Below are 52351 nucleotides of genomic sequence, written 5' to 3' on the forward strand. Positions count from 1 at the left end.
TTGCCCTATCTCTATCTCTGTATAAGTTGACCTGATCATTGTCGCTGTATAGAGAGAGGATAGCTGTGGGTTATTTCAACCTTTCCGCGGAAGATCAGGCATCAGTCCTTCCCCTCTCTATACACCAAGCCTATATACATGCCGCGGAGTCAGCCATGGAAATTCCCAAACCTTCTGCCAACTCCCTCTATACATGCCGAGGTGTGCTGCCTTCATACATAGAGGTATCACACCTCACCCTGTCTCCTGTATAGAGAGAGGACAAACGCCTATGTGATGAGGTGCGCCTCTATACAAACCTCAATGTCGGCCAAACTTTCCATGGAGCAGTCCTTCTCCTGTATAGAGAGGTGCGTCCGCTATAGAGAGGATGAGTGTCGCCGAAACTTTCCATTGCCTGTATAGAGAGGGAGTGTGTGGACTTGGATTGCCGCGGCGTGCCGTGGAGTGGACTGGGTAGAGTAGGGTTGGAGTGGAGAGGTGCGTGGTGGAATTGGATGAAGGCTGTGTGGTGTAGGGCGTGGTGAGGAAAGGCGTGGTTGGTGGAGAGGCGATTGATGAGGCGAGAGTGCATTAAAAACCCCGCTCACTTCGTTCGCTTACGTTCGCTCCCTCTAGCTTCCCCCTACGCTTACCCCTATACACCTATAGCCCTCTCTTATACTCCCTATGCTCTATACACAAACATATATCTCTATGCTACCTCTCTATGTTGATCTCTCCTATGTGTAATCCGTATATATAAACCGATGTGTTTTATCTTTAATCCTTTATACGTTCCTAGTTGTCTTATACGTTATCTGTTCCGCTATACAAGTTCTCTATCGATCTATCTAACACGTAAGCCTTACTTGCGTCCTATGTATATTCCTTACTGTGAAAATAGTTAGATAGGAAAATAGTTTTCTAGTTTCCTGTCTTTCTTATACGGTTTGGAAGAAATCTATCTATTTCGCTGTCAATCTCTCTAAGGAAGTGATCTATCTAATCATCTATATATTCCTTGCTCGTATATTGCGCTCATTGCTCGTATTTACTCAGTTTTGCATTCATCTATAGCGACATAGCAAATTGAATATAAACGCGCTCAAAACGTCTTAAAACGCAATATAAAGCAAATCAATCCTCCTATAATTCACTATAAATTCTGTAATAAATGCCTAGTGTTAAATTGCCTGATAAAAAATGTTATATATCAATGCCTTGAAAGAAATAGGGTAGGTGCCTGAGTTAAAATAGGAAAATGCCTGAAAAAGCCTGATATTTAACTCAATAAATGCCTACACAAATGCCGTGGAGTTCTGTGTGGAAAAGAAGAAAAGCCGCACTGTATTCAATACCGTGCGGCTTGAGGTTTTTGTGATTGGCTTTATGATTCTGTTGTGTTGTATAGGAGGAAATCTAAGTCGCAAGAAGTTTTAAGCAGCTCTAAGGCGTGCAAAGTCTTCGCTTGATAGAATGCTTTGTCGGCATCTGTAAAGGAATTGAAAAACTCATTGTCGGGTAGGTTATAGGCAATTTCACCTGACTCGTCTTTAGTGCCTGAACCGAAGTCTTCTGAGCCAAAACTCTCATGGAAATTGAAAAGAATTTCTATAGTGGTTTTGCCGTTATTCGTTGAAGGAGCGCGAAAGGCTACGTTATGCAATGCGTTTGTCATGTGTTTTACTCTGTTCATTGTCGATAGAGCTATTATGAAATAACGAAGTAAGGAGAGCTGCGGATGCTTTTTGCCCCGCAGCGAGTTGCCTCTATCTATGCCGCCATGAATTGCTCAGCGCTCTTGTCGGTGGCTGTGCTGCCTCGTACATTTCCATCTAAATCCATGATGAACGAGTGGAGTTTTGAAGCGCTAAAAGAGCGAGTGACATTCCAATTGTCGTAGTTAATTTTTAGCACTTCCGCAAGTTTGAGTTTAATTCGACTTGCCTGTTTGAGCGTTGCGCATTGTGTACTGCGGAATAGGCAGCGTTCAAAGTCATCTTGGAAGACTATGCGGAATTTATCGCGATCAAAGTTCATGTGCTTTTCCGCATCTACTAATTCGCCGCAATATTGTATAGGGCGTTCCAAGTTGAACGGTTCGAGTTTCGCGATCTGATTGAATCGATACGACGGAATGTCGTAGCCATAAACCGATGCGTAGGTTGTATGTTTGCCGATTTTGATTTCCATTTTTATAGCGTTGCCTGCGCTTGTTTTTGCAATTTCAACTAGGCGTACTTTTAGCATCATTTTTGAATTACTCTGTTCATTGTTGATAGAGCTATTATAAAAAACACGAACAAGGAGAGCTGTGGCTACATTCTCTCCTTGTTTAATGCGCCTTACAGTGCGTATTCCACAAAACCCTCTTTAAGCGCTTGGTCTTTTGCGAAGTCGCAATCCTCAGTCACACTGATCGCCTGACTGACAAAGTGGATAGCTGGATTTGCGAGGTGAAACTTGAGGCAGTCAACCGCAGCTTGATCAAAGCCTTTGTTGTAGCGGTCGGTGAATTGATAAAATTTACTGCCTGATGCTTCGTGTGCTATGCCTGCGCACACCTCAAGATAAGCGCGAACCGCAACAGGCAATTCTTCTTCCTTGTCGAACAGCACGTCGATTTCCAGGTAGTAAGGAATGTTTTGCTCACCTTTGATGAACTCAAGGATGCAGCAGTGGGTTGAGAAGGTTTGATATTGATATTCGTTTTCTTCCAAAAGACTTGCTTGGAAGTCATTAAAGCGATCCTCATTTAGTTGTGAGGCGATTTTAAATGTGCGCTCAGGAAACAACTTGTTCAGGCGTATATTGCTTGATTTAGACAGCTTGATTCGCTCCTCATTCAAGTTCAACTCGCTTATAGGTTTGGCGAACAACATCACGCGGTCTGTTCCGACGCATGTGTCTTCTAAATCAAATATAAAATTATCAACTGAGGTATAGCGGGTGTTGAGGCGTTTCATCGTTTCATACTCTGTTATGTGTTTCGTTATGAGTATGATAAGACGTTGATTTTAGGCGATAAATATTGGAAAAGGCTATGTTGAAGGCATGTTTTACATGCCTTTTGGTCCAATACCAAATACAAACATACAGAAGGCAATGAAGAAGCAGATGCCCATACCTGTAAGGATTTTCTCTTTCGTTGTCATTGTTGTTACTCCTTATTAGTTATGCTTTTTTGCCTCGATCAACAAACCAATCGAGTGCCTTACATATTAGAGGGTCTTCATACCAATCATCAATCATTCGGCATTGATTTTTATCCTTATAAAAACATGGCCCTAAATAGCTGTGCCACTCCATAAAAACATATCGACCATCTTCCAACCGCAGTCGGTAGAAAGGCACTAAACAAATAATGCCTCCAGGTATTCTTAAGCAAGTCATCGTCCTCTCCCGTTACCGTGCCAATTCACAAATTCTTCCTCTGTATCAAATACAGGCGATTCTTCAACGCGCAGCTTACTGCGGTCATACAAGCCTAAGCGCTCCCCTGTAATGACCGCGCGTGATCGGTCTGCGTCCTTAGTCTTCTCAAGAAGAATCAATGCGCCTGCGCAAAATTGATTGTCAGGATGCAAACGACCTTTGTTTGGATTCTCGATAGGGTCGCCGTTGTCGTCGTATTCCTCATCAAGATCAGTTTGTTCGCCTGTTGTCGTTTTATGACAAGAGAAAACCAAACCCGCCTTAATTGAGTCGTAAATGCCTTGTGCGCGTTTTGAGCCTAACCAACCTTTTTGATGTGGTTTGTCATTGCGAAAAGGGCAGTCCTTACATGGCCCAACTAAATCAAACATGATTAATCTCCAGTTGTTAGCCAGCGCATTGGTTTGTCGTCAACTCCGCTACTCGCGCGGTTATCGCAGGCGTATTCAGTTGGCATCACGCGCGGTGGTGGTGTGTAGGAGTATTTTGCCGCCTTTACTTCTTGAGCTTTCTTTTCGATTTTTTCGATCTTACTTAAAACCTCGCGAAACACGTCGGCTCTATGGCAATACGCCATATCCTTGCTTTCTTCGTAATCGGCCTCTTCCGCTTTGATGCTTTTTAGGCAGAACTTTTTAATCTTGCTTAAATTACTCATGCTAAATCCCTCATCAGGTAGTCCATCACAATGTTGTGCGCCTCGTAATAATCAAGCTTAGGCTCGTTTTGTTGAAGGTGATCGATCATAAACTCGATCATAAAGCCTGTTGATTTGTCGTGATTGTCGCAATAGGCGTGTGTCCAAAGCAGAATTTGCTTTCTTGATTGCTTCATTACCATTTGTCAAACCCCAATTCATTTTTTTCAATTAACAAAGGCGCTGTTTTATAGCGGTGTCCCTTGAGTGAATTTCTTTGTGTTGGCACTTCATCGTATTCAACCGCCTGAGCGAAAAAGATCACAGCCTCGTCGTGATCTTCAAAGCACCAACGGTACGCATAAGGCGAATATGGCGTCACATCCATGCAAACGCTTAAAGTGAACATGAGCCTATATAAGCCAATCCATTCGCCGGTTTCCAATTGACGCCAAGCCTGAAATTGATTCGATTGGAAAAATTCATCAATTTCTTGCTTCGTCATGCCTTCAAAAGCGTCGTGAAAATTAGTCATCGAGTTGGCCTTTAAAATGTTGGCGAAGCGCACTTTGTAGGCGCTGCATAGCCACATGCTTATTTTTGTAAACCGAGCGCTCTGTGTGGTGGTCGACAAAAATGCCTGTCTTGATGTGGGTTGCGCGAACGCCACAGTATGAGCGAGAAATATCAGCAGCGGGATGGCGGTAGGTGTCGATCTTCACGTCAGCCTCACAAAGAATGAATAACTTTGGCGCTGGAGCTTTTGGCTCTGGTTCAGGCGCTTTTTGCTTTGGTGGCAGCGGAACACTGCGCTTGCGCGGTTTAGGCGGTTGCTTGGGTATAGTGTGTCGCTGCGCCAAAACGCATTCGGTGTGCGTTGTAAATAAGCGATCAAAATATGCCGCTGTTTTACCCGTAATGTCAGCCGCAGTACGTTCGGCGGCGCTTGGATTCAGTTGTATAGGCTTATTGCAAATCGTGCAGTTCATACGTCCTCGCTTATAACTGTATTTTATTTAGTTAAGTCAATGTTGACTTAACTAAATAAGGATAGAAAGAGCTTTTACTTCACAACCACGGGTACTTGCGCTTTGTCGCAGCGAGCGGCTTTATTTTCGTTATAAACCTTATCAGGCGCAGCAAAACCTTTCTGCGGCACACGTCGCTCAACGTGGTTTTTAAGCTCCGCCAAACAGGTCTTTTGGTCTGCATATTGCAGTTGATAAGACGTCGCGCCGCCGCCTGCGCGAGAGCCATGATCAATATTGACGTAGGTGACGGTGAGCATCCATACCGTAATAAATTTAATCATGCTTGCTCCACCTCGTTTTCGCTAAAGGCACGCTTAACGGTCTGCACCACACTTTCATCACATTGGACGATTCGCGCTGTGCTCATCCAGTCAATTGCGGACTCAGGTTGGCCAAATTTACCGCCACCGTAGTAATAATCGAACGCAACCCATTTGCCTTCGATCTTGAGCGCCATCACGTCAATTTCATATTCACGCGAACTTGTTTGAGGCGTTAAGTGCGTCTCCACCGCATCGCTGGAATCGCGTACTTCATTGGTGGCATCGATAATCGCGTCGTGTTCCTTGACGTTCTCGAAAATGCCATCAATGTTGTGCTCGTTAATCGCTGCAATCGCTTCAATTTGCGTTTTGCAGCTTTTGAGTGCTTCGCTGTTACTTGTGATCAAATCAGCGTTAAACGCGCTATACAGCGCACAGGCACGCTCAATAATGAGCAGTTTTAAAAGTTGTTGAGCGTTCATAGTTTTAACCTTTGGTTTGTTGGTTACGTTCCACTCTCGGTCGGTCATGTGTCCAAGTAGCACGATATTTTCAATAACAATGGATGGTTTGGCGTACGTCAGTTTCTCTCGAACGTCATTGGCGCAAATATCAATAATGACGCCCAAATCTTTATTGTTCAGGCATTTCATTTTTGATCGAACAAACGTATGACCTTTGCCCGAGCTGCCTTCTTGCTTCGACGAAAACGCCACCTTCTTCTTTGCTTGGGTTTTTGGCATTGCGGTAGCTTTCAGGACCCGATGAAAGTGCGCATAGCATGTCGTAGGTTTTGTCCCACTCGCTGTCGCGATTTTCGCTGTGACTTTCAGACTTTCCTTTGCTGTATTCAGTGAACCAACCCGCGTCAAAGAAGCCCGCTTGACCCGAATCAACACCCACATCGAATTGATCGTTGTAATGCCATTCAGTGCTTTTTGGCGAAGTGAAGTCTTCAACTGATGAATGCTTAACGTGAAGGTAAAGCGTGCGGAATGGTTTGCCTGACGCGTGAAGCTCCTCAAGTTCTTTAATTTTGTTACTCAAGGCTGTGCCTTGACCAATGCGTAGTGCCGCTAGACGTTTTTTTAATTCATCAAGCTTCTTGTTTTTTTCGCCTTCGCTAATTTTTTCATCGTCGATAAGGCTGTTCATTTTACGCAGGATATAGCTTGTCTCAACGCTTGAGGAAAAAGATCGCAAATCTTGATCACAACTAAGACCCGACGAGATTTGGAACATCACCCAAGTGCCTTTTTCCCAATAGCTGTCTTTACCGTGATGAGGCTCAAACCATTGAATTGAGAAGTCCGCCAGCTCCTTCAAATCTGCGCGTTCATCTTCATTTTCAACTTCCGCAATTGCTTCTAAAATTGCATCTGAGTTTTTATAGTTGTTATCGGTGGTGCGCGAATTGCGAACATTGGAAACGATCTTTCTGAGCGTCCAAATGTGTGCGTTGTCTTTGAATTTTTCGGTCAATTCCTTTAAGAATTTATATTGATTAATACCTTCAAGGAGATTCCCTTCGTCCCAAGAATCGCGAAAGAAACCAATGCGAGCGTTCCATGTGCCGTTTGCTGCAGGCATTGAACCATTGCACCAAGTATCGTCGCTGTAGCAAGGGTCTGAAAAGCGCATAACCCCTGAATTAACGGTGAAGTTACCCAAAAGTCGAATGTGGCGAGTTGCGTCAGCTTTAACGATATTGCAAAGCTCAGGCGTTGCTGTGGTAGATTCGGACATAAGATAAACCTTATAAATTTGTTGTAAGTAAATGATATTATGAAAATTTCAGGAAAGCGCGGCAACCCGAACCTTCCGACATTTCAAAAACACTGCGCATTTGCCAATAAAGCGTTTTGTAGTTCATAAGGAGGTGCGTGTAGAAAAACAGCCCTAAACTATCTAAGGTTGGGTATTGCTCTTGCACCAATAGCTCAATGGCGGTTTCAAGATTGCGAGTTGAAAATTCCGCCGAGAATGCTTCTGGACATTTGATCAGGTCGCTTTTCTCTTTTAGAGCGGCGTATTCAGGCGAAACTAAAGCTTTGGCTTCACCTTGCGCTTTGATCGCGCCAAATAGAGTGCTCAGTCCTGACTTAATGTCTTCTTCGTTTAAAGTGTTACTCATGGCTTATTTCCAATGTTGAATATACGGTTGCGCCAATAGATTCAGCGCTGACTGAATTGTCAGGTTTGAGCGCTCTTTTTTAAGGCGATCAAACTCGCCAAAATATGTTGTCGCCTTTGCGTCAGTTAGAGCAACGGCAGTGTTGACGCCACATGCGTCGCGTATAACCACTTTGTTCGTCGAGCGTGAGCTTGTGATGCGGACGTTGTGTGTTTTCGGTTGAGTCGAATCGCCAAATGCAGCGTTAAATTGCTCGGATAGTCCCACTTGCGCATGTAACATCATTTTCACCTTTGATATTGATTAATTTGTGATTCAAATATAATCAAAGCAATCTAGGATAAAAATAGTCAACGCTGACTTACCCTGCAAATCATATACATTAGCCTTGTCTTTGAATAGGGGGCAATGTAAAAAAAAGTCAGTCCTGATTTATTTATCATTCCTTGCGCTGTATTGCGTTTTAAGCGCTGCATTGCATTTCTTATACAAAGTGCATAGACACAGCGTTAAAACGCTGAAATACGCGATTCTGTGCGCAGGGATTTAGCATAAAGTTGCTTTAAATATCTGCACGCGTAAAAAAGCGCTCACATGGAGCGCTTAGAATAAAAAAAGAAGTGGAGCAATCATCGCTCCACCTCACTACCAAGAAACTTCTGATTGCGTCTTTGGCGTCTTGCTGCGCTCGGCAACAGGTAGCCCACGTTTGCGACGCACCTCATCTTCTTCAAGAGGACGACCGTATGATTTAAGCGCTTTGTAAGCAATGAGGTAGTCCGCTCCCGTCTTGCAGCATTTCACCTCCGCCTTAGTACGTCGCACACCTCTCAATATAAAATCTTTTCTCTCGCCTTTAATATCCGCATAGCACTTCTCTCCAATGCGCAAAGTGTAGTCGGTGCGAAAATCTATCTCCGCCTGTGCCGCTGCAATTAACTGCTGCAATGTGGCGGTACTCATTAGTGCCATTTTTGTTTTGCATGTTCTACCCCTTAAAACATAAAACTGCGGGGCGCGCTGGCCCCGCTTCGATACCGCCAGTTAAGCTGCAAGTTGTGGAAGTAATGTTTTCATTTTTTCCAAGATGATCGACTCTTGGTTCGGCACTAGCTTGTCACCTTCTGCGAAGGCAATTTTAAGCAGAGGGAATAGCTTGCTGATCTGACCTGTTTGGGCGCGAACCGTTCCCATTCCGTAACCGTTTTTGATCAATGCCGCTTGCATGTTTCCGTCTTTCTTCATGTTCAAGTAACCGTCCGCAATCAGCGTCGCAAAGGCGATCTGCGTATAGCGGTTGAGTGTCCCGCCGTTATTTAGGTATGTGAACAATTGAATCACTTTTTCCGCAACTTTCTTCTGCACCGTTTCGCCAGTTACACTTGGGTCACTTTTACCGTTGAGCGTCACAGGTTGGTTATTCAAGGCACTGAGAAGGTGTTTGCGCTTCGCTTGTAGTTCTTCCTTCGTCAGATCAAGATCACTTACTTCAAGGATGATCAAGTCTGCGTTGCCACCTAAGCGCGAAAGCAGGACTTTCGATTTGCTTGAGTTGAAGTAGGTCACGCGGTCACTTCCGGATGCGTGGTTGGGCTTCACTGCTTTAGCGACTTTTGGCGCTTCTTCATTTTGCTCGTCGTCATCAAGCTTTGGAGCAAATGGTGATTTTTTCTTCTCTTTTGGTGCTGCAACTTCTTCCGCTGCAACTTCGGTGTCGGTATCAAGGCTCACACCATCTAAGTCCGCAAGTAGCGATTCATCGAACTCAGGTTCAGGTTCAGGCTCAACTTTCGTTACGGCTGATTTTTTAGCAAGCGCTTCCGCTTCTGCTTCTGCTTGCGCAACTGCTTCCGCTTGCATTGCGAGGTCGTCTAAATTAACTTCATCTGGAATGCTTGATGCGTCAATTGCGCTTAATTCAGCAGCGAGGTTATCGCCAGCGTCGATGCCCAAGTCATTAAATAGATCGTCTATAAGAGCCGCGTCTGCATTGTTGATTGCTGCATTAGTATTAGTGTTAGTCATTTTCGTACCCTTCGATTGAGTTATTCAAAAGCAAAATTGCTTTGTATGAATCTCAGTTTATAGATTTTGATAAGGATGCAAATGCTTGATAAGGCTATGTTTGTGGCGAATTTTAAGTGCTTTATAGGTAAAGAAAAACTCGCACTAGGCGAGTTTTGGGGATTAAATTTTTGAGCGATCACCACTCTACGCCAGTGATCATTGTTGCATCGGACTTAGGCTTCACCGCTTCTGCCTTATTGCGCTTGTATTCTTCCGAGAACGCGTTGTGTGACTTCATAAGATTTCCAACAATGATGAATGAGCCGTCTTCATCGTAGTAGGACTTGGTATAAGACAGCAGGGCATCTTCAAATGCCAACATCGCTTCGCTCGACTTGGAGTAGGTCTTGCGCATCGGCTCCTCGCGCCATTCACCATTAATGAAATTGGCGATGGTGATTTCAAAAATTGGATAATCGCTTGGGAATCGAAATTCAGTTATGTCTTCACCCATAAGACCTTGCCAACGCAAGGTAATTTTAAGGCGTAGGTCGTTGAACTGGCGAATATCAAGGTGAGAGTCATGGCGCTTTAATTCGTCAATGTCTTGCCACTTTTCCAGCAAATCCGCAACGATGGCGTTATATTCGTCTTCTTTGATGAATTTGCCTTTCAAATCGTAATGTTTAGACATGCGCTAAGTCCTTTTTTAAAGTGTCGAAATGATTAGTCGCCGCATTTGAGTCGCGACCAAAAGGTTTGATTTCAAGGCGCTTACCGCGTATCGCATAAACTTGAAATGTGCCATCTGCAAGCAGGCGCATTTGTATGAAATCACCTGTACGCGGATTGATATATTTGGCCAAAGTTTTCATTATTTCTTCCACAAGCCAAGCTCGCGCACCGTCTTAGGCACGAACTGATAATCTAATTTAAAACCCACACTCAATAACTCAGGAATTGAAACGTATCCGAGTTCAAACGGGTAGTTATTCATCGACGCAAAGCCAAACGCTTGATGGTGCGGTGCGCCACACATATCTAATTCGGTAATAAAAACTTCCGAAGACTCAAGAAAGTATCGGAATTGCGCAACTGCTTCGCCGCGCTGTCCGTCAGTCTGATAACTGCGAGGACATTTGATGTAACGCGCTGTAAACTTGGCCAACAAAATACTGTTGGTCATTTGATTGCGCTCTGCCTTCAAGTCGTCCAATAAGTCTCGCATCTGCGCAGGACTTATGATGCTATGAAGCTCAGCAAGGGCATCTTTAATTTCTTGAGTTTGCATAGTGTTTACCCGTTTTAAATATAAGTCAATATTGACTTATTTAATGATACTGTTTTTCAATAGGCAATCAATTGATTCACTAGGCTACATTTAAATTCTTCAAGTGTGAAAATTTCTTACGATGTTCCTGTTGCACCTTTGTCCAATCAACGTCTGAGTCTGACAATTTAGAAAAAACGCCTTGTGTTTTGTAGATATCAATCGAGCCTACCGGGTCCGAGAAAACTAGCGTGCCATCTTCGCGCTGCATAAAATTCGCCACATGCGTGTCGTAAAAGGCATCGGGGTGACTCTCCATAAAGCCCACAAGACTTTCAGCGTAGTCCTTATAACTCTGAATGCCGCCGATGTGCTTTGAGCTTTGGCATAGCTCCAAAAGTGCATTGCTTTGATTGACCGTATGAGATTCACTCTCCAGCGTTGCTAACATTGCGCGCTTGATCGCCTTAGAGATATGCGTGATGACTTGCTTAGTCGTACCGATTGGCACTTTCTGTAAGCGCTCTATTTCAACCAAATACATTGGCACGTCTTTAATGATGGCTTTGGTAAGTTTGGTTTCTTTGATGTTTGTGCCTGTTTTAAATTGACCAACAACGCCGTGATCTTTAATCAATTGCGGCGTATGCAACGTGCCCAATAAACGCTGATCGGTCAGCAAAGCATAGGACGATGGGCAAATGGTTAATTTCAAAACCGTATTGGGCGAATTGCCTTCAAAGACGCCAGAAAACATGCCTGCAGCAATGAGTTTTTTGTTTTTCAATGCAGGGTGCGACTTGCGCACCTCCCTGACTTCTTTGCTGCCTAAAAGTAAAATTTTCATGTATTGCTCGTTTAAATGTTCATATCTTATTAGAGTGCGTAAAAAATTGTTCAGCGCGCCATTTAACATTTCCCAAACAAACACCCTAAAACGAAAATAGGCGAGCTATAAGCCCGCCTATCGTCGTTGTTCAAATTAACCAAAAGCTAATTCAATCAAAAGGTGAGGTTTAAATATACAGCGATTAAGTCGCTTTGACAACTGAATAACATAATGCGAAGACGGCCAATGCAACAACAAACGTCCACACTAGATACGCTTCCAAAGTCAGCCGTTTGCGACGTGGTGCGTCTGCATTGTCAAACTTAAGCAATTCAGCACTAGGGAGCGGTGAAATGTACTCCTTCACCGCTCGCGGCTTTGGCTGCGCCTTTTTTTCAGTTGTCTCACTTGGTCCAGCGCAAATTGGCTCAAGGCCAATAGCTCCAGCACTGTCGCGTTCCATAACTGGACTGGGTGTTTTCACATCAGACTCCTTGCGATAAGCTTTACTTTGGCGCTGATGTTCCTGAGCGCGTTTAAGTTTTGCTTTACGTTGTTTTTGGTTCATGGTGTTCACTCGCTTCTCTATTGAAAAATGTTTAAACACCACGCTCTTAAGTGCCCTACAGCGAACAAATGTCCGCTAATTTTCGTGTGGTGACTTAATCGCGCTCCGCTTTCTTTGTAGTCTTACGGGGCGGTAGCGCTTGTCACAACACGCCTTACATGCTGCTGAGTAACGCTTGAACTTTTCGCCTTTAGCGCTTGTTGCCCATTGAAAGTTCCAAAATTCATCATCCAATGGCCAATACTCTTTGCATTCCAAGCACATTTTTTCAGTGCCTAGTTCGGTCACGATACGTTTGGGCGCTGTAGTCTCCTCTGTACCTTTCATAGTGACCTCACCACATAACGATAAAATCCACCGCATCTTTTAAAGAGGGCGTCAGTGCAAAACGTCCACTGCGGTGATCGCCGATGCGCGTAATTTTTAAGTCAAACTTTCCTTCTTCATTAAATAAAATGTCGAAGTATTGATTTTCATCCGACCACGTAATGCGTTCGCCACGTTTCATCACGGCCAACGCATTGCGGATGTTTTCACGGTTCTTTTTGGTTTCAGATACCTTTTCCATTCAAGCGACCTCCAAAGCTGATTCGATTGATTTTTCGTAGACTTCACGCTTCATGCCTTTAAAGAAACACTCAGCCATCACCTCAACATCATACGAAGCGGCATGCGCCGCGCCTTCGTCGTATTCAACGCCGAGCGCAAAGCAAAGCTCTTTAAGCTTTGGCAGCTTGCCGTCAAAACAAGCCCAACGAGAGTTCTCCATCGTGCAGAACGATGCCGCCTGTGGAATGCGTGTGCTCGAACGTACAAACTCCGCCGTCAGCATCTTGGTGTCGAACGCGATATTGTGCGCAACTAATAAATCCGCACCTTGCATGATTTCAGCGATCTTATCCGCGTGTTCAGCAAATTTAGGTTGACCCACAAGGTCAGCGTAAGAAATGCCATGCACACGTTGCGCTTTAGGCGAAATTGGGCATTCAGGGTCAAAACGCTGAATAAAGCTGTCGAGCAATTTGCCATTCCAGTCGTATTTGATCAGGGCAATTTCTATGACGCGATCTGTATCATCAACGCCTGTCGTTTCTGTATCGAAACCGAGAACATAAGGGACTTCTTCCATCGGTTTTACCTTTTAATTTAGTCAATATTGACTGATTATTTATACTAACATTTAAACATTTGGGGCTTTAAGGAAAGTTATCTCACCAAGTTTAGATAGCGTATATTCGCCTTTTTGTTTGGTGCGCATCATAAAGCCGCTGTCTATCCAGTCTTTCAAATAACGAGAGAGCGTCCTTTCACTGACGTCGCCTTCAACCTGAGCGAGAATTTCATCCCAACCCACGCCATTAGGAAAGCGCTGTAGCACTACACCTAGAATATTGACATTAATGGCAAGCATTTCGGCGCGCTTGCGCATAGGGCCGCCACCCGTCTTCTGACGATTATTGGTTTTCAAATTCTCTCTCCGATATCTCCAGCAAATGAGCCGCGTCGATTTTGATGTACGGTGAATTTCTATAGGCAGCGATAGGGCGGTTGCTCCACTCTGCATCACCATCAGGCGTTAAAAAATAACTTTGATATTTCTCAAATATGGAAACGACAAATAAAATTCATAACCAAGCTTTTTTGCCGCCTTCGCAACGAGGTTAAATTCCTTTTCGTCTTTGATTGCGATCATGTATCGACGTTTATTCATAGGGAATGGCCAAATAAGGTTGAAAGCCGCCTTAAACAACTAAGGCGGCTTGGTTTTATGAGTAGGGCAAACTCATAACTATTGAAGGAGCGCGTCTAGCGCATCACTACCATAAGCAACACCCGCACCAGCAAATTAGCGTTTTTCTTGCTTAGGCTGCGGTTCATCAGGATGATGGTGGAGTTCGCGAGTCGCGTAGTTGATCACTTCGTCAATGCCGCGTTCGACATGTTCGTTAATTGCGTCCATTAAATTGCAACCAACTACACCCAACAGGTTGTCAGAAATTTCAGCGTAGGACTCACCGTTGTCGTGCATAACTGAGAACTGAAAGCGAAGGACGTTTGCGATCAATGCACCAATTGCGCCATCACGTAAACTTTTCAACGCTTCGCGGTCTTCGTCTGATTGCGATTTGCGCATTTCATTTAGGCTGTGCGCCAATGCACCAACGTCACTTTGCAATTCAAGCAATAGCGTTTCTGATGAAATGTACCGCATACTGTTCGCGCGCTCTGCCAATTTCAGCGCATCAACTAAGTTTGTCGGCTGAGCAATTTCAACATTGAAATCCACACTCACACCAACTTCACCCGGCTTCGGATAGTCAGCTTGCGTGCCGTCAAAACTTAATGAAATGCCATTAATTTGGCCAAATTGAACGGGCAAGGGTTCGCACTTAGCGCCACCTAATGAAGTTTCAAATTCAGGAGCGGTGTTTTTCGCGCATTCTTGAGACTTTTCATCCCGCTTCGCGATGCTTGCCATGACGCTTGCCACATTTTCAGATAATGTATTTACCACGCACGCAATTCTTTTTGTCTCTAGGGACAATTGCGCAACAATTTCTTCCAATGACGTTGCTGTTTGTTGAGGTTTAGATTCGCTCATTTGCATGTACTCTAAATAGTGAGTTGAATTGTTTGTACTGACATTATAGTCAGCGTTGACTTATTTAATCTAGTTTTTTAAAGCAGACCCTAAAAAAAACCCAGACTCGATATTCCCTGATGCTTTCACGCGTTCGTTCTCTGCCGCAATGCGTTTTTCACTGCGTATATAGGCGCGTGTAAGTGCGTCTTTGCACGTTTTCACCCGAAGTTCGAGATCAATCACACTGCGCGGAATAAAGAACATCGGCACGTTTGAGAAGCGTTCATCGTTGATCACACCAAAACAAACTGAACTGAGGTGTTCAATGAAGCCCTCTGAACACTTGGCCGATGTGGTGTTTTCTTCAACAAGTGGAATACCCGGCTGCACCAATAAGATGCCTATGCAATACAGTTCAGCAACTTTTGCACAGCGTTCAATGATCTTATTGATGCGTTTGGATTGCTCGGGCGTTGTGTGCTCCCCAACGTGAATCAACGTATATGCCACGACGTCAGCAGGAGATCGGTCACAAACCATGTCTCTGCCATCACTCGTTGCGAAGATTCGCTCCATGGCGCTTACAACGTATTCTTGGACGGTGAGACGTTCATCAAGCGAATATGATTGATTGCTTGAATCGAACCCTATTTCCTTCTGAATGTCGCTGATGCTGAATTTCAGCACCTCAGCGCCAATCTCTTGCGCAAACTTAAGCGCGAGAGTGGTTTTACCCACTCGATGCGCCCCTGATAAACAGAGAATCATAAATTAGACCTTATCGGCGCGCGCTTGCGCTTGTTGGTTGGAATATTTGCCAGAGCTATAGCGCTTACCTAATTTGGCAATATTGGCTTCAATGGTTTGCTCACGTGTGATATTGATAAGTTGACGAATGCGTTCCATGTAGAACTCTAAGTCGCCTAATTCTTCGATCACGTTTTCAATGTCCAAAGGTTTGCCGTAAATGGTGTTCTTTTTAATGGCATCAAGCAATTCGCCAGCTTCACCCGATACACCCACACCCATGTGCAACAGATCGGCATTGATTGGGCTTAAATCACGAATGATGTCTTTGCCGTCTTTAACTAGGCCGCGTACCATTTCTTCAAATACAATTGGTTGCTGTTCCATTGTTGTAATTCCTTAAAAGTTGAAAATGCGTTTGGCTAAAATGTCGTTGTATGCGTCCATTGCGGTAAATTGCGCCTGCAATAAATCCCAATGGTCTTCGCTGATAAATTCAGGCTTGCCTTTGTCCAGAAACTCCTCCAGCTTGGTGAGTTTTTCGAACAATTCGCGCTGTTCCAGTTGCAGACGTTGCTTAGGTGTGTCGATCATGGAATGTGAGCGACCAAATACGTCCGCCGGAGACCAGGAGATATAGCCTTCGTGACGTGGGTCATTTGAGGTGCCGCCATCGACATACTCGACCAAATAACCTGCTTCATCGGCTAAATGCAGTTCGTTTTCAGGGAGTGGCCAATCGCGATAGTCGTTGTATTCCTGACGCGTCATTGAGCGTGCTAAAACTTGTTTTTTACTTTGAAATAGGCTTGGTTTTGGCTGTTCCATTTCTCTTATTCCTTAAACTGTTGCTTGAATTGCAGTGCTTAACGCCTTGCGTACGGCTTCTGACTTAGCAATTTCTGCCTGATTGGTTGCCACGCGGTATTGGGCCGCCTTAATGATGTCGCGCTGTGTGTCGATTTCGTCATGCAGCCCTTCCTCCAGGTCATGCAGGTCATCCACTTGTTTTTGTAGGTTGATGACTGCTTGATTGACGTTAAATGGCGCAGTTACTACTGATTTTGGTTTGAAGAAACTCATGGTTATTTTCCTTTGTTAAGCCACATTTCTGTTTCGATATATTTACGGTGCTGATTCCAGCCATCTAGGTTTCCATGCATTGCAGGGGTAGCCCATAACTCCGTGCGCAAGTCAAAGCTGTCAGGTGTTGCCTGATGCTCAAATGGCGATGCGTGTAGCGGTTCAGCGCCCACTAAGCGCTCACAAAGCTTCATGTCTTCCTCAATGCTTGCATGTGTACCGTCATGCTTCATGTAAGACACGCGGCAGCAACGTGCAGCGGATACCTTTTTCAAGGTTTCAATGTCGTGATTTAAAGCATCGGCATGCGTGATGTACGGCAAGTGCCATTCACCTTTACCTAGAAGCGTTGGGGTTTCGTTTACCAATAGCCCATCAATGATGTAAGCCAAGATATGAATCTCAGGCTGCGCATCGTCGTGGTTGCGTAAATTGGAAAAGTTTTCATAGTCCGTTGAAGTCACAACAACGTGAATGAATTGCCAAGGCTCTAAAATGCGGTTGGCAACTTGTTTGTGAACGCCAAGCTGCATCAACATCCAAGCGAAGATACAAGCGCAGCGCCCAGCAAATTTCCATGCCGCTTTTGCCATTGCACGCTTAACACCAGTAAGCTCAAGCTTGGCCTGCATACCGCCTTGATTGACGCCCCAGTGCATAGGCATCGCAGGGTCGTTCCAGACCTGTTTTAAGATGGTCATAATTGGAATCGCGCGTGAACTCGACGCATTACGTCCGAACTTTCGGTGCGTCATAAATTCAGCATGGAAGAAGCGCTGATATTTCAACTGAAATGTGGTGATGCGCTGTCCATGTTCGCTGATACTGTCAGCCAACATTCGTACGGAAATTTGACCTGATGCAATGGCTTCATCCACCATCGCTTTAATGTCAAATTTTGTCGTGGGCTTACCGAAAAGCCTCTTTAGAAATTTAAACATAATCTAACCTTTGTGTAGTCAATATTGACTGATTACCAAGGCAAAGCGCCGCCTGACTTATAATCAGTCACGCGCGTTTCAAAAAAGTTCTTTTCAGCCGTATTTGGTTTTGAAAATTCCTCAACCCATGGGAAAGGATTTTGCACACCCGGATATGGCACAAACGGTGCATCGATTTGAGCAGCGCGTTTGTTTGCCAAGCTCTTGATATAGGCTTCAATGGCATCAGGACTCACTACGCCTTTAGTGATGTATTTGCCCCAATTGATTTCCATTTGAGTCGACGCGTCAAAAATCTCCTGTGCATCGTTCCAGAAGTCTTTAGTGAAGACCTCACGGTTCTCAATGCGCAGCGTTTCAAGCATCTTGGTGAATAGCTCAAGATGGGTGCCTTCTTCATCACGTTGGATGTAGCGCACCATGTCAGCAGAGCCAAGCATCTTGCCTTTATCTGCAAGTAAGTAGAACGACAAGAAGCCCGAGAAGAAATACACGCCTTCAAGCAATACGTTCGACACACAAGCCAACGCAAAGCCGCGAGCAGTGAAGTTTTCGCCCAATGTGCGCGATTGCTTCAAAATGAACTCGTTTTTCTGCGCCAGAATACCGTCGCGCTCGAATGTCATGTAAATGCTCATTGGGTCAGCAGAGATCGTTTCAATCAGCGTTGCGTACGATTCCACGTGCAATGCTTCTTCCCATGCTTGACGCTGCAAGCAAATTGCAACTTCGGGAGAAGTGACGTGCTTGGCAATGTTTTGATTAATATTGTGGAACTGAATGCCGTCTAAATTTGACAAGAAAGCCAGCGCCTTGTCATACATGCGGCGTTCTTCATTATTTAGGCGTTCCGAGTAGCACGTGCGATCTGTGGACACATTGACCACTTCGGGAAACCACGTGTTATTTTTCATCTTTTGATGAAGTGCCTTCGCCCATGTGTGTTTCATTGGGCTAATGGCCATAAGTTCATCGCGCGGACCCAAAATTAGTCGGCGATCATTAATGCGGCTTGCATAATCTGTCATTGTATATTTCTCGAAAAAAAGAGAACTTATCCAGCTCTCCTTAATTGTAGTCAGCGCTGACTTATTTTATTAAATCAGCGCCATTATTTTTACATCTTAAGTGCAAGACTCACAGCTTGGGTCTAAAATCGAGCACATTTTTGCCACGCTTGTCGCTTCGGTTTCTGATAGCGCTTCGCTTGAACGTAATTGTTTCAATTCCTCAATGACAGTTTCTTTCATTGATGGGCTTTCAGCCGTGTCAGACTGACCGCGTAGGTAGTAAGTTGTCTTCAAGCCAAGTTTTTCAGCTTGCGTGTACCACACATCCAGATCACGACCTGTAATGCCTAATTTTGCAAATAGGTTGGTCGATTGAGACTGACAAATCCATTTCTGACGTACCGCAGCGGCTTTGATTGTCCACATTTGGTCGACATAGAAGGCTTCTTTAAGCAAGTGATAGTTTTCACCTACATATTTGATTGCCGTATCTACGACCTTGTAAGGGCCACTAAGGTTGGTCTTGTAGAACTGAGACAGGAATGCCGGTTCTGTGCATGATGACGAACCCACAATGTTTGAAATGGTTGCCGTCGGTGCAATCGCCATAATGTTCGAGTTACGCATGCCTTTCTTACATTTCTCGCGAAGGGCATCCCAATCAAAGCGACGCGGCTGATCGAAGAATGGCTTACCGTCATCCATGAGTTTCGCAGTATCAATTGGCAAGATGCCTTGAGACCATTTCGAGCCTTTGAATGATGGGTATGAACCCAATTCTTGCGCAAGGTCAGCCGATGCTTCAATTGCGAAGTATGTAATGACTTCAAATAAGAAATCAGCCTGTTTCAAGTGCTCGTCTGATTCATAATCTACACCTTGAGCCACCAGCCAATCGTAGTAACCCATCACACCCAAGCCAATCGGTCGGTGCGTTAAGTTTGATTTTTTGGCACGTGATGAAGGGTAGTAGTTGATATCAATCACTGAGTCCAAATTGCGCACGGCAAGACGAACGACTTGGCGTAAATTGGCCAATGGGTCTTCGTGTTTGGTGCTTAACGCAATTGGAAGGTTGATTGAGCCTAAGTTACATACGGCTGTTTCATCTTTTGATGTATTCAGTGTGATTTCCGTACATAAGTTTGAGTGATGAATCACACCGCAATGGCTTTGTGGGTTACGACGGTTGGCTTCGTCTTTAAATGTAATCCACGGGTGACCTGTTTCAAACAAATGCGAAATGATGTGACGCCAGATTTTAATTGCGGGCCATTGGTATTCAAATTTGCCTTGAGCTTCCAATTCTTCATAGCGCTGTTCAAATTCTTCGCCATAAAGCTCATGTAATTCAGGGTATTTGCTCACTGAGAAGAAAGACCACATTGCGTCAGGGTCATCCTTACGCTTCACAAGTAGACTTGGCACCCATGCCGCAGGGAATGTGTCATGCGCACGGAAACGGTCGTCACCTGACTCTTTGCGGAGTTCGCAGAAAGAAGGGAAGTCGGTGTGCCAAGCTTCAAGATATGGCGCAACTGAACCTTTACGTTTACCGCCTTGATTGACCGCAACAGCCGTGTTGTTCTGTACTTTGATGTAAGGCACAGCACCGCTTGAAATGCCATTAGTGCCTTGAATGATCTCATTCTCACCACGTACAGGCGTCCAGTCTGTGCCAATACCGCCCGCCCACTTCGATAAAAGTGCTGATTCTTCAATTGTGCCGAAGATAGATGCGAAACGGTTGTCGCCTTCTTCATTGCTGATCGTGTCCGATACCTGATTGAGATAGCAGCTTGAAAGCTGTGGTTTTGGCGTTCCAGCGTTGAATAATGTCGGAGTTGAAGACATATATTCCATGCTTGAATACAGTTGATAGTATTCAAGTGCCTTTTCCGTACGCTGTGCAGGCTTTTCACGCAATGCCACACCCATTGCAACGCGCATAAAGAAATGCTGTGGCAATTCGATGATTTGGCCAGAAGGCTTACCTGTTTCTTTTTCAAATAATGGATCGCGGTTATTACGGATGAAGTAACGGTCTTTTAAAGTATCCAAGCCGAGATATTCAAAATCCATGTCGCGACTTGGGTCAATGGCTGCATTGATTTCATCCAGATCGTAACCCAATAGGCGCGGGTCAAGCAAACCGTGAGAAACGCCAAAATTAAGATAACTGCGAATGTGAGGGTAGACAAATTTACCACCTACGATTGTGCCTTCTTCACCGCAAACGGTTTTGTACAAATCCAGCAGCAATAGACGCGCAGCAACTTTTGCTGCTTGGTGTTGTGTTGCAGAGGTGATTTTCGATGCCGCTTTTATGAGTGCTTGTTGAATGTCGCTTGTATTAATACCGTCGTAAATCAGCATATTGGCGCTATCTATCACATCGGTTGGTGAGATATTGGTGTCCGTGGTGGCCCAAAATACTGCTTTTTCAATTTTATGCTGTGCAAAAGGCTCTAGCGAACCATTGCGTTTGGTTACATTCTTGGTCATATCGATCTCGAAGTGGTTTTTAATATGGGAATAGCCATATTAACGAGGGGGGTTAATGTGGCTATTATAGTCAGCGCTGACTTATTTTTTCTAGCATAGAAAATAAATTTTCTTTACCAAATTACATCAGCCTGTGTTTTGGGAATGCCGCTCTTTTTCTCCACTTTAGTGACTTTATTGCGGTGCGCTTCATAACGCTCGTACATCCGACCTGTGATCACTTCCTGTTTTAAGTCCATCAACGCTCTACTCTTAAGCATTTCCGTCGTGTCATCCATATTCATGACTGCAGGCATGATCACGGTATGGCTGTACGCGCCACTTTTGAAAGGTGGATTGCGCTTTTCTAATTCAGCCTCTACGTCTTCATCAACAAGCTTAATTCGATGCTTTAAGTAATCTTCCAACTCTCTGCGCGAATCAACACGGGCGCCCTTTTTATGATGTAGGTCGCGCTGAATAGTCCAAGCTGCGCTGTCAATCCATGATTCGTCACAGACGTGGCTACAGCCAACTTGCACACCGCGAATGTCAATTTCAACCCCTAATCCATGTTTTTTTTGAAACGTGGAAACTTTAAAGTCTTCTGTCTCCATGACCATCATTGCTGAGCAGCCCTTGCATGGTGATGATTCACGGATGCTGTCATTGACAAATTTCTCAGTCACCTCCATAACCATCAATGGAAGTTCATTGGCTAGTCGATCTCTCTCCGCCTCTTTAGGTGCGACGGAGATATCAACTTCACTCGTCACTTGAACTTGAACGTGGTTTTCGCGCGTATTGTTAGAGCTTTGCTTCTCCAACATAGCAAAGGCGGGCGCGGAGAAAAATTCACCTTCATCCACGTTCATTTGAATTCCAAGTTTACTAATCATTTTAATCACCTCAGTCAGCGTTGATTGATTTTAAGATACAGCCTTTTGAGCGCTTTTCAACATTGAAATCGTGATGCGGAAATCATCCGTCAGAATACCCGCTTTAATTGCCGCCATGGCATCTGCAATGTGCTCATTAGAACTCAACAGCCCCATTTCACCTTTGAACTTGCGTGTGAGCCAAGTCACTTCCGGGTGTTCTTTTGCCATTGCTTCAATCATTTCTTCTTTGGTGGCGGTTTTGATGCCAGTTGCAGCCATCTTCACTTCGGTTGGCGTTACTTGAATCATGGGGATAGGACATGAAGCCAGAACACCGACACATATCCCATACGATGCCATTGCACGTGCTGACTGAGAACCGACAGGCACTTCGACAAATGCAAACAGCGCGTCTTTACAGGCATTCTGTAACGCATCATGCAGTTGTTTAGCGCGACGTAAGTCATCTGAGTTTTTACGCACCGTCTTGGCTTTCTTTGCCTCATCTTTCGGTTGGGCAACCTCCACATGCGTTACCGTGAATGGATAATGCGACTGAGTGATATCAATCTCCGCAATAACAATGCCGAGATTTTTAAGGCTTGGGTCTAGTCCAACAACTTTAATGGTATTCACTTGGGTTCTCCGTGATTTTCCGTAAATTTAATAATTAATAAATAAAAGAGTTAAAAGATATATGTAATATATTCGTTCGCGGTAGGATTACCCAAGTCACCGGCTCACCAAGCTTCATTGTCTTGATACTTCGCGGCCATAGTTACTCGGGAAAGCTCGGCAGTGTAAGTGCTCCGCGCCTCGCTTAACTCATTCATAAATGCCGTCAACTCACCTGACGCAAGATGGCGGTCCAGATAAAGAATCAATGCAATGTTCAGCGGTGTAATGGAGTCGCTTTTAGCGCTCACCAACTCCATTTCAACGTAGTCCAATTTTGTTGCAAATAGCGGACTGAATTGCACAAACAGGCGGTTGCTCTCACTGTCTACAAACGCCGACTTACCAATAAACTGTTCATTTCCGCCTAAAATGTTGATCTTGGACATGACGCCGCTTTTCGTATATCCCAAAATCTCACCGGCGTCGGGTGTGAATTTGTAGTGATCATCAATGCTGTTAATCTTTTTCCACGTTAGAGGGAAGTTCGACGTTAGCAAGCCATTGTCTTGTCGAACTTTTTGGAACATTTTATTGATTGATTCAGCCAATAAAACTTTGGCGACGTAAATGCGATCATTGCAAGTTGTCTCCAACTCCTCAATTATAGTTAGTTCTTGCTTGATTGATTTCTCAAGCGAAAATAATTCTGAGTCGTCTAAAATAATCGCGCTAGATTGCGCTATTTGCTGCGTCATTCGTTGCCTCTTTATGTTTCTGTTAAGTTATGCACTTAATATCAAAACGCGCTAGAAACGCAAATGAGAGCGTTCTAGCGCTTGGGTGTTTAGGCCGCAACTGCGACACGTAAATTATCGCCACTTACGGTTGAGTAACCTTCCTCTTTTTTCACCGTAATGACTTGATCACACCAATCGCGCAAACCTGATTGGTGTGAGATAATTAACACTGTTCCGCGTTCGCGCGCTTTGCGCTCCAGCAATGTCATTAAGCGCTCAAGGCCATTGTCGTCCAGTGCATAGTCAATTTCGTCCGCGATGAAGATTTGAATTGGCTTCGTTGCGCGACTTGCAACTAAATCCTGGAGAGCCATCGCTGTAGCCAAACGAACTTTGCGCTTTTCACCGCCCGAGAGTTTCTTGAAGGACGAGCCACCTGTATCGGTCGATACCGCGATGGAGAACTTCTCTTTGGTTTCACCTTTGGCAGTTGAAGACAGCGTTGTCCATGTTGCGTGTGCATTGCCGTCTGACAGCGCGCCTAAGTAATCGTTGGTTCGTGCGTTGAGAAATGGCGTGACTGTATCCAAGATATGTGCGCGTACGCCTGCGGGGCCGTAGATTCGCACTGCGTCTTCATGAAGGCGTACGTTTGACACCGCCTTTTCAACGATTGCTTGCTGCGCTGCCTTCTGCGCTTCATATTTCGCCTTCTTTGCTTCCAGTTCAGAGATTTGAGCGATAAATGGGTTGTCCTGCGTCATCATTGCTTTGGCTTCGCCTTTGATGCGCTCAACTGCTTCCTTCGCGCGGTCGAGTTTGTCGTTTTCTGCCTGCATGTCGCGTGCTTGTGTTTCAAAGCGACGAATTTTCGCTTCCAAGTCCACTTTATCCTGCAGCTTGTCTTGCAGTTTGACGATCTGAGCTTCCACATCAGCAACCACTTTGGCATTTTCGGCATGCTCGGCCTTGATTGTGGCTAAGGTTTTCTTGCCTTCATCTACGCTTGCGCGGCGAATATTGACCGCTTCATGTAGGTCTTCCCCGCAGTATTCTTTTCCGCACTCTTTACACGGTGTACCTTCGAGTTTTTCAACGCCTTGAATCTCTGCTAAGGTTTTCTTCACACGGTCAGCGGTGGAGCTGTATAACGTGCTTAAACGCGCTTGGGCTTCTTTGTGTGTGATTAATTCTTTATTGAGCTTTTGACGTTCAGCTTCCACGCTATCAAACCCTGCGAGTTTGGTGCGCATTTTGCTAATTGAGTTCTTTACCGCCTCAACATCGTGCGCCTTGAGCGTTTTTAATAGTTCAACATAGGGCGTTGCGGTGCCAATATGAGCACGGGCGCGGTCGCGTTTGCCGTCATCAAACTCGGTCGCTTTAGCTTTGGCGTTTGCAATTGTCTCTGCGGTATTGGCAATCGCATTTTCCAGCACAGTGATTTTGCCCAGTTCAACATTGGCAGCGTCTTTTGACTCGCCTAAGCGTTTTTTGGCAATCGCGTGAGCTTCTTCAAGCACCTGAATGCCCGCAGCTTCTTCGATTAGGACTTTCAAAGTCTTATCCGTCATCGACGGTAGATCAGGCATTTTTTCTTGACCCGCATACACCGCAGAGGTGAATACATCAGCAGAGCAGCCTACGATATCGATGATTACGCCTTGTGTTTCTTTATCTGTGCCGCGTGAAAGGTCAATTTCTTTGCCCGAACTATCAATGGTCGATACGATTAGGGAGTTTTTAAACAGCTTGTGTTTACGGTGGCGTGTGATGTTGTAAATTTTTCCGCCATCTTCAATGTGCAAATGAACATAGCAATCTTTTTTGGCGGTTTCGTTGATTACGTCATCACCTGATACATCACGCGCAGTTGAGCCATATAGCGCCCAGCAAATCGCATCCACAAGTGAAGATTTCCCTGCGCCGTTTGAACTTGCGGAGCTGTCATCGGCATTGTCGCCAACAATAAGCAGTAGTCCGCGATTATCAAGTTCAAGCTTGGCTTCACCGACGGTCAGGAAGTTTTTAATTGTTGCGTGTAGAATTTTCATTTCAGTAGCTCCACAAAATTTGCGGTGAATATCATCAAAATCAATGATGGAAAAAATAAGATCAATGCAATGATCAGGAAGCGTTTATCGCGCTTGTCGTAAGGTTGTTCGCCAAAGCAATAAATGCAGTAGTGCATGACCGCAAAGACGATCACGGCAGAAACAAGGGGCAAGTAACAGCGGATAAGTTCACTCACAGTCTTTCGCCTCCAATGCAGCTTGTTTAAGTGTTTCGAGATCGGCTTTGGACACGATTACTTTGTCTTCTAAGCCGACGTATAGGCGGTATTCGATAAAATTCATACTGCCGAGAATTACCGCAATGATGTGAAGTGCGCCAACTGCAATAAAAAATGCTTTCATTTGACTTTCATCCCTTTAACTTGTGATCGCACAATCCGAGAAACTTTCGCAGCCAACGCATCATGCTGTCACCATACGCGCATCAGTCAGGATTGACTGACACAGCGCCGCAAGTTCAGTTGGATGATCGGTTTCAAAACGGCTCACGTAATCAGATACGGAGGTTTCAATTGATGCACCCGCTGCAACTGTTGAGGTTTCTTCGCGTTCAATTTCGACAACTTTCTTCTGATATAGAATGTTGATGCCTTTTGCACCGCTTTTCGTCAAGAACTCGCGGATACGCTCAACGTCTTCCGTTTTATCTGAACTCATGGTGCAGCGCACATAGTTGCCATCCGCCGTGAGCGCCGCATCTTCTTCCGACATAGCGCTGTTGATTTCAACAAAGTGCGGGGCATGTGTTTTGCGCCAAGTTACTTTGCGATCTTCAACAAGCAAGAAACCCGCCTTTGAACCAACGTCCGACCATGAGTTATGCGTCAATGCGCCAACTGAGACGACGCCGTTGCCAAATTCTTTATGGTTGTGATAATGACCGCTAAACACCTGTTTAAAGCCACGTAGCGCAAGCCAAGCGTCGCTGAGACCATGTGAAGGCAATCCCGGAATAACACCGTCAATTGGCGCGTGAATCATCAAAGTCCATTCGTTCAATTGCTCCATTGAGCGAAGCGGTGGAGGGGAAGGCATTGCTTCGATATGTTTGGCGGCTTCAAGAATCTCTTTCTTGAGCGATTCAATGTTTTGGTGCCAGGGAATCATCGCCACGCGGTCATCATTGAAATACGTCGTTGTATTGACGATTTTACAACCTACACCTTCAAGCACTGTAATTGCTGAACCGTTACGTGTGGCTTCGCGAAACTCTAAATCATGGTTGCCTGATAGCGCTCGAACTTCAATGCCCATTGCTGCAATTTCAGCATACGCTTCGGCAGTTGGATTAAGTACAGATGGCGCAATTGAACCGCGCACATGAAACAGATCGCCTGCGTGATACATGCGCTTGCCGCCAAGCGCTTTAATTTCGCGCGCGCAGCGCAGGGTTTCATTCAAAATGATGCGAAGGCGGCTGTTTACGCCGTCTGCATCAGTTTCAGAAAAGGCTGACCATGCGTGATTATGGCTATCTGAAATAATGCCATAGGGGGTGATTGTCATAAGTGACTCCATACAGTGTTTGCGTTGTTGTGATTTAGTATATCAAATAAGTCAGCGTTGACTTAAGGCTTGTAAGCATAAAAATGATGATTACCAACGCGTCCAAGATATTTCATATCTTTGTGCGTTGTCCAAACAGGCTTTACTTGCAAATTGTGGAAATGCGTCACACCTTTCCATTTCTGATCTAAGTGCAATGCACCTATAAGCGCGCGTTCTGAGATTTGTTGAGACGCTGACCATTTGGAAAGCTCGGTGGGTTGATGTTGTGAGTTTAGGCGTTTTCCATCAAGCTTGACGCTTGTCCAAGAAAACTGTCGTGGAGCTAGAACCGCGTTACACACCTCACTTTCATTGTGCTTGGCGCGGTTTAGCGTAGTTTGAGCAACTAATTTCATTCCTAATTCTGGCTCACCTCGACTTTCAAAGTACACGTTTAATGCCATGCACAGAAAGGCAGAAGTTAAAGTCATGGTCTGACACCTCGTTGTATCTTCCGAACACCGGCAATCCAATTCTTCTCAGCACGTCCGCATGACGGTGAAGATGGAACAGGGTATGAGTAACCTGTAGCGGGGTCTGTTATAACTCGATGACCGCCTTTAGATCGCACCGTCCACCCACTTTTAACTAGGTCTCGGGCTATATTGTCGATAGTTCGGTTGTTGGATAAGCGCATAGTTTTTACCTTTATTTAGATTTAACATATACGCTTATTTTAAATTAAATAAGTCAGGATTGACTTATCTCGAAAGGCAACTTTAACGAATTTTGACCGATTTAGCAATGAAAGCCGAGGAGTGCGTGGTGCAGAAGCGAAAGCGGTCTTTATTGAGGGTGCGCTGCTGAACGCCACCAAATGCAGAAATTTGTGAGTGATTGCCATACAAATCATCAATGAGTGTGGCGTATACAAGTCGCTCTCGACCGATGCTGTGCAATATACCGACGTAAGCGCAACCCTTGCGTCGTGCTTCGTTCAGAGCAAGCGCATTCATGCGCCACGCATTGTTTTTGTTGTCGAGTAGCTTTGTTTTTTCCCCACGCGCTATGAGCAAATAGAGCTTATATACACCATCCACAACATAGAATGTACCCATGCGCTTTCCGTTAATCGTGTGTGGCACACGCTCAATCACCATTGTGTCAATCCCGTAGTTGCAATTTTAGTTTTTACGCCATTCAACTTGAGGGCGGGAACGCGCTCACTAATAAGTTTCTCCTTAATGCTCTCGTTAATCGTTTCAATTTGATCTTTAGTGAGGTAATGGCAAAGAGGGGAGTTGTTAAGAATGTGGCCGGTGACGTTGACCCCCTTTTGTTTTGATGGGAAATTGCGCACCGTTTTACCCGACGGTATGCTAGTCCACCCGCCATCGATAATGTAATCTTTAACATATTTGACACATGCTTTATCTGATTTGGAGCTGTTCGCTGCAATTTGGTTTTCAGAACAGCGAATGCTCTCACTTGTGGTAATTTTACCCGAGCTTGACACAATTTTTCTTGGCTCGCCCATGATATTCACCACAGCTACGAATCTGCCTTTGATATGGTCGTGGATTTTAATGATATGCAAGATTTCATCATAATTTTCATTTTTATAATACGCGGATGTTATATCGAGCGTAAAATATGGGGCATTTTCCATTTCTAACATATCACCAATCTCCATACGAAAAATTTTGCGTTGCTGGCACGTGCTTCTCTTTGGGCAAATCCTCCATCATGGATTTCTCAGCTTCAATCATCTGATCGCACGCCTCTACGTAAAACTCAAGACAGGGCATTAGTTCTTCTTTAATCTTGGAAAGATTAAATTTAGTACCGTGTCTGCCGTAAAACCTCTCAACTTCCATCAACATTCCGCCAAGAGCACTCTTAGCATCGTTCGTCATGTACCCCTCGGTGTCAAATTTAATTTCCGCATGTTCGTCAAAGTTTTCAGGCTTAGATTTTTCACCAAGTAGAACGCGCGTTACTCGCCTGTCGATGAGCTTTGATTTGGTAAGTTCAAAGCCGTCATACATTCTTTCTGATTGCGCCGAATGCTGCCAAATCAAAGGTGCGTCGCCATCTTCATAGTGCTCATCCGGCCAAAATGTTTTGACCGTTATTGATCCGCGCGTACCAAAAGAAAAAGCAAAAGATAGATTGGCTTTTTTGTGAAAAAACTTCACAGCGAGGAGCTTCATATCCATGTCTTCGCGTGAAACTGTTTTAACCGAAATATCGTAATTCATCCCCATGCTCCAGTTAATTCATTGTCAGTGAGCACGGTATTTTTGGCGGCGCTTTGCCTTTTACGCTACCAACAACGTCTTGTGCGCGTTCAAATTTTCTCAGCATACTTGTGGCGATTTTTGCGACGGATTCTTCACCGCGATTTGGCCACCCACCAAGCAATATTTCATCCAACTGCAAGATGAATTTCACGTATTCATCTTCACATTTTAAATCGAAGTGCCAACCTTGCTCTCTGAGCACTTGATAGCCAAATAGCTCATTGTGATAGCGACGTGTTTTTTCTTTTATTACGTCCGCAGCGCGGAAGGCTTTTGAGCTGTATTTAACAGTGCCGTCATTGGCCAATTCCATGTAGACACAAGCGGACTGTGTTGGTTTCCCCAGTTCTTTTAGGCTAATCAGGTCAACAATTGCGCCCGTGTTGCCGTTAACAACGCGCTTTACTGATAGCTTGATTTTAGATTTATTCATTTACCATCCCCCCAATTGATGCTCTGTGGTTTTTAATGCATATTTGTCCGACTTAACAACTTCAAGCGGCTCAACGCCTTCTGCGACCCAACTGAAAATTCGATTTAAAATTTTGTGTTCGCTTTCGTCATTCACAAACAACGTCGTCAAATCGTCTTTAAGGTCTCCAATTTCTCGTTCATCGGCAAGGTCGGCAAATCTAGCCCCCAAATCTTCTGCAAAAGTCCCTCCAGCAAGTCCTCGAATCTCTTTCTGCCGATGTTCAAATTTATACTCAGCGTTGTTTGGGGTGGGGCTTAATGGGTCATACATGAAGAAATCATTCACACGGTCGCTGGGGCCTGATTCGATACAAGCCTGTCTACCCGTTGCCTTGTTTAAAAGCAGAATGAGTAAAATGCCCTCGTCGCCACGAAAAAAATATATGCGCATTTCCAACATATCTTTCATCACCAACTCCCCCAATTGCCGTCGTAGTGTTGGTCTCGAAGGAGCTTTTGACGTGCTTCTGCCATGTAACGCTCCAGTTTTTCGTTTTCACCATCCCGAAAGCGCTCTGCCGCTGTCATTGCGTCAATTCGAGCTTGTTTCTCCGCTTGCTGCTTCGCCACTTTTTGATTGCGCTCAATTTCTTTGAGTTTTAATTTGAGCTGTCCTTTTGAGAACATTGGGTTAAATTTTGGCTGCAGGCTTGAATTTGCGTAGATGAATAAGTCCAACGCGCAGTTGACTTCATCGTCGAATGAATAATAAGAGTAGGGGATGTTAGCGCTGTTTCGCTTAGATGAATCACCGCCATTGCGGTAATTCAATAAAGCCATGATGTTGCTGCCATCTGTGTCAGAATCAATGACTTGGGATATAGTTCTGCCAACAAGGTGTGTAGGTACGTTTCTTTTTAAAACGTACCCCATGTCCTTTTTCACATCTTCTTTACTCATGTTTTCGTCTCAAATAAATCACTGTCGCCTTCTTCTTAAGGTTGACAATGTGAGGCCCATATAGTTTCAGCATATATTGATAAAGACGTTCAGATTCGCGTCCGTCTTTACTGTTGATCTCGTTGTGATTTGAACTCGCGTGGATGAGTAAAAGCTCACCGAGCGTACCGACCTCAACGCTTTCAACAATTGCTTTTGATCTAATTAGTTTATCTTTACTCGATAGGATGTAAACTTCATCGTCAGGCTTAATGCGCTTGGACCATGAAACTCCCAATCGAAAAGTATTAAAGATTTCGTTGTCCATACCGGAGAACGGAGGCGCAAAATCGAGCGCATATTCTTGCTTCATAAAAGTGTCCTAAACTCAGGTCAAAATTAGAGTTTAGGACACAAAAACCAAATGGTTAATTATTCTTCGTCAAGGAACTTGTCCAAAGCTTCCTTAGCGTCCATTGATACATTCACCTCAACCGTTGAGGTATCAGGTGAAACGCTTGGGATTAGCGCGCGAAGTTGGCTTAAACCTGTTGGGTCAGCTTTCAATTTTTCCACTAAAGCTTTAGGGAAATATTTTTTACCATCTGTCCATTCAACGTATGAGCCTGATGTTTTCAACGCACCCACTTTCTTCAAGAACTCCACCAAGCTGAAATGACGGTCAAAGTACGCAACGCCTTTGTCATCAAACCACATACGCATTGAGGTTTCTTGGAACGGTTTAGTGTGCTTAGTCTTCACAACTTTGGTGGCAATGTCTTGACCAACGAATTGCTTTTTACCGCCAACTGTTTCGTAGAGCTTTGTACGCCCTAATGCGATACGCACCGATGAATAGAACTCTGGAGCAGAGCCACCTGGGGTCGAGGTTGGATCACCGAATAGAATCCCAATCTTTGTACGCTGTTGATTCAGGTACAGGAAGGTCGTGTTGTTTTGCTCTGCTGACTGAGCCACTAACTTCAATGTATTCGACGTTACACGCGATAGCGCGGACGTGTCATTCATGGTCAATGACGTCATTTCACGCTTATTGCCTTTGCTGTCGTACAGCATCGATTGCGGTACAGCGGATGCAATTGAGTCGAGCACAACTAGGATTGGTGCTTCTGGGTCAATGACGCCCGACGCACGAATCAACTCAATGGCACGAATGGCTTGTGCGTTGCCTTCTTCCCACGTTTCAGGTGTTTTATAAATCCAATATGGACGCTGATCGCTCAAGCCTAAGTTCTTGGCAAGTCCAATATCGAATGAGCGTTCCCAATCGATGAAGATGGCCACACCACCCATTTTTTGCACACGAATTAAAAGGTCAGTGGCTTCGGCTGTTTTACCGGCTGATGGTGGGCCATACATTTCAACAATACGACCGACAGGGATACCGCCGTCATATTTACCTGAAATACAGTAGTTCAGTTCTGCGTCGCCTGTGTCAATCCACAGTTTCACGCCTTGTACTTCTTCATTTCCACCAATTGATTTATCCAATGCTGCTGAGAGCGCCTCTGCTGCTGCTGATAATTTTGGTTGTGTCATGTCGTTATTCCTTAAATGGCTTTTTCGATTTTTTCTAAATCAACTTGGTTCAATTCAAGATTGAGTTGGCCGCCTGAATTAAACAAAACGGTCACTTGGTAAATGGCGTTGCCGTAGTCGCTCTTTTCCGTCCAAGTTGCGTGCAGTCCAACAATTGCTTTAGGGTCTATGTACGCGTATGCGCCGTTTCTGTGCGCACAGTTGCAAACTTTGATTAAGCTCATGCGGCGATCTCCAATGGTTCAAAGGGTTTGAGAAAATTCGGCACGTTTTTCAAAATCGACATAAATGCCAATTCGCCGCATAGATCAGTGAAGGCTTCTTCATTCAATGCGCCTTTCTTAAATTCAACTTGTGAAAGTTGTAGAGGTTCAGGCTTAAGAAGTTGCATCAACTTCATATTGCGGATAAACAGATTGCGACCTTGACCGATATAGGCGTCGGTGTGTGCCTTGAGTGCTTTCTTCTTAGCTTTGGCGTTGTCTGCTTCGCTAAGTGTTTCGTCTTCCACGTAAACGAACTGAGCTTTCCATTCGTCTTTAGTGAAAGGGGAAGTGCCTTGCCATAAAGAGCGCAATGCTTTGGTTGGTGGTTCGATTTCACCGCTATCACACAAGCGCCAAAATTCTTTGATTGAACCGTATTCAGCAAGTATCTGCGGCGCAGTTAAATCACCGATTCCACCGACACCACTAATGCAGTCTGAGCTATCACCTGTTAGCGCTTTACCTTGTAAAAAGGCAAAAGGGGTGCGATAGCCTGTTTTCTCAAAGAAGTTCTCAAACTTCACCACGCGTTCATCCGAGCGAATGTCTTGCCAAGTGACGTTTTTACGCAGTAATTGCAGCCAGTCACGGTCGCCAGTCACCAACAAAATTCGTGCGTTTGGATGTTTTTTGAGAATTTGATTCAGCAAAATTCCAGCAACATCATCGGCTTCGTGAATGAAACTTGTGAACTGTGGGATGCCGAGTGCTTCAAGCATTCGAGCAATGTAAGGGCGTTGCTTTACATAGGCTTCATACTCCGCTAATTGCTTAGGGTCTGAACGTCGGTCGCCTTTGTAACCCGGCAATAACTCGAAACGAAATTCAGCCTTACCATCCCAAATGTTATAAAGCGTGGCTTTTGGATAGCGCGTTTTAAAATCACGCATAACTTTGATGAAGTTGAAAATAGCTTGAGTCTGCATGCCGCCTGAATGCAACTTGGTCACATACTGCGCCGCATAACCAATTGCGTTTGAGTCAAATAGGACAAAGTCGTACATAAAGAATCTCCTTGACGAAAAGAGCCACCATATAGGCGGCTCTTTGGTCGAACCGAATTAACCAACGTCTTGCATAAGGAGGTCGTTTAATTCGTCGTCAATGTCGATTTGCGCAACGTCAGGGCGGCTTGCTTCGTTGGCGCGAACTTCTGTGAAGTCTGCATCATCGATCTCCATGCCCGCTGTTGCAGGGCGCGAAGGTGCGCTTGTGCCAATTGCGCGATCAGCAGGGATGTGAGCAGCTTCGCTTTCAGACAAACCAACAAGTCCACGAACAGTGTTGATAGACAGGCGTTTTTTGTCTTCATTCGCTTGGTTCACATAGTCGTCAAGGTCATTCAAACGGCTATACACGTCCGCCGTGTTCACAGCGGCTTTCTTCGTACCTTTTGGAAGTACGTTGTACTTGGTGTTGAAGCCTGTACCTTCACGGTTCACGGTGATGATTTGGTGATCTTGGAAGATCGCTTCACCCCAATCTTCCATCAGGTCGAGAATACCGCCAAACACGGTGTAACCGACTTCAAGGATTTTTGGTTGACCGTCATGTTTGCCGTCAGCATCACATTCAAGTACGTTCAGCAGATAAGTCTGTTTGGACTTCGCCGCTTCAAGCATTTTGACTTGTGAATCGTCGGTAACGTGGTGTGCCGCGTCTGCAAGTGCATTACAGATAGGGCAGTCTTGTTGGTATGTTTTGCTTAAGCACATGTGAACGGCTTTGAGGTCGTCGTTCGCGTCTTTGACAAAGTGTTGACCAAATTCGCGGTAGAACACCTCATTACGCTCGGTCTTCCAGTCTGGAAGGATGACGTAATGGTTCGCACCAGGCTTAGGCTTGAGTGTTTTTTCACGACTTTTAATCGCTTCTTTTTTCTCTTTAGCCTTCGCAAGTAATTTAGCTACGTCCATAAGTTTTCTCTCTTGATGTTTTTCAGTTTAAAGTTTTAAAAGTTAAGTTCGGGCAATTAAGCCAAGGTCACAAAATTAAAAGCATTTCTAAATTTATGACCTTATCTATTATAGTCAGTGCTGACTTATTTTATCAGGGTTTCTAACTATTTTTTGCACCGCCCATCGCTCGCATTGCCGCAGCGTGTGCAGCGGGCGTTCCCACTTCACTACCCGACGAGCGTGAGTTCGCTTGGGCGGTGGTTGTTTCAAGGAAACGCATCTGTCCTTGCATTTCTTGACGGCGATAACTACCACGCTGAATAAGCATGTCGTTACGGTCTTTCAATGAGAAGACAAATCCTTTGTGAATGTCGGCATACATTTCTGCTTCAATAACCGACTCTTTAGCGGAGCGCCAACGTGAGTCTTTGCGCACCGCGTTTTCAATGGCTTTTTCAGTCACCTTTTCACCCGCTTCGACAAATGCTTTGCGGTAGGCTTCGTATAAGATTGCTTCGATACCGTCGAACTTGAGTTTTAAGCGTGCTGCTTGCGCTGCTGCACGCGCTGCAAGCTCATTTTGACGAGCCACCAGTGATGCTTGAGACGTCATAGCGATATCAAGCGTGGCATCGGTAAATGCGATATCACGGTTAAAGGCATCGATATCAGGTTGATATTTCATTTTTGCCAATTCAGAGATAGCTTTGTCTGACTTTTCAGCACCACCTACAGGTCGAGGTGTAAAGTCTGGAATGGTTTTTGTTTCAAGCTCGACAGGTTCATCAGGCTCAATTTCAACGGGTTGATCTACTTCGACCGTAACAGGCTTGTCGGCTTCAACCGCAACGTCGGCATGTACTTCGATTTCAATCTGTTCATTTAGCTCCGCTTCGAGTTGAGCGGCAATTGCTTGCGCGTCGTCGAGCGAAGGCGGCGCTTCTGCTTCAAAGACCTCTTCTAAGTCAAGCGTTTGCTCGGCATCTAACACCGCTGCGGCAGAAGGTGGCGCAAACGCTGCGTCGTCTGGCAGTTCGCCATTTTCAATTTGCGCCATAATGGCCAAATCTTCTTCTGAGATTTCAATCGCAGGAGCGACTTCCACTTCTTCCACCGCAGGGGTTGGCTCAGGTGTAGGTTCAGGTGACTTTGCGGCTGTTTCTGCGATTATCTCCGCGGTCTGTTCATCGAGTTCGGCAAGCATTGATTCAATGCTGAAATCGTCCACGTCAGGTGTTTTGGTAGTCATGTTGTTTGCTCGCTTTTTTATTACAGTTGATAGTTTACTTTTTGACATAAGGGAGTAAACGCGCTGCGCTCACTCCCTGAAATATTCCCTACGAAATAATCTCTTTGACTTCTTCAAAGGCTTTGATGATGCCGTTCAACTTACTGGCATCGAATAGGCACTGCTGCGCGTTTAGACCGCATACGATCATTGCGTCGAGTTTCGGATTAAAGTACGCCTTACCGACCATTTCGCTTGGCTTCGCTTTTACATCAGGCAATAGGCGTTTGATCGTTGCTGAACCCATGGCCACAATGACTGCGGGTTTGAGCAATTCAATTTCACGTTCGAGATATGGCGCACAGCCGTTGATCTGTTCTGCACTGAGTTGCTTGTCGCTCTTTTTGGCTTTGACCAATGTGGTGTAGTAACCGTCGCCTAAAGACAACCCAGCTTCTTTGATGGCAGCTTTGACATACTGCGCAGCCTCACCTTCAAGCAGCTTGTCTTTCTTTTCCTCCTCCCATGTCGGGCAGTCGGACACGACCATGAACTTCATTTTTGAGCCAAGTCGTACATTCGGGTGCGGTTCACCTGATAAGCTGCATTTGCCACATGCTTTACAATCCTTCATGTGCTCAACAAGTGACGCACGCAGGAATGGTTCAGTCATATCAGTAACGCGATCTGCCTTAATGGAGTCAATGATCAACCCCGGCATTAGCTCCATCTGATCTTTACGCCGTGAATTGTCACGCGCAGGCGGTTCAGCTTTATCAATAGAGGCGTATGCACCGACAAGCTTGAGGCTTTCAAAAACGCGACTATTGACCTTGCTGCCTGTTTGCTCACTGGCGTTTTTAAATTCTTCAATGGAGTCAAAGCGACCTTTTACTTCCGCTTCATCGTCATAGCCATAGACCGCAGTCTTTTCTTCACTGCCGCGTTTGCCTTTGAATCTCACAATCTTCCAATCGCGGTTCATGGCACGCAGTCGCATAATGGCAAGTGAGGTAGCTTCTGAGACGCCTTTGACCGAGTTAAAAGGCGCTAAAATGCTGTGATTGTCTAAAATCACATAGCGGTTTTCGGACAAGTTGATATCAGGCGGCAGCACTTCAATGTCGCATTCACGCGCATCTTTAACAAGCCCTGTCAGCTTGTCCTCGCCAACTACAGACAAAGAGGCAGCGAAGTATTCAGCAGGGTAGTGGACGCGCATATAAGCGCACCATACAGAAATGATGGAGTAAGCCGTTGCGTGACTTTTGTTGAAACCATAGCCCGCGAATGCTTCAATTTTGCGGAACAGATCGGATGCAAATTCAGGATCCACCGCATCTCCGACTAGCCTTGTTGATAATATTTTCATGTCAATTCTCTCTTAAGGATGTTGGTGATCTGCGTGCTTGAGATGCCATATTTTTCTCTTAGCTTCTCGTAGGTCATGCCGCTGTTACGGTCTGTCACCAATGTCTTGCATTCTGTTTCGTTTAGCTTCTTAGATGGTCGTGCGCCTTCTATATAACCACCAACCGACTTCCATTTAGCGCCTGTAACAAGTTGGTGAACCTTGATGTCGGTCAAGCCATACTTTGCAGCTAGATTGATATTCTTTGCGCCTAATCGCTTTTCTTCACGAATTGCCAAAACGATCTCTTTGGTCAAAATGGCGTTGTAACGCGCTTCGCCCTGTTGAACCGTATTGTGAGCAAGTGCATCTGCCATATTGTCTAGCTGCGTGCCAAGCGCAAGGTTGCCCAATGTATTGTTTTTGCAGTTACCATCGAGGTGACGAACAAGAAGTCCGTCGTCCTCGGTCTTGCCCAGAAACGCCATCCCCATCAACTTATGCACGGTGCGCGTATAGGGCTTGCCATCTTTAGACAGGGTTACGATGTCGTAGCCAAACTCATGATCTCGAACGGCAATGACTTTGCCCCTTTGAAACTTGTTCTTGATTGTACGACCCATCGAATCGTTGTAAGAAACGTAATGATCCACGCTTCTTACTCTGCCCAAATTAGAGACTTGATACAGGCCTTCAAAATCAACTACGTCTTTCCAAACTTCCATCTTTCTTTACCTTTTTACTATGTCTATCTGTATAGTAACTCATTGAAATTAGGAGTTAAAGGAAATAATCTCGGCGCCATCAGAAATAGTTTCTTCGACCGTTCTCAACTGTCCGTCAGTGCATTTGAATTTTTTGCGGCGATGAACTTTGATTGTTGTGCCATCTTCAAGATCAACCTCGATACTGCCAAGCACACCGCCCTCAATGAATTTTTCTTCCATCAGAGCCATCTTGTCTTTGTCTTTTTTGCCCATAGCGCGACGCAACATATCTGCTTCTGCATTGGTGAAGCCTGCAAAGTCAACGGAGACCTTCATTACCTGTTCCTGATAGATAATGACGCCATACGTGTCCTTCAGAGTGTCGACCATGTTTGGATGATCGTACTCAACTTCACGAATGCCTTGACGCACCGCCACATAGTCTTCGAGTAGTCCTGAGTCCATAGGGCCTGGACGATAAAGTGCAGTGGCCGCACAGACGTCTTCAAATGTAAGCTTGCCGCCTTTTGTAATATCTTTTAAGAGGTTCTGCATACCCCTACTTTCTAGCTGAAAGACACCAACAGTTTCACCTTTGCCCAACGCCTCCAGCGTTTTCGAGTCATCAAGCGGAATGTTCAGCAAGTCTAATTCAACGCCATGACGCTCTTTGATATAGCCTTGTGCAATACTGAGTGTATCGAGGGTTGATAGACTCAATAAGTCCATTTTGATCAAGCCCCAATCTTCAACGACGCGCTTGTCCCAATTGACCACTGAGACACCGCCATGCGTATCAACGACTGCGCGGTTTTTAATGGGTTCACCCGCAATAATTACGCCTGCAGCATGTTGTCCAAATGACTTCACACGCCCTGATAATTTCTTTGCGTGCTTCCAAATCGTCGGATGATCTGATTTAAATTTTGAGATTTCAGGTACAGCAGCGGCAGAGGATTCAAGGTCTACGTTTGAGCCATGCTCTTTGATCACAAGCTTGGTGGCAGATAAATCAAAGTTCGACAATCCACTAATACGCCCTGTATCACGCAAAGCGGAAGCGGCGGCAAGTGTGGAGTAGTTTGAAATACCCGCCACATGATCTGCGCCATATTTATTCATCAGGTATTCGATCACGCGATGGCGACCACTTGCTGCAAAGTCTAAGTCGGCATCGGGCAAATCGAGACGTTCAGGGTTAATGAAACGCTCGAAGATTAAGCCAAAACGAATCGGGTCTACTTCGGTAATGCCAAGTAAATACGCGACAAGCGAACCGCCAATCGAACCACGTCCGGGGCCAACAACGACACCATTCGCCTTCGACCACCGCACTAAGTCTTCCACAAGCAAGAAGTAGGCTTCAAAACCCATCGTTTTCAGGGTGTTCAATTCGTACTGTAAGCGCTCTTTGTAGGTTGTGCTCAACTCTGTACCTGATGGCCGATGACCAAGAATCGGTGCGGAGAAGCGCTCTTTCCACCCAGCAAGGCATTTTTCACATAATGTCTTGAACTCGTTGGCACTTAATGTCGGCAGTGATACGTCTTTCTTGGCGAACACGTAGTTACATTTATCAACCACCTCTTGCGTGTTCTTCAATCCGTTAACCCACATGTCCTTCAATTCCGTGACGGTAATTGGCTCATGCTTGTGCATACGAAGGATGGTGCGTTTTACGTCGTCAACCAATGCCGTACCGTCTTTAAAGCTCATGGTTTTAATAGGCTGAATTGAACGGTAGGTCTTATCAAGTTGCGTATTGGTGGAGATTGCATTGAGTACGTCTAAGCTCTCCGCATCTTCGTCGCTGAGATAGCTAACAGGCGTAGAAACGAAGGTCTTTGCGCCTATCGATTTGCTGCTTAAATAGCCTAAGCAGTTTGTACGGTCGAAAAGCGGGGACTCAATGGGCGTCAATTCAACATAAAAATCATCACCAAAGCGATCATGCAATTGTTTAGCAATCGACTCATGGTAGGGGTGAGCAAATAAATTGAACATATCGCCCGTTGTAACCACGACGTCTTCCAGTGCCAGAAGTGCGTCCAGATCAGTTCGACTGTGATAGTAGAAGTTTTCAGGGGTCATTGCTTGAGTCAGCAGCGCAAACAGTCCTTTGAGGCCCTTTTCCGACTTCACATAAACTTTTGGGCAGAAAAATAGGTTTGACTTAGGCTCGATACCTGAGTTCTTTGGCGGTACTTTATATTTCGCGTCATCATAAACGCGTAAACGACACCCAAATAAAGGTTTAATGCCTTCTTTAACAGCTTTGTTAGAGAAGTCCACAAGTGCGTTTAATGACATATCATCAACAACAGCGACGGAGGTGTAATTTAACTCTTTCGCTTTCTCGATAATGTCATCCACGCACAGCAGTGATTTACCGACTGAAAAGTCGGTTTGCACTGATAAGGCATGTGAATTGGTCATAAGTCTTTCCGTGTTAGTCAATGCTGACTGATTTTAAAAATATATTAAACGTCAAAAATTTTAGGATGTACTACATATCGCTCAGAACTATCCTGTGCTGCGAGCCCAAACGACGTTAAGATCACAATGCCAAGTGACACATGGCCGGCAGCGCTGCCATCAGTCCAACCGAGTTCGCGCATGAGGTACGCTTTTAGTTCAGCCTTTGTGAAACCGCCATCAACAAGCAATTGAACCGTCTTCACGAACCACACAGGCTTTTTACACGCAATGGCATTTTTGTGCTTGGCTAGTCCTTCTTTAATGTCGTGAATCATGCCGCTTTTTAATAGATTTAAAGCAAATGACTGCGCTTTTACTGGCATTTTTGCAATCAGCATTTCCTGATCTTCGCCCACTTCAAACACCACTTTCTCAACTTTGGTGGCGCGTTCAACGATCTGTGGTAACTCTGGCTTCACGCCGTATTGCACTTCTTGACGTCCGATGTTCATTTCTTGGCGATTGCGCTCACGTTTTTCCTTCGTCTCAACGCGGGCTTTCATGTGCTGACGAACCAAGTCTTCCACATTTACAATGTCGCGAATCTGCGCCAATGTCTCAAACGACTTCTTTTCGCAGCTTTCAAACGCCACACATGCCATACAGCACTTGCTGTCCTTCGCAAAGCACGATACTGACCCAAAACAAGCAGGTGCAAGTGATGCGATATCGATTTTATTGTCTGTGATTTCCATCGTTTTAAATCGCTCTCAATTCGCGCTATAGCGCGAGTTATGATTAATGTGTGACTTTATACCGTCGCAGATAAAACCGCATTTCTAAGCTCTTTGCGCGCTTTCTTGATTAGGTATCGCGCTTTAGGGTTATCCCCCGCAGCAAGGTCGAGACAGCCCGCAACAAATGCAACCGTTAGCGGACGGCGGCGAATTGTTTGATCATCAGTTTGCGCCGATACTTCAAACTTAGCCTCGTATGCGCGCAATTCATTTTCGATGAACTCAGGTGGATTTAAGGTGTACTCAAGTAATAAACGTGCAAAAGGGGAAAGCTTTTTCGCCGCTTCTGCAAGCGCTTCCATTACCTCATAATCCCCTAAAATATTTGCGCTGTTTTTGTCTTCAAAGATATTCGCGCCAATGCAATCGTCTTCATCTGAGGGATTGTAAAGATCACATTCAAGGCTGACATGTGAATGTCCGCGTGCCGCAAAGTACGTGCGTAACATTGAGGTAACTTTATTGTTGCAAGCGTGTGTTAAGTAGGTGCTTAACTTGCTTTGATTTTCATCCCAAGACTCCAACGAAATCACAAACACTTCACAGAAAATTGAAAACAGTTCTTCCGCATCAATTTGATAGCCGACTTGAGTAAGTCGGCCTATGTTTTTACGTGACAAAATATGGAGCAAGCGGTAATGATCTTTATACAATTGATCTTTATTCATGGCTTTTCTCCAAGTCAGAGTTTTCGGATTAACCGAAAACTCGTTGAGACAAGCCATCAACAACTTCTTTGTCCACACGTGTCAACTTGTTGGAGAACGCAAGCTGAATACCGTGAGGGTAAGACGTGCGGCATAAACCAATTTTTGCAGCGTTGATCAATGCACGTGGCGAAATGGTATCGCTGATCTTTTTACCGTCGTAGGCATTACGAACGTGTGTTGCGAAGTCCACTAACTTGTCTGCATCTTCTTCCAGTAAGCCTACACGTTTTTGCAGAATCAACGATTCGTCCTTCTTGCTCATGTATGACTTATAGATCACTGAGCCAAAACGGTCGTAGTTGGCAGAGTTTTGCAAGTTTGTACCTTGATACAAGCCTGTTTCGTCACCTGAACCGTTGGTGTTACCTGTTGCACAGAAACGGAAGTTTGGATGCGGTTTGATGATACGGTTTTCAGCATCCGCTTCTTTAATCATCAGCGCTTTGCCTTCAAGTACCGCTTGGTACACAGACAGCACAGACGGTAAGGCGAAATCGTATTCATCTGCTAAGTACATCCAACCGTGCTTCATTGCGAGCGCCAATGGGCCAAGTTCAAAGATGGTTTCGTTGTTTTTCACCGTCCACATGCCAACGATATGCGATTCTTCGGTGTTTGATGTGTGCTGAATACGCACAAATGGACGACCTGTACGTGCTGCCACCTGTTCAAAGAGTTCAGATTTACCTGAGCCTTTGTGACCCCAAACGTACGGGTTAATGTTCAATTCAAGGGCGATCATCACGTCTTTAAGCTCAGAGGCATCATAGACGTATGTTTCGTTCATTTCAGGCACTAATTCTACATTCGTTGGGTTTTGCACACACGTTACAGGAATTGGCTTACCTGACGCGCTCATGGCTTCTTTACCCGTAAGGTTGAACAGTTCGTGAAATGGCTTTTTCACAAGCAAATCTTTTTCTTCCGACGCTAGTCCAGTCAATGCTGACTTATTTTGCTTAGGCTTAGATTCAGCGATTACTTCTTCCACCTTTTCTTCGTTTGTAGCGGCTTCGGCTTCTTTTTTCGCTTGCGCTTCGGCTTCTTTTTTCGCTTGTGCTTCGGCGTACATTTTTAACGCTTTGTCCGACATTAAAGGCGAAGTGGGGTATGCCGCGCTATATTCAGTGATAGTCATGTTTGGGTGATCTGATTTCAAGTGAGATTGAATCACGTGAGTTTCTGCGCCACAAATTTCGCAATTAATAGTGTTAGACATGATGTTGCTCCACAAAAGGTAGTTTAAAAATTTATTAAGTCATATTCGACAAAAACAATAATACATAAATCGAGTTAGGGAATAAAGTCAGTATTGACTTATTTTTTATATTCCCTAACTCTCTCCCTCTTAGCCTAAAAGCATTTGTTTTAGACGTGAGATTACTAAGGACGGTAATTCGGCAACGTCGTTGAGGACCATGTGTTTAGGGTAGAAGCGTTCAACTGCATCCGACTCAATGCCAATGCCGATAATGTTCACGCGCTTCTTCTCGATGCCGCTGACAACGGATTTCAAGTGAGCGTTAAGCTGCGAACTACTGCCAGATGCAGCAGGGTGTCCGTCAGACAGCACCATCATAATTTTGCCTGTCTCTTTACGCCCCTGCAGACGTCGCGCTGCAATCTCCACGCATTCACCATCGACGTTGTTCGCCAACATACCTGAGTTCGGTAGCCAACCGAAACGACGCTTTGTTTCCGTGTTAATGCGTTCATCAAAACCTTTGATGATTGGCATATAGAGGTTTTCAGAGCGTGAGTATTCTACGCCATGATCGCGTCGTGCCTTTTGCATTGCTTCGCGTCGATCACCCCAAGAAGCAGAAGGCGTATGCGTTGTGAAGCAAATCACCTCATGTGCAATCTTCAAACGATCAAGCACAGACGAGAGGGCATAAGCGGCCGCTGCGGCAGTGTGAATCTTAGAGCCTGACATTGAACCGGATGCATCGATCACAAGGGAGACCGCAACGTCTTTGGTTGATGACTCTTGCTTCTTGCGGAACACGCGGCTGTCACCTGTTGAAGCAAGGCGTGCAAGCGAACCGCTGTTCAGTTTGCCTTTACGCAGTCCAGCTTCCCAAACCGCTTGTGAACGCGCTTGAATTGCACGCTCCAAGTCTTTCTGCATTGGAGCAACCATTTCACGTGTTTTGTTTTCTAAGGACGAAAACATGCTGTCGTTATAGTTGCGTTCAGGCACACTGAGCTTTTCAATTACATCGCCTTCGTTTGTGAACACGTTGTATTCACTTTCTTTGGCGAAACTTGCTGCATCTTCGGCAATTTTGGTGCTGACCGATTCACTAAATCCGTTCAATTCATCTTTCATTGAATCAAGAATAGCGCTTCCGTATTTGCCCATTTTGCGCTCAGAGTCCTTATTATCTCCGGGTTTCCACTGAGAGTCTTTCGGCTTACCGCCTTTGCTACCTTTGTCGTCGCTTTCTTTGCCTTCTGCGCCTTCGCCTTCGCCTTCATCTTCGCTTTCGCCACCACCCGCAGCAGCTTCACCTTCTTCACCTTCGCCTTCGCCTTCGTCTTCACCGCTTGAAGCAGATGGCGCAATGCCTTTACCTTTACCTTCACCGCCGCCTTCACCGCCGCCTTCGCCGCTTTCATCTTCCGCGTTGTCGTCGTGATCTTCTGGAGCATCGTCGTCAACTTCATTTAAGATTTTATATACGCGGTTGGCGATTCGAGCTGCATCTTTGGTGCTTGCAAGCTTTTCAAGTTCAGGTTTCAAGGGGGTTAATTTGTCCCACAAGTCTTGAATGATTGGCATTTTGTCTTTCAGGTAATCAGCATAAAGCTCCTGACCACTCAGCGCACGCATCATCGGGGTGAACAATGAGCTTACAAGCTGTTCATCTGGCGCACCTTCCGCTTGCAGACGTTCAAATTCAGGACTGATTACGTTGTCGAGGAAAAAGTTACCTGTATTTTCCAAGTTGCTGTATGAGCCGCGATATTTCTTCGCTATCAACTTCTCAACGCGAGAGTCTTCCAGCAAGTTTGTGAGGTTGTGCAGTTCTTTATTACCTGACTTGACATTAAAGTCAGTAAACAAAACGTGTGCAACTTCATGGTCAAGGAAGCCCTGCACCGCAGCAATTAATTGATCTGATGCGTTGTCAGGCAGATAAGGTAAATTTACGCGAACAGGCTTGTTTGTACGTGGGTCGTTTTCAACAAACGCTGATAGACCCTCTTGCGTAACGCGCACGGAAGATTCAGTCAGCATTTGCGTAATAACTTTGACCGCTTCGCGCATAATATGGATGTTTTCGTTCATATTGAAAAATCTCAATAAAAAATAATGGCAGAAAAATAAATTAAGTCAGCATTGACTGTATTACATCAGCGATTATAAAGACGATATTTGTGGAATAGAAGTGTTATTTTGAGGGAATTTTCATTAAACATGTTGGGGGTGAAAAAGACTGAAAACCTGAGACCTCTCAGTCTTTTTCATCCTTTATTTTTCATTTTTGTAATTCTAAAATCAAGTTATCCCCCAATACAGAAGTAAGGATAAGGCTTGAAACGCCCTCACTATTAATGACTGAATGCAAGTCAAAACCGAACCCACTGTGGAGTAATTCTGATTTAACGCTCTCATTTGTGATGAGTTCCGCCGTTTGTTCTGCCGTTGATTTGATTAATTTTACAGCCATGTTTTCACCATTTTTTTAACATAAACGCTACACTAATTATCCTTCGCTATACCCTATAACTGCTCTAGCGATACATCATTATAGTTGCATTTATATTAATTTACCTTGTTTTTAGTTGAGGTTTTGCAATATTTTTCATCAGTTTTATAACTTATTGAAATGCATAATTTAATTAATTTAATAACATTTAATAAGTTTGCGCTGATTTGAATCCTATGCATAAAATATGTCATTTTCCGGCCTGAATATATGTTTTTGGTCACATTTTGCTTTTATTGATAAATAAGCTATCCATTAACGGAATTAACACGGACTTAGCTATTGGGTAAATTAGCGCTGACTGATACAATAACAGTGCTTTTTTTAACTATAATGAGCTAGAGAGAATAAATAAACTGGCTCAACTAGCTCAACCTCGTTGTTTTTTTTAGCTTTAAGGACTCATATATGACTATTTCAAAATCTCGCCGTAAAGTAACAGTCGCTCAATTTTTGGAAGCGCAAATTAATTCCTCCGACAAGGCTCAGCACGAAATTGCGGAAGAAGTTGGATTTGCAAAGCCAACTATGGTATCGATGGTAAAACTTGGCAAAGCGAAAGTTCCACTAGATAAAGCGCAACCAATTGCAAAAGCATTGGGTATCGATAGCCGTGATTTCTTCATGCGTTGTCTTGAAGAATATTTACCTGTGGTGTTTAACGAGATCGTCGAACTCACAAAAGATCAGCCTATTTTGTCTCAAAACGAAATTGATATTATTAAACGTATTCGCGAGGCTCGCCCAGAGAATCCATCAATTAAAACCCCAGAACAGAACAGAGCGTTTGACAACTTCCTTGCCACGCTTACTGGGGAATAATTAAATCTACGTTCATTAATAAATATTTTCGACTTGATAGACATTATAAAAACCCAAATATAATAACCCTGCCTAAAATGCCCTAAAATCTATCTTTTAGGGCATTTTTTTATGTGCCAAATAATCAATACCGCCAATTTAAGTAGTATATCAAGTCGAAATTCATAAAATAAGCAGGGTAAATGCTATACGCGCCATAACTTGTCGCGCTCATAGAAAATAATTTTAGGGCATTTTATTATTTATGGACTATGCTAGACTGATTCTATATCGCCACCTATTTGTGGAAAATGCCCTAAAATTATGAAAAGTGGAAAAGCACCATTCGTCACTGATGACGACCTCCAATTAACCATGAATTTACTTCGTGGAAAGAATGCCAGACGCAATAAAGCCATTTTGCTGTTTTCTCATTTCTTGGGACTGCGCGCAAAGGAAATGGCCGCACTTAAAATCGGTGATGTAATCGATGTGCGCAACGGCAAAGCCAAACAAGTGATTCGTCTTTTGGCCGCCTATACCAAAGGCGGCAAGTATCGTGAGGTGTTTTTAATGAACGATGAAGCCGCTGAAATTGTCAGGGATTACATCTTCGTTGAGCGCCAATTGATCGCTGACGTACCGTTATTCTTGTCGCAAAAAGGCGGTGCATTTAGCGCGAATACGATGCAAAGAATGATTGGAAATCTATATAAAAGCGCGGGTGTAAATGCGAGTTCACACAGCGGTAGGCGCTCATTTGCAACACACCTAATCCGCAATGGCGCTGATATCTATTCGGTTCAACAGCTTATGGGGCATAGCTCCATACAGACCACGCAGGAGTATTTTGCCAGTGACCCAAATCACTTGATGGAAGTGGCAAGAAAGCTAAAAAGATAGTTTTCTGTTTTTCTATTTTACTATCTAACTATTTTTATAGTTTACATGGAAGTTTGCCAACGAACTATCTTCAAGGTAAACTTTAATTTTCCAACACTTATGTTCGGAGTCAAAAGGTGATTTTACTACTTGCAAATGCCAAGGGTGGCGTAGGCAAAACCGCAACTGCAACCAATCTTGCAACGTGGCTTGTCCATAATAAGAAAGTCGATGTGGCTTTAGTTGATCTCGATACCAACAAAAACTCGCGCAATTGGGGCGTTTACCGCGAACAAAACAAAGCGTCTTTACCTGACGGTCTCAATCAGATCCACGTTGAATACTTGGCCGAAACACCAAATGCCTATGATCGTATTGTTGAACTCAATAAAACTTATGAATACGTGATTTTGGACATGGGTGGGCATGACTCAAACGTGTTCCGTCAATGCCTTCTTGGTACAGATGAAATCTTAATTCCACTACGTCCAAATCAAGGCGATATCGACGTGACAAGTGATGTGTTGGAAGTGATTGAGCAAGCCAATGAAATTCGTTCGGGTGAACTTGAAATCGACCCAATCATGCCGTTTATTTACTTCACACAGGTTAATTCCAACCCACGTGTGCCTGCGCTACGTCAAGCCGTTGCGGATTTCAAAGCGGCAAGTGGTGACGCATGGATGACCATCGATTCAACTGCGAGCTATTCACGTCAGGCATATTCAACCGCATACGGCGCCGGCCTTGGTGTGATTGAGTTGAAAATTGGCGCAAGCAAAGCGGCAAACGACGTAAATGAATTGGCTGAAATTATTTTTAAGGAGCACTGAAATGACGGGATTAAATAAAGCGGCAAGAATTGATGCTGAAAAAAGCACGCAAGAAAGTTCGGCGGTGAGCGCGTTCATCCAGCAAGCACCTTTAAAGGCCGATGTTGAAGCGAAAGCGCCACAAGCCGAGAAGGTTGAGCAAAAGCCAAAGAACTCACCATGGCGTGAGGGCGCGCTCATGTCTGAGGACGAATTGCGCTCTACGGACAAACGCTTTTCTGGCTTCTTAAATATGGAATTGCAACTGCGTTTACAGTTCATTAAAAGCCGCATGAACAATGAAGCATTGTCACAAGGCAAGAAAGCGACACGCATTTCAATCAATGAGCTACAGGCGATGGCTGTTGAAGACTATACCAATCGCATTTTGAAAAAATGGGGCTACGATCTATAGCCCTAAATTTTGGCTCGAACTTCGTCGAAGTTGATCTTTGCATAATGCGAATACAACTGATACGAGTTCATGCCAAATGCGTCATGCACTTCCTCTTCAAGACTCGTCAATGGACGATGGCCCTGCACATTCTCCCAAAACATATAGCTTGTCTGCACGCTTAAGATTGCTGTATCAATGATCTCTTTGGCCATAGGTGATAGCTGAGCGCGCATCCGATATGCCTGTTCAACTGTCATGTGTTCAACTTGCGTTATCGGTAGATCAGACTCAAGCGAAAATAACACTGCTCTCCTGCGCTCATACGACATTTTCTGCAAGCCAGCAATTAAAGTTGATAGCAGCAACGAGCTACGCTGTGGACCCGAATATGACGCAATCTGTGGTGTCTCAATCAGCCCCATTTCCACCGCGTATTTGATTTGCTTGATCAAGTATTTCACCTCAAGCTCAATTTGTGAATCTGGCACTTCACGTAATGTTTTTAAAATTAAGGCGGTCAATTGCACCGGCAAGACTTGATTCACGTCTTTGTGCCAAAGTTTTGAAAGTGATAAGTCACTGTTTTCTAGCACAGGCAAAACGCCTGGCACTTCCTTTAAAAGCATAAAAAGCTCCAACCAAAATCGGCTAGAGCTAGTTTATCTGACAAATTTTACTTGGGTAAGCGTTTATGCCACTGCTGCTGGGAATGTATAGGGCGCAAATGGCTTTTTACGCGCTGCATCCTGATTGGCAAGCAAGTTCACATTACCGCTTACAACCACAAATGAACTCCACTGCTCTTGCGCCATTCGCACCGCTTCACGGTGATCAGGCGCTTCAACGCGACCTGACACAGTACCGCCACTTTGAAGATTGAATCGATAAGAATAAATGTAGGTTTGCATAATTAAACTGCCTTCTTGCTTAGGCTATTTACCTTTGCGTTTACGTGATAGTTGATAATGTCGAGGATGCTTTCATTATCCATCTCGTCAGTTTCGAGCATCATGTCATATTGGCGCACGACTTCATCCGCCCATTTCGATTCAACATCAAACATGACCGCCAATCGTTCGGCCATTTCTTCTTTGGTTTGTGCGCGGTCAAACAAGCGAAGAATGGCTGTCCATGTCTCAACCGACAAGAAGATCGATACAAAAGGCGCGTTATTTGCTTCCAAGTAACGACGAACTTTTGCAAAACCGTTTGGCTCAATGATTAATACCGCATGTTCATTTGAGAAGGCATGTTTTTTAATTTCATCCATCCCCAGTCCATACTGATGTTCACCATGCTGATTTCGCTCAAGCAAATGCGTTTTGGCGAAATCTACTTCACTTAAAAAGTGGTAGCTGATGCCGTCGATTTCTTCTGGACGACGTGGGCGTGTCGTACACGTCACCACGCGATTAAAGCCTTGATGCTCAAGCAGCCCTGCAATTGTTGTTTTGCCGCTGCATGTTGCTCCTGAAAGAATTACAAGCATGTTTCTTTCTCCACTTTGTTATCGACAGAAGGGTCAGCCTTATCGACGATTTTGACTAAATTATTAGGATGGTTTTTATTCCAGCGATTTTGAACTTCAAGCGCGAAATATTTAATTGTGTTTTCCAAAGACTCAGCGCTTTTAGCATGTTTGGTAAACGCATTACACATTTCTTCCAAATGCATTTGACGCGCCAAGTCATGATCGCTATGAATGTAGCGCGTTAGGATTTCACCATCTTTATTCATATACTTGATGGTTAGAACTTCAAGTTTGGGGTTGAGCGCCGTTAAAACAGCGCGCCGCATTACCAGCCAACGATCATGTAGCTTCATGTTGTTCACCAGCCATAGTGTCTTCAACGACCTCAACGCCTTTCGGGTCACCAATCATTTGAAGGTATGTGATGTTTAAGTGGCTTACCGTGCCTTCCGCTGCGTGCAAGTTGGCTGCAAATTCTAAGCAAGCGTTATGGACTTGCTCATACTCAGTCGCATTGTTGATGTATGGCGTGTTGCGGTAAAAGCGCACCGAACCAACGCATTGAACATACGCCTGACCGCTCGTTGGGACGAGCGTGTAGCCGTACGACGCCATAAAGTAGAATGATTTATCTTTTTTTGGCTTTTTAGCCTTAACCGCTGTTTGTACGCTCATGTTGCATTTCTCTATGTTGTTAAACTGATTGAATAGCGTTGTTAAATTGCGCTGTAATGCGCTCTAACGAGTCCGCCTCTGTTTTGTCTGCTCGATATGTGTCTTCGACTAAACGTGGCAAAAACAAGCTGTGAGCGTCATTTGAAGCGCTTGGTTTTAATATTTGATTAGAGCGGACAGTGACAATGCGGCCAACCCAATCATTAGGCGCTTGATCAACTTCATCACGCATTTTTTCATTCTTCACCGCCACATCCACGATCAATTGACCGCAAGCTGATTTGCAATTGAATGCCCCTGCACGACCTTCGTTTTTAGAGCCGACTTTGCCTTCGTTGACCGCGACAATTTCTAATTCGCAATCCGCTTCAAGCTTGAGCTTGATTTGCTCTTTTGAAGTGCCGTCTTTCCAAAATGCGTTAGGGTGTTTGATGACTGTGCCTTCTTCGCCTTTTTTCAACAGTTCGCCATAGTGCTCGTAGGCTTCTTCCAGCGAGTGAACGATACGTGTAGGAATTAATCGAAGTGGGGCTTCAAGACCCGATTTGCGTGCCGCAGCACGTGTCATCGCCAGCAATAAGCGGAAACGCTGCTCATACGGCACATCAAATGAACCTTTGGCACGCACTGAGGTGATTGGAATCAAATCCCACACCACGAATACAGGACGATCACCTTCTTCAAATGAGCCGCCTTTAATGACACTGTTTAAAATGCCGTTGCCGATTTCACGCGGTAGGATTTTACCCGCACGTTCAACCAACAATTCACCGTGATATTGCAGATCGACACGGAGGTGTTCGCTGATGCTATTGATCAAATCGCCAAACGGTTCAATTGGAAAAGGTGTCCCTTGACGACTTGAAAGCACCACACCTGTTTTTAAATTCGTGACGTTGACAAACATGCCGTCAGCTTTAAGCTGTGAAAATACACCTTTAGCCCAAGGCCATTTGCTTAGATCGGTATCTTTTGGCAACGAACAGCGCTGATATGGGAATACAGGGATGAAGTCTTTACATGCTTTGTTGATGGTTGACGCACCAAAGCCCGCACGTAAGTCTTTGCGCAAAATCCGCATAAGCAGTGAGCCACTTTCTTTGCTGAGTTGGCCCAATTGCTTTGCCAATTCTTGACGTGCCGCATTGCCGGTGAGTTCACGTTTTTGCAACTGCTCAAGGAAGCTCAGTGTGTCAACTTCATCGAAAAACAGTTCGCCGTGTTCAATGGCTTCATCTGCTTTTGTTGGCAGCAATCCAAAGACCTGAAATGGGTTGTAGGCAAGTTCACATACGGTTTTGAACATTTCGCTTTGAATGTGTTTTGTCACCAAAGCTTCTTTGTTCTTTTTCGATGAATCTTCCGCGATCTTGTCGAGCGCAATCAATACGTCATTGCTATTCATTGCAATCGTCCTTAATTTAAGAATTTAGGTGGAGTATTTTTTTCTGCGTCTTGCATTTGCAGTGACATTTCTTGGCGATGCAGCTCTCGCTCGTTGCGTTCTGCCTCTGTTAGCTTGGCATTGGTTTGCTGCGCGAAAATTTCAACGTATTGACTGAGCACGCCAATATAATGTCGATCACGCTCCTCATTAAAGCCCTCAAGAGAGATGCCTAAAACGTGCAGCCCTTCTTCAACCGTATTTGCCCCACAACTCACCATCGTTTGCGCTTCTTTAATTGCCGCACAGTTCATTAGTGAATTGATGATGATGCCATCTTGATGCGCGCAAGTGGTTTGCCCAAATATCGTCTCGGCAAGCGTTAAAACTTGCTTGATGAATTTTGTCATCGCCTCTACTTCACTTTCGGGACTTTCAAATACTGGATTGCGATTCATGTGATACTCCACATACTTAAAATAAGTATTGTTTGTTAAAAATAGTGTTGATTTTCATAATATTAAAACCAACAAAACATATTAAATAAAAATCAGCGTTGACTGAATTATTTAGATGATACAGTGTCTTTTTTAGGATTTGAAGCGTTTTTCGCAATTTCAATATTGATTGCGTCGGCAAATGTTGACCCCGACGTGTGCACGACAGGCTGTTCAATTACTTGCGGCTGATCTTCTGCGCCGTATTCACGTGGGGTAAATGTAATACCGCGCTCAACAGGGTCTCGGTTGACCGTTACGCCTTGACGATTTAAGCGCTGTTCATTTTGAGCCTGCATTTCTGCGCGGTCTGTGTAATAG

The 52351-nt window shown here is 44.7% G+C and carries 72 protein-coding genes (1 of these 72 running past the window's edge); 4 read left to right on the plus strand and 68 right to left on the minus strand.

Annotated features, from left to right (window positions below; genetic code table 11):
• The 60 genes from AC4CU2_RS18380 to AC4CU2_RS18675 form a co-directional block, all read right to left on the minus strand.
• Position 1: a 1-nt sliver of a hypothetical protein gene (locus tag AC4CU2_RS18380; protein ID WP_490769327.1), read on the minus strand. It extends 299 nt beyond the left edge of the window; a 1-nt sliver of its 300-nt coding sequence is all that appears in the window; its start codon straddles the left edge of the window (only 1 of its three bases is visible, at position 1); its stop codon lies off the left edge, out of view.
• Positions 2 to 1369: 1368 nt separating this feature from the next.
• Positions 1370 to 1660, minus strand: coding sequence for a hypothetical protein (locus AC4CU2_RS18385; RefSeq protein ID WP_490769328.1), 291 nt, complete (start codon positions 1658 to 1660; stop codon positions 1370 to 1372).
• Positions 1661 to 1755: 95 nt separating this feature from the next.
• Positions 1756 to 2235, minus strand: a complete 480-nt coding sequence (locus tag AC4CU2_RS18390) for a hypothetical protein (RefSeq protein WP_490769329.1) — start codon at positions 2233 to 2235, stop codon at positions 1756 to 1758.
• A 92-nt stretch (positions 2236 to 2327) separates the two neighbouring features.
• Positions 2328 to 2948 carry a hypothetical protein gene (locus AC4CU2_RS18395; protein ID WP_490769330.1) on the minus strand — a complete coding sequence of 207 codons (621 nt, stop codon included), beginning with the start codon at positions 2946 to 2948 and terminating at the stop codon, positions 2328 to 2330.
• A gap of 423 nt (positions 2949 to 3371) precedes the next feature.
• Positions 3372 to 3788, minus strand: a complete 417-nt coding sequence (locus tag AC4CU2_RS18400) for a hypothetical protein (protein WP_490769331.1) — start codon at positions 3786 to 3788, stop codon at positions 3372 to 3374.
• Between the two features lie 2 nt (positions 3789 to 3790).
• Positions 3791 to 4075: a hypothetical protein gene (locus tag AC4CU2_RS18405; protein ID WP_490769332.1), complete on the minus strand. Its 285-nt coding sequence runs from the start codon at positions 4073 to 4075 to the stop codon at positions 3791 to 3793.
• A gap of 175 nt (positions 4076 to 4250) precedes the next feature.
• Positions 4251 to 4589, minus strand: a complete 339-nt coding sequence (locus AC4CU2_RS18410; protein ID WP_490769333.1) for a hypothetical protein — start codon at positions 4587 to 4589, stop codon at positions 4251 to 4253.
• A complete protein-coding gene (locus AC4CU2_RS18415; RefSeq protein ID WP_490769334.1) occupies positions 4582 to 5043 on the minus strand; it encodes a hypothetical protein in 462 nt (153 codons plus the stop codon). Before AC4CU2_RS18415 ends, AC4CU2_RS18410 begins: the two co-directional genes overlap by 8 nt.
• Before the next feature lie 74 nt (positions 5044 to 5117).
• A complete protein-coding gene (locus AC4CU2_RS18420; protein WP_490769335.1) occupies positions 5118 to 5366 on the minus strand; it encodes a hypothetical protein in 249 nt (82 codons plus the stop codon).
• The gene (locus AC4CU2_RS18425; protein ID WP_490769336.1) at positions 5363 to 6001 is read right to left on the minus strand and encodes a hypothetical protein; all 639 of its coding nucleotides are present in this window, start codon (positions 5999 to 6001) and stop codon (positions 5363 to 5365) included. The genes AC4CU2_RS18420 and AC4CU2_RS18425 overlap by 4 nt, the downstream gene beginning before the upstream one ends.
• A complete protein-coding gene (locus AC4CU2_RS18430) occupies positions 5982 to 7094 on the minus strand; it encodes a hypothetical protein (RefSeq protein ID WP_490769337.1) in 1113 nt (370 codons plus the stop codon). Before AC4CU2_RS18430 ends, AC4CU2_RS18425 begins: the two co-directional genes overlap by 20 nt.
• A 37-nt stretch (positions 7095 to 7131) precedes the next feature.
• A complete protein-coding gene (locus tag AC4CU2_RS18435; protein ID WP_490769338.1) occupies positions 7132 to 7482 on the minus strand; it encodes a hypothetical protein in 351 nt (116 codons plus the stop codon).
• 3 nt (positions 7483 to 7485) lie between these two features.
• Positions 7486 to 7767: a hypothetical protein gene (locus tag AC4CU2_RS18440; protein WP_490769339.1), complete on the minus strand. Its 282-nt coding sequence runs from the start codon at positions 7765 to 7767 to the stop codon at positions 7486 to 7488.
• 360 nt (positions 7768 to 8127) lie between these two features.
• Positions 8128 to 8445 (minus strand): hypothetical protein, encoded by a 318-nt coding sequence (locus tag AC4CU2_RS18445; protein ID WP_490769340.1) that lies wholly within the window; start codon positions 8443 to 8445, stop codon positions 8128 to 8130.
• Between the two features lie 81 nt (positions 8446 to 8526).
• Complete coding sequence (locus AC4CU2_RS18450) at positions 8527 to 9507, minus strand: hypothetical protein (protein ID WP_490769341.1); 981 nt, start codon at positions 9505 to 9507, stop codon at positions 8527 to 8529.
• Between the two features lie 178 nt (positions 9508 to 9685).
• A complete protein-coding gene (locus AC4CU2_RS18455) occupies positions 9686 to 10183 on the minus strand; it encodes a hypothetical protein (protein WP_490769342.1) in 498 nt (165 codons plus the stop codon).
• Complete coding sequence (locus AC4CU2_RS18460; RefSeq protein ID WP_279690271.1) at positions 10176 to 10364, minus strand: hypothetical protein; 189 nt, start codon at positions 10362 to 10364, stop codon at positions 10176 to 10178. The genes AC4CU2_RS18455 and AC4CU2_RS18460 overlap by 8 nt, the downstream gene beginning before the upstream one ends.
• Positions 10364 to 10780, minus strand: a complete 417-nt coding sequence (locus AC4CU2_RS18465) for a hypothetical protein (protein ID WP_490769343.1) — start codon at positions 10778 to 10780, stop codon at positions 10364 to 10366. Before AC4CU2_RS18465 ends, AC4CU2_RS18460 begins: the two co-directional genes overlap by 1 nt.
• Before the next feature lie 79 nt (positions 10781 to 10859).
• Entirely contained in the window at positions 10860 to 11606 is a 747-nt protein-coding gene (locus tag AC4CU2_RS18470; protein WP_279690274.1) for a hypothetical protein, read from the minus strand.
• A gap of 184 nt (positions 11607 to 11790) precedes the next feature.
• On the minus strand, positions 11791 to 12165 hold the full coding sequence (locus AC4CU2_RS18475; protein WP_490769344.1) for a hypothetical protein: 375 nt from the start codon (positions 12163 to 12165) through the stop codon (positions 11791 to 11793).
• Positions 12166 to 12231: 66 nt separating this feature from the next.
• Positions 12232 to 12483: a hypothetical protein gene (locus tag AC4CU2_RS18480; protein ID WP_490769345.1), complete on the minus strand. Its 252-nt coding sequence runs from the start codon at positions 12481 to 12483 to the stop codon at positions 12232 to 12234.
• 7 nt (positions 12484 to 12490) lie between these two features.
• On the minus strand, positions 12491 to 12724 hold the full coding sequence (locus tag AC4CU2_RS18485; RefSeq protein WP_490769346.1) for a hypothetical protein: 234 nt from the start codon (positions 12722 to 12724) through the stop codon (positions 12491 to 12493).
• Positions 12725 to 13285 (minus strand): 3'-5' exonuclease, encoded by a 561-nt coding sequence (locus tag AC4CU2_RS18490; RefSeq protein WP_490769347.1) that lies wholly within the window; start codon positions 13283 to 13285, stop codon positions 12725 to 12727. It abuts the gene before it with no gap.
• 51 nt (positions 13286 to 13336) lie between these two features.
• A complete protein-coding gene (locus AC4CU2_RS18495; RefSeq protein ID WP_490769348.1) occupies positions 13337 to 13624 on the minus strand; it encodes a hypothetical protein in 288 nt (95 codons plus the stop codon).
• A 378-nt stretch (positions 13625 to 14002) separates the two neighbouring features.
• Positions 14003 to 14758 (minus strand): hypothetical protein, encoded by a 756-nt coding sequence (locus tag AC4CU2_RS18500; RefSeq protein WP_490769349.1) that lies wholly within the window; start codon positions 14756 to 14758, stop codon positions 14003 to 14005.
• A gap of 69 nt (positions 14759 to 14827) precedes the next feature.
• On the minus strand, positions 14828 to 15508 hold the full coding sequence (locus AC4CU2_RS18505) for an AAA family ATPase (RefSeq protein WP_490769350.1): 681 nt from the start codon (positions 15506 to 15508) through the stop codon (positions 14828 to 14830).
• 3 nt (positions 15509 to 15511) lie between these two features.
• Positions 15512 to 15874 (minus strand): nucleoside triphosphate pyrophosphohydrolase family protein, encoded by a 363-nt coding sequence (locus tag AC4CU2_RS18510; RefSeq protein WP_490769351.1) that lies wholly within the window; start codon positions 15872 to 15874, stop codon positions 15512 to 15514.
• Between the two features lie 12 nt (positions 15875 to 15886).
• Positions 15887 to 16315, minus strand: coding sequence for a crAss001_48 related protein (locus AC4CU2_RS18515; protein WP_490769352.1), 429 nt, complete (start codon positions 16313 to 16315; stop codon positions 15887 to 15889).
• A 12-nt stretch (positions 16316 to 16327) separates the two neighbouring features.
• Positions 16328 to 16570, minus strand: a complete 243-nt coding sequence (locus AC4CU2_RS18520) for a hypothetical protein (protein WP_490769353.1) — start codon at positions 16568 to 16570, stop codon at positions 16328 to 16330.
• Between the two features lie 2 nt (positions 16571 to 16572).
• Positions 16573 to 17511: a hypothetical protein gene (locus AC4CU2_RS18525; protein WP_490769354.1), complete on the minus strand. Its 939-nt coding sequence runs from the start codon at positions 17509 to 17511 to the stop codon at positions 16573 to 16575.
• 32 nt (positions 17512 to 17543) lie between these two features.
• Positions 17544 to 18476: a ribonucleotide-diphosphate reductase subunit beta gene (locus AC4CU2_RS18530; RefSeq protein ID WP_490769386.1), complete on the minus strand. Its 933-nt coding sequence runs from the start codon at positions 18474 to 18476 to the stop codon at positions 17544 to 17546.
• A gap of 159 nt (positions 18477 to 18635) precedes the next feature.
• The gene (locus AC4CU2_RS18535; protein ID WP_490769355.1) at positions 18636 to 21026 is read right to left on the minus strand and encodes a ribonucleoside-diphosphate reductase subunit alpha; all 2391 of its coding nucleotides are present in this window, start codon (positions 21024 to 21026) and stop codon (positions 18636 to 18638) included.
• A 113-nt stretch (positions 21027 to 21139) separates the two neighbouring features.
• Positions 21140 to 21904, minus strand: a complete 765-nt coding sequence (locus tag AC4CU2_RS18540) for a hypothetical protein (RefSeq protein ID WP_490769356.1) — start codon at positions 21902 to 21904, stop codon at positions 21140 to 21142.
• 30 nt (positions 21905 to 21934) lie between these two features.
• The gene (locus tag AC4CU2_RS18545; RefSeq protein WP_490769357.1) at positions 21935 to 22522 is read right to left on the minus strand and encodes a RuvC family protein; all 588 of its coding nucleotides are present in this window, start codon (positions 22520 to 22522) and stop codon (positions 21935 to 21937) included.
• Between the two features lie 104 nt (positions 22523 to 22626).
• Positions 22627 to 23259: a hypothetical protein gene (locus tag AC4CU2_RS18550; protein ID WP_490769358.1), complete on the minus strand. Its 633-nt coding sequence runs from the start codon at positions 23257 to 23259 to the stop codon at positions 22627 to 22629.
• A gap of 89 nt (positions 23260 to 23348) precedes the next feature.
• On the minus strand, positions 23349 to 25295 hold the full coding sequence (locus tag AC4CU2_RS18555) for an AAA family ATPase (protein ID WP_490769359.1): 1947 nt from the start codon (positions 25293 to 25295) through the stop codon (positions 23349 to 23351).
• On the minus strand, positions 25292 to 25492 hold the full coding sequence (locus AC4CU2_RS18560) for a hypothetical protein (protein ID WP_490769360.1): 201 nt from the start codon (positions 25490 to 25492) through the stop codon (positions 25292 to 25294). Before AC4CU2_RS18560 ends, AC4CU2_RS18555 begins: the two co-directional genes overlap by 4 nt.
• Positions 25485 to 25658, minus strand: a complete 174-nt coding sequence (locus AC4CU2_RS18565; protein WP_279690086.1) for a hypothetical protein — start codon at positions 25656 to 25658, stop codon at positions 25485 to 25487. The genes AC4CU2_RS18560 and AC4CU2_RS18565 overlap by 8 nt, the downstream gene beginning before the upstream one ends.
• Positions 25659 to 25718: 60 nt before the next feature.
• Entirely contained in the window at positions 25719 to 26822 is a 1104-nt protein-coding gene (locus AC4CU2_RS18570) for a metallophosphoesterase (RefSeq protein WP_490769361.1), read from the minus strand.
• Between the two features lie 62 nt (positions 26823 to 26884).
• A complete protein-coding gene (locus AC4CU2_RS18575; RefSeq protein WP_490769362.1) occupies positions 26885 to 27295 on the minus strand; it encodes a cell wall hydrolase in 411 nt (136 codons plus the stop codon).
• Positions 27296 to 27583: 288 nt separating this feature from the next.
• Positions 27584 to 27964, minus strand: a complete 381-nt coding sequence (locus AC4CU2_RS18580; protein WP_279690092.1) for a hypothetical protein — start codon at positions 27962 to 27964, stop codon at positions 27584 to 27586.
• A complete protein-coding gene (locus tag AC4CU2_RS18585) occupies positions 27958 to 28482 on the minus strand; it encodes a hypothetical protein (RefSeq protein ID WP_490769363.1) in 525 nt (174 codons plus the stop codon). The genes AC4CU2_RS18580 and AC4CU2_RS18585 overlap by 7 nt, the downstream gene beginning before the upstream one ends.
• 1 nt (position 28483) lies before the next feature.
• The gene (locus AC4CU2_RS18590; RefSeq protein WP_490769364.1) at positions 28484 to 29065 is read right to left on the minus strand and encodes a hypothetical protein; all 582 of its coding nucleotides are present in this window, start codon (positions 29063 to 29065) and stop codon (positions 28484 to 28486) included.
• A gap of 13 nt (positions 29066 to 29078) precedes the next feature.
• Positions 29079 to 29540 carry a hypothetical protein gene (locus AC4CU2_RS18595; RefSeq protein ID WP_490769365.1) on the minus strand — a complete coding sequence of 154 codons (462 nt, stop codon included), beginning with the start codon at positions 29538 to 29540 and terminating at the stop codon, positions 29079 to 29081.
• On the minus strand, positions 29541 to 29990 hold the full coding sequence (locus AC4CU2_RS18600; RefSeq protein WP_490769366.1) for a hypothetical protein: 450 nt from the start codon (positions 29988 to 29990) through the stop codon (positions 29541 to 29543).
• Entirely contained in the window at positions 29990 to 30481 is a 492-nt protein-coding gene (locus AC4CU2_RS18605) for a hypothetical protein (protein ID WP_490769367.1), read from the minus strand. Before AC4CU2_RS18605 ends, AC4CU2_RS18600 begins: the two co-directional genes overlap by 1 nt.
• On the minus strand, positions 30474 to 30833 hold the full coding sequence (locus AC4CU2_RS18610) for a hypothetical protein (protein ID WP_279690100.1): 360 nt from the start codon (positions 30831 to 30833) through the stop codon (positions 30474 to 30476). The genes AC4CU2_RS18605 and AC4CU2_RS18610 overlap by 8 nt, the downstream gene beginning before the upstream one ends.
• A 59-nt stretch (positions 30834 to 30892) precedes the next feature.
• The gene (locus AC4CU2_RS18615) at positions 30893 to 32020 is read right to left on the minus strand and encodes a RecA family protein (protein ID WP_490769368.1); all 1128 of its coding nucleotides are present in this window, start codon (positions 32018 to 32020) and stop codon (positions 30893 to 30895) included.
• A gap of 11 nt (positions 32021 to 32031) precedes the next feature.
• Positions 32032 to 32244: a hypothetical protein gene (locus AC4CU2_RS18620; RefSeq protein ID WP_490769369.1), complete on the minus strand. Its 213-nt coding sequence runs from the start codon at positions 32242 to 32244 to the stop codon at positions 32032 to 32034.
• On the minus strand, positions 32241 to 33290 hold the full coding sequence (locus tag AC4CU2_RS18625; RefSeq protein WP_279690106.1) for an XPG/Rad2 family endonuclease: 1050 nt from the start codon (positions 33288 to 33290) through the stop codon (positions 32241 to 32243). Before AC4CU2_RS18625 ends, AC4CU2_RS18620 begins: the two co-directional genes overlap by 4 nt.
• Positions 33291 to 33347: 57 nt before the next feature.
• Entirely contained in the window at positions 33348 to 34202 is an 855-nt protein-coding gene (locus AC4CU2_RS18630; protein ID WP_279690108.1) for a hypothetical protein, read from the minus strand.
• Between the two features lie 142 nt (positions 34203 to 34344).
• Positions 34345 to 35433, minus strand: a complete 1089-nt coding sequence (locus AC4CU2_RS18635; RefSeq protein ID WP_490769370.1) for a hypothetical protein — start codon at positions 35431 to 35433, stop codon at positions 34345 to 34347.
• A gap of 88 nt (positions 35434 to 35521) precedes the next feature.
• Entirely contained in the window at positions 35522 to 36784 is a 1263-nt protein-coding gene (locus tag AC4CU2_RS18640) for a helix-hairpin-helix domain-containing protein (RefSeq protein WP_490769371.1), read from the minus strand.
• Complete coding sequence (locus AC4CU2_RS18645) at positions 36781 to 37488, minus strand: NUMOD4 domain-containing protein (protein WP_490769372.1); 708 nt, start codon at positions 37486 to 37488, stop codon at positions 36781 to 36783. Before AC4CU2_RS18645 ends, AC4CU2_RS18640 begins: the two co-directional genes overlap by 4 nt.
• A 48-nt stretch (positions 37489 to 37536) precedes the next feature.
• A complete protein-coding gene (dnaE, locus tag AC4CU2_RS18650; RefSeq protein ID WP_490769373.1) occupies positions 37537 to 39906 on the minus strand; it encodes a DNA polymerase III subunit alpha in 2370 nt (789 codons plus the stop codon).
• A gap of 44 nt (positions 39907 to 39950) precedes the next feature.
• A complete protein-coding gene (locus tag AC4CU2_RS18655) occupies positions 39951 to 40550 on the minus strand; it encodes a hypothetical protein (RefSeq protein WP_490769374.1) in 600 nt (199 codons plus the stop codon).
• Positions 40551 to 40699: 149 nt separating this feature from the next.
• A complete protein-coding gene (locus AC4CU2_RS18660; RefSeq protein WP_490769375.1) occupies positions 40700 to 41353 on the minus strand; it encodes a sigma-70 RNA polymerase sigma factor region 4 domain-containing protein in 654 nt (217 codons plus the stop codon).
• A 28-nt stretch (positions 41354 to 41381) separates the two neighbouring features.
• Positions 41382 to 42614: an AAA family ATPase gene (locus AC4CU2_RS18665; RefSeq protein WP_279690120.1), complete on the minus strand. Its 1233-nt coding sequence runs from the start codon at positions 42612 to 42614 to the stop codon at positions 41382 to 41384.
• A gap of 129 nt (positions 42615 to 42743) precedes the next feature.
• Complete coding sequence (locus AC4CU2_RS18670; protein ID WP_490769376.1) at positions 42744 to 44690, minus strand: cobaltochelatase CobT-related protein; 1947 nt, start codon at positions 44688 to 44690, stop codon at positions 42744 to 42746.
• A gap of 190 nt (positions 44691 to 44880) precedes the next feature.
• Positions 44881 to 45072, minus strand: a complete 192-nt coding sequence (locus AC4CU2_RS18675; RefSeq protein WP_490769377.1) for a hypothetical protein — start codon at positions 45070 to 45072, stop codon at positions 44881 to 44883.
• 447 nt (positions 45073 to 45519) lie between these two features.
• Here AC4CU2_RS18675 and AC4CU2_RS18680 point away from each other — a divergent pair, with 447 nt between their 5' ends.
• The 4 genes from AC4CU2_RS18680 to AC4CU2_RS18695 all read left to right on the plus strand — a co-directional run bounded on the left by AC4CU2_RS18680 (position 45520) and on the right by AC4CU2_RS18695 (position 48021).
• Entirely contained in the window at positions 45520 to 45933 is a 414-nt protein-coding gene (locus tag AC4CU2_RS18680; RefSeq protein ID WP_279690125.1) for a helix-turn-helix domain-containing protein, read from the plus strand.
• Positions 45934 to 46236: 303 nt separating this feature from the next.
• Complete coding sequence (locus tag AC4CU2_RS18685) at positions 46237 to 46815, plus strand: tyrosine-type recombinase/integrase (RefSeq protein WP_279690126.1); 579 nt, start codon at positions 46237 to 46239, stop codon at positions 46813 to 46815.
• A gap of 116 nt (positions 46816 to 46931) precedes the next feature.
• Positions 46932 to 47627 (plus strand): AAA family ATPase, encoded by a 696-nt coding sequence (locus tag AC4CU2_RS18690; RefSeq protein WP_490769378.1) that lies wholly within the window; start codon positions 46932 to 46934, stop codon positions 47625 to 47627.
• Position 47628: 1 nt separating this feature from the next.
• Positions 47629 to 48021: a hypothetical protein gene (locus tag AC4CU2_RS18695; RefSeq protein WP_279690130.1), complete on the plus strand. Its 393-nt coding sequence runs from the start codon at positions 47629 to 47631 to the stop codon at positions 48019 to 48021.
• 2 nt (positions 48022 to 48023) lie between these two features.
• Here the strand turns inward: AC4CU2_RS18695 and AC4CU2_RS18700 are convergent, their stop codons facing one another.
• From AC4CU2_RS18700 to AC4CU2_RS18735, 8 genes are all read right to left on the minus strand, one after another.
• A complete protein-coding gene (locus tag AC4CU2_RS18700) occupies positions 48024 to 48629 on the minus strand; it encodes a hypothetical protein (RefSeq protein WP_490769379.1) in 606 nt (201 codons plus the stop codon).
• Between the two features lie 63 nt (positions 48630 to 48692).
• Positions 48693 to 48911: a hypothetical protein gene (locus AC4CU2_RS18705; RefSeq protein ID WP_279690134.1), complete on the minus strand. Its 219-nt coding sequence runs from the start codon at positions 48909 to 48911 to the stop codon at positions 48693 to 48695.
• 2 nt (positions 48912 to 48913) lie between these two features.
• Entirely contained in the window at positions 48914 to 49492 is a 579-nt protein-coding gene (locus tag AC4CU2_RS18710) for a guanylate kinase (RefSeq protein ID WP_490769380.1), read from the minus strand.
• Positions 49483 to 49827 (minus strand): hypothetical protein, encoded by a 345-nt coding sequence (locus AC4CU2_RS18715; RefSeq protein WP_490769381.1) that lies wholly within the window; start codon positions 49825 to 49827, stop codon positions 49483 to 49485. Before AC4CU2_RS18715 ends, AC4CU2_RS18710 begins: the two co-directional genes overlap by 10 nt.
• Positions 49814 to 50089 carry a hypothetical protein gene (locus AC4CU2_RS18720; protein ID WP_490769382.1) on the minus strand — a complete coding sequence of 92 codons (276 nt, stop codon included), beginning with the start codon at positions 50087 to 50089 and terminating at the stop codon, positions 49814 to 49816. Before AC4CU2_RS18720 ends, AC4CU2_RS18715 begins: the two co-directional genes overlap by 14 nt.
• A gap of 79 nt (positions 50090 to 50168) precedes the next feature.
• Positions 50169 to 51554, minus strand: coding sequence for an ATP-dependent DNA ligase (locus AC4CU2_RS18725; protein WP_490769383.1), 1386 nt, complete (start codon positions 51552 to 51554; stop codon positions 50169 to 50171).
• Positions 51555 to 51565: 11 nt separating this feature from the next.
• The gene (locus AC4CU2_RS18730) at positions 51566 to 51991 is read right to left on the minus strand and encodes a hypothetical protein (protein ID WP_490769384.1); all 426 of its coding nucleotides are present in this window, start codon (positions 51989 to 51991) and stop codon (positions 51566 to 51568) included.
• Between the two features lie 107 nt (positions 51992 to 52098).
• On the minus strand, positions 52099 to 52351 hold a 253-nt coding region (locus AC4CU2_RS18735), incomplete at its 5' end, for a hypothetical protein (protein ID WP_490769385.1).

Source organism: Acinetobacter sp. 797_lipA (assembly GCF_058243025.1).

What these genes read in the sequence shown, in the direction of transcription:
- AC4CU2_RS18385 (WP_490769328.1), bottom strand. Translation starts at nt 1,660, where the DNA reads ATGACAAACGCATTGCATAACGTAGCCTTTCGCGCTCCTTCAACGAAT.
- AC4CU2_RS18390 (WP_490769329.1), bottom strand. Translation starts at nt 2,235, where the DNA reads ATGATGCTAAAAGTACGCCTAGTTGAAATTGCAAAAACAAGCGCAGGC.
- AC4CU2_RS18395 (WP_490769330.1), bottom strand. Translation starts at nt 2,948, where the DNA reads ATGAAACGCCTCAACACCCGCTATACCTCAGTTGATAATTTTATATTT.
- AC4CU2_RS18400 (WP_490769331.1), bottom strand. Translation starts at nt 3,788, where the DNA reads ATGTTTGATTTAGTTGGGCCATGTAAGGACTGCCCTTTTCGCAATGAC.
- AC4CU2_RS18405 (WP_490769332.1), bottom strand. Translation starts at nt 4,075, where the DNA reads ATGAGTAATTTAAGCAAGATTAAAAAGTTCTGCCTAAAAAGCATCAAA.
- AC4CU2_RS18410 (WP_490769333.1), bottom strand. Translation starts at nt 4,589, where the DNA reads ATGACTAATTTTCACGACGCTTTTGAAGGCATGACGAAGCAAGAAATT.
- AC4CU2_RS18415 (WP_490769334.1), bottom strand. Translation starts at nt 5,043, where the DNA reads ATGAACTGCACGATTTGCAATAAGCCTATACAACTGAATCCAAGCGCC.
- AC4CU2_RS18420 (WP_490769335.1), bottom strand. Translation starts at nt 5,366, where the DNA reads ATGATTAAATTTATTACGGTATGGATGCTCACCGTCACCTACGTCAAT.
- AC4CU2_RS18425 (WP_490769336.1), bottom strand. Translation starts at nt 6,001, where the DNA reads ATGAAATGCCTGAACAATAAAGATTTGGGCGTCATTATTGATATTTGC.
- AC4CU2_RS18430 (WP_490769337.1), bottom strand. Translation starts at nt 7,094, where the DNA reads ATGTCCGAATCTACCACAGCAACGCCTGAGCTTTGCAATATCGTTAAA.
- AC4CU2_RS18435 (WP_490769338.1), bottom strand. Translation starts at nt 7,482, where the DNA reads ATGAGTAACACTTTAAACGAAGAAGACATTAAGTCAGGACTGAGCACT.
- AC4CU2_RS18440 (WP_490769339.1), bottom strand. Translation starts at nt 7,767, where the DNA reads ATGATGTTACATGCGCAAGTGGGACTATCCGAGCAATTTAACGCTGCA.
- AC4CU2_RS18445 (WP_490769340.1), bottom strand. Translation starts at nt 8,445, where the DNA reads ATGAGTACCGCCACATTGCAGCAGTTAATTGCAGCGGCACAGGCGGAG.
- AC4CU2_RS18450 (WP_490769341.1), bottom strand. Translation starts at nt 9,507, where the DNA reads ATGACTAACACTAATACTAATGCAGCAATCAACAATGCAGACGCGGCT.
- AC4CU2_RS18455 (WP_490769342.1), bottom strand. Translation starts at nt 10,183, where the DNA reads ATGTCTAAACATTACGATTTGAAAGGCAAATTCATCAAAGAAGACGAA.
- AC4CU2_RS18460 (WP_279690271.1), bottom strand. Translation starts at nt 10,364, where the DNA reads ATGAAAACTTTGGCCAAATATATCAATCCGCGTACAGGTGATTTCATA.
- AC4CU2_RS18465 (WP_490769343.1), bottom strand. Translation starts at nt 10,780, where the DNA reads ATGCAAACTCAAGAAATTAAAGATGCCCTTGCTGAGCTTCATAGCATC.
- AC4CU2_RS18470 (WP_279690274.1), bottom strand. Translation starts at nt 11,606, where the DNA reads ATGAAAATTTTACTTTTAGGCAGCAAAGAAGTCAGGGAGGTGCGCAAG.
- AC4CU2_RS18480 (WP_490769345.1), bottom strand. Translation starts at nt 12,483, where the DNA reads ATGAAAGGTACAGAGGAGACTACAGCGCCCAAACGTATCGTGACCGAA.
- AC4CU2_RS18485 (WP_490769346.1), bottom strand. Translation starts at nt 12,724, where the DNA reads ATGGAAAAGGTATCTGAAACCAAAAAGAACCGTGAAAACATCCGCAAT.
- AC4CU2_RS18490 (WP_490769347.1), bottom strand. Translation starts at nt 13,285, where the DNA reads ATGGAAGAAGTCCCTTATGTTCTCGGTTTCGATACAGAAACGACAGGC.
- AC4CU2_RS18500 (WP_490769349.1), bottom strand. Translation starts at nt 14,758, where the DNA reads ATGAGCGAATCTAAACCTCAACAAACAGCAACGTCATTGGAAGAAATT.
- AC4CU2_RS18505 (WP_490769350.1), bottom strand. Translation starts at nt 15,508, where the DNA reads ATGATTCTCTGTTTATCAGGGGCGCATCGAGTGGGTAAAACCACTCTC.
- AC4CU2_RS18510 (WP_490769351.1), bottom strand. Translation starts at nt 15,874, where the DNA reads ATGGAACAGCAACCAATTGTATTTGAAGAAATGGTACGCGGCCTAGTT.
- AC4CU2_RS18515 (WP_490769352.1), bottom strand. Translation starts at nt 16,315, where the DNA reads ATGGAACAGCCAAAACCAAGCCTATTTCAAAGTAAAAAACAAGTTTTA.
- AC4CU2_RS18520 (WP_490769353.1), bottom strand. Translation starts at nt 16,570, where the DNA reads ATGAGTTTCTTCAAACCAAAATCAGTAGTAACTGCGCCATTTAACGTC.
- AC4CU2_RS18525 (WP_490769354.1), bottom strand. Translation starts at nt 17,511, where the DNA reads ATGTTTAAATTTCTAAAGAGGCTTTTCGGTAAGCCCACGACAAAATTT.
- AC4CU2_RS18530 (WP_490769386.1), bottom strand. Translation starts at nt 18,476, where the DNA reads ATGGCCATTAGCCCAATGAAACACACATGGGCGAAGGCACTTCATCAA.
- AC4CU2_RS18535 (WP_490769355.1), bottom strand. Translation starts at nt 21,026, where the DNA reads ATGACCAAGAATGTAACCAAACGCAATGGTTCGCTAGAGCCTTTTGCA.
- AC4CU2_RS18540 (WP_490769356.1), bottom strand. Translation starts at nt 21,904, where the DNA reads ATGATTAGTAAACTTGGAATTCAAATGAACGTGGATGAAGGTGAATTT.
- AC4CU2_RS18550 (WP_490769358.1), bottom strand. Translation starts at nt 23,259, where the DNA reads ATGACGCAGCAAATAGCGCAATCTAGCGCGATTATTTTAGACGACTCA.
- AC4CU2_RS18555 (WP_490769359.1), bottom strand. Translation starts at nt 25,295, where the DNA reads ATGAAAATTCTACACGCAACAATTAAAAACTTCCTGACCGTCGGTGAA.
- AC4CU2_RS18565 (WP_279690086.1), bottom strand. Translation starts at nt 25,658, where the DNA reads ATGAAAGCATTTTTTATTGCAGTTGGCGCACTTCACATCATTGCGGTA.
- AC4CU2_RS18570 (WP_490769361.1), bottom strand. Translation starts at nt 26,822, where the DNA reads ATGACAATCACCCCCTATGGCATTATTTCAGATAGCCATAATCACGCA.
- AC4CU2_RS18575 (WP_490769362.1), bottom strand. Translation starts at nt 27,295, where the DNA reads ATGACTTTAACTTCTGCCTTTCTGTGCATGGCATTAAACGTGTACTTT.
- AC4CU2_RS18580 (WP_279690092.1), bottom strand. Translation starts at nt 27,964, where the DNA reads ATGGTGATTGAGCGTGTGCCACACACGATTAACGGAAAGCGCATGGGT.
- AC4CU2_RS18585 (WP_490769363.1), bottom strand. Translation starts at nt 28,482, where the DNA reads ATGTTAGAAATGGAAAATGCCCCATATTTTACGCTCGATATAACATCC.
- AC4CU2_RS18590 (WP_490769364.1), bottom strand. Translation starts at nt 29,065, where the DNA reads ATGAATTACGATATTTCGGTTAAAACAGTTTCACGCGAAGACATGGAT.
- AC4CU2_RS18595 (WP_490769365.1), bottom strand. Translation starts at nt 29,540, where the DNA reads ATGAATAAATCTAAAATCAAGCTATCAGTAAAGCGCGTTGTTAACGGC.
- AC4CU2_RS18600 (WP_490769366.1), bottom strand. Translation starts at nt 29,990, where the DNA reads ATGAAAGATATGTTGGAAATGCGCATATATTTTTTTCGTGGCGACGAG.
- AC4CU2_RS18605 (WP_490769367.1), bottom strand. Translation starts at nt 30,481, where the DNA reads ATGAGTAAAGAAGATGTGAAAAAGGACATGGGGTACGTTTTAAAAAGA.
- AC4CU2_RS18610 (WP_279690100.1), bottom strand. Translation starts at nt 30,833, where the DNA reads ATGAAGCAAGAATATGCGCTCGATTTTGCGCCTCCGTTCTCCGGTATG.
- AC4CU2_RS18615 (WP_490769368.1), bottom strand. Translation starts at nt 32,020, where the DNA reads ATGACACAACCAAAATTATCAGCAGCAGCAGAGGCGCTCTCAGCAGCA.
- AC4CU2_RS18620 (WP_490769369.1), bottom strand. Translation starts at nt 32,244, where the DNA reads ATGAGCTTAATCAAAGTTTGCAACTGTGCGCACAGAAACGGCGCATAC.
- AC4CU2_RS18625 (WP_279690106.1), bottom strand. Translation starts at nt 33,290, where the DNA reads ATGTACGACTTTGTCCTATTTGACTCAAACGCAATTGGTTATGCGGCG.
- AC4CU2_RS18630 (WP_279690108.1), bottom strand. Translation starts at nt 34,202, where the DNA reads ATGGACGTAGCTAAATTACTTGCGAAGGCTAAAGAGAAAAAAGAAGCG.
- AC4CU2_RS18635 (WP_490769370.1), bottom strand. Translation starts at nt 35,433, where the DNA reads ATGACTACCAAAACACCTGACGTGGACGATTTCAGCATTGAATCAATG.
- AC4CU2_RS18640 (WP_490769371.1), bottom strand. Translation starts at nt 36,784, where the DNA reads ATGAAAATATTATCAACAAGGCTAGTCGGAGATGCGGTGGATCCTGAA.
- AC4CU2_RS18645 (WP_490769372.1), bottom strand. Translation starts at nt 37,488, where the DNA reads ATGGAAGTTTGGAAAGACGTAGTTGATTTTGAAGGCCTGTATCAAGTC.
- dnaE (WP_490769373.1), bottom strand. Translation starts at nt 39,906, where the DNA reads ATGACCAATTCACATGCCTTATCAGTGCAAACCGACTTTTCAGTCGGT.
- AC4CU2_RS18655 (WP_490769374.1), bottom strand. Translation starts at nt 40,550, where the DNA reads ATGGCATGTGTGGCGTTTGAAAGCTGCGAAAAGAAGTCGTTTGAGACA.
- AC4CU2_RS18660 (WP_490769375.1), bottom strand. Translation starts at nt 41,353, where the DNA reads ATGAATAAAGATCAATTGTATAAAGATCATTACCGCTTGCTCCATATT.
- AC4CU2_RS18665 (WP_279690120.1), bottom strand. Translation starts at nt 42,614, where the DNA reads ATGTCTAACACTATTAATTGCGAAATTTGTGGCGCAGAAACTCACGTG.
- AC4CU2_RS18670 (WP_490769376.1), bottom strand. Translation starts at nt 44,690, where the DNA reads ATGAACGAAAACATCCATATTATGCGCGAAGCGGTCAAAGTTATTACG.
- AC4CU2_RS18675 (WP_490769377.1), bottom strand. Translation starts at nt 45,072, where the DNA reads ATGGCTGTAAAATTAATCAAATCAACGGCAGAACAAACGGCGGAACTC.
- AC4CU2_RS18680 (WP_279690125.1), top strand. Translation starts at nt 45,520, where the DNA reads ATGACTATTTCAAAATCTCGCCGTAAAGTAACAGTCGCTCAATTTTTG.
- AC4CU2_RS18685 (WP_279690126.1), top strand. Translation starts at nt 46,237, where the DNA reads ATGAAAAGTGGAAAAGCACCATTCGTCACTGATGACGACCTCCAATTA.
- AC4CU2_RS18695 (WP_279690130.1), top strand. Translation starts at nt 47,629, where the DNA reads ATGACGGGATTAAATAAAGCGGCAAGAATTGATGCTGAAAAAAGCACG.
- AC4CU2_RS18700 (WP_490769379.1), bottom strand. Translation starts at nt 48,629, where the DNA reads ATGCTTTTAAAGGAAGTGCCAGGCGTTTTGCCTGTGCTAGAAAACAGT.
- AC4CU2_RS18705 (WP_279690134.1), bottom strand. Translation starts at nt 48,911, where the DNA reads ATGCAAACCTACATTTATTCTTATCGATTCAATCTTCAAAGTGGCGGT.
- AC4CU2_RS18710 (WP_490769380.1), bottom strand. Translation starts at nt 49,492, where the DNA reads ATGCTTGTAATTCTTTCAGGAGCAACATGCAGCGGCAAAACAACAATT.
- AC4CU2_RS18715 (WP_490769381.1), bottom strand. Translation starts at nt 49,827, where the DNA reads ATGAAGCTACATGATCGTTGGCTGGTAATGCGGCGCGCTGTTTTAACG.
- AC4CU2_RS18720 (WP_490769382.1), bottom strand. Translation starts at nt 50,089, where the DNA reads ATGGCGTCGTACGGCTACACGCTCGTCCCAACGAGCGGTCAGGCGTAT.
- AC4CU2_RS18725 (WP_490769383.1), bottom strand. Translation starts at nt 51,554, where the DNA reads ATGAATAGCAATGACGTATTGATTGCGCTCGACAAGATCGCGGAAGAT.
- AC4CU2_RS18730 (WP_490769384.1), bottom strand. Translation starts at nt 51,991, where the DNA reads ATGAATCGCAATCCAGTATTTGAAAGTCCCGAAAGTGAAGTAGAGGCG.